Source organism: Streptomyces sp. NPDC085481, assembly GCF_044541845.1.
GTDB lineage: Bacteria > Actinomycetota > Actinomycetes > Streptomycetales > Streptomycetaceae > Streptomyces.
The window spans coordinates 114,753-171,500 of record NZ_JBITTJ010000011.1; the positions used below are offsets into that span (position 1 = coordinate 114,753).

The 56,748-nt window shown below is 74.3% G+C and carries 45 protein-coding genes (2 of these 45 running past the window's edge); 27 read left to right on the forward strand and 18 right to left on the reverse strand.

Annotated elements, in window-relative coordinates; genetic code table 11:
• The 5 genes from dhaL to ACIGEZ_RS23030 form a co-directional block, all read left to right on the forward strand.
• Window positions 1-154, forward strand: partial view of a dihydroxyacetone kinase subunit DhaL gene (gene dhaL / locus ACIGEZ_RS23010; RefSeq protein WP_399833941.1) — the 3' end only. It extends 479 nt beyond the left edge of the window; the window shows 154 of its 633 coding nt (coding positions 480-633); its start codon lies beyond the left edge, outside the window; its stop codon occupies window positions 152-154.
• Window positions 151-555 (forward strand): PTS-dependent dihydroxyacetone kinase phosphotransferase subunit DhaM, encoded by a 405-nt coding sequence (locus tag ACIGEZ_RS23015; protein WP_399833943.1) that lies wholly within the window; start codon window positions 151-153, stop codon window positions 553-555. The genes dhaL and ACIGEZ_RS23015 overlap by 4 nt, the downstream gene beginning before the upstream one ends.
• Window positions 556-733: 178 nt before the next feature.
• Entirely contained in the window at window positions 734-2,749 is a 2,016-nt protein-coding gene (locus ACIGEZ_RS23020; RefSeq protein WP_399833945.1) for an FAD-dependent oxidoreductase, read from the forward strand.
• A gap of 59 nt (window positions 2,750-2,808) precedes the next feature.
• On the forward strand, window positions 2,809-3,426 hold the full coding sequence (locus ACIGEZ_RS23025; protein WP_399833947.1) for a PadR family transcriptional regulator: 618 nt from the start codon (window positions 2,809-2,811) through the stop codon (window positions 3,424-3,426).
• 151 nt (window positions 3,427-3,577) lie between these two features.
• On the forward strand, window positions 3,578-4,972 hold the full coding sequence (locus tag ACIGEZ_RS23030; RefSeq protein ID WP_399833949.1) for an NAD(P)/FAD-dependent oxidoreductase: 1,395 nt from the start codon (window positions 3,578-3,580) through the stop codon (window positions 4,970-4,972).
• Between the two features lie 32 nt (window positions 4,973-5,004).
• Here ACIGEZ_RS23030 and ACIGEZ_RS23035 read toward each other — a convergent pair whose 3' ends face one another.
• Complete coding sequence (locus ACIGEZ_RS23035) at window positions 5,005-6,342, reverse strand: DUF2252 domain-containing protein (RefSeq protein ID WP_399833951.1); 1,338 nt, start codon at window positions 6,340-6,342, stop codon at window positions 5,005-5,007.
• Between the two features lie 231 nt (window positions 6,343-6,573).
• On the opposite strand from ACIGEZ_RS23035, the gene ACIGEZ_RS23040 reads away from it, so the two are divergent.
• Entirely contained in the window at window positions 6,574-7,344 is a 771-nt protein-coding gene (locus ACIGEZ_RS23040) for a GntR family transcriptional regulator (protein WP_399833953.1), read from the forward strand.
• A 183-nt stretch (window positions 7,345-7,527) separates the two neighbouring features.
• On the opposite strand, the gene ACIGEZ_RS23045 is transcribed toward ACIGEZ_RS23040, so the two are convergent.
• Window positions 7,528-9,057: an amino acid permease gene (locus tag ACIGEZ_RS23045; protein WP_399833955.1), complete on the reverse strand. Its 1,530-nt coding sequence runs from the start codon at window positions 9,055-9,057 to the stop codon at window positions 7,528-7,530.
• A 99-nt stretch (window positions 9,058-9,156) separates the two neighbouring features.
• On the reverse strand, window positions 9,157-10,152 hold the full coding sequence (locus ACIGEZ_RS23050) for a hypothetical protein (protein ID WP_399833957.1): 996 nt from the start codon (window positions 10,150-10,152) through the stop codon (window positions 9,157-9,159).
• A gap of 338 nt (window positions 10,153-10,490) precedes the next feature.
• On the opposite strand from ACIGEZ_RS23050, the gene ACIGEZ_RS23055 reads away from it, so the two are divergent.
• The 3 genes from ACIGEZ_RS23055 to ACIGEZ_RS23065 are packed head-to-tail and all read left to right on the forward strand — an operon-like array spanning window position 10,491 to window position 14,604.
• Window positions 10,491-11,936, forward strand: a complete 1,446-nt coding sequence (locus tag ACIGEZ_RS23055) for an FGGY family carbohydrate kinase (RefSeq protein WP_399833959.1) — start codon at window positions 10,491-10,493, stop codon at window positions 11,934-11,936.
• Window positions 11,933-13,417 carry an FAD-dependent oxidoreductase gene (locus tag ACIGEZ_RS23060; RefSeq protein WP_399833961.1) on the forward strand — a complete coding sequence of 495 codons (1,485 nt, stop codon included), beginning with the start codon at window positions 11,933-11,935 and terminating at the stop codon, window positions 13,415-13,417. The genes ACIGEZ_RS23055 and ACIGEZ_RS23060 overlap by 4 nt, the downstream gene beginning before the upstream one ends.
• Entirely contained in the window at window positions 13,414-14,604 is a 1,191-nt protein-coding gene (locus ACIGEZ_RS23065) for an NAD(P)/FAD-dependent oxidoreductase (protein WP_399833963.1), read from the forward strand. Before ACIGEZ_RS23060 ends, ACIGEZ_RS23065 begins: the two co-directional genes overlap by 4 nt.
• Here ACIGEZ_RS23065 and ACIGEZ_RS23070 read toward each other — a convergent pair.
• Window positions 14,596-18,957: a caspase family protein gene (locus ACIGEZ_RS23070; RefSeq protein WP_399833965.1), complete on the reverse strand. Its 4,362-nt coding sequence runs from the start codon at window positions 18,955-18,957 to the stop codon at window positions 14,596-14,598. The genes ACIGEZ_RS23065 and ACIGEZ_RS23070 overlap by 9 nt on opposite strands.
• 218 nt (window positions 18,958-19,175) lie before the next feature.
• On the opposite strand from ACIGEZ_RS23070, the gene ACIGEZ_RS23075 reads away from it, so the two are divergent.
• Both ACIGEZ_RS23075 and ACIGEZ_RS23080 read left to right on the forward strand, forming a co-directional pair.
• The gene (locus ACIGEZ_RS23075; RefSeq protein ID WP_399833966.1) at window positions 19,176-19,655 is read left to right on the forward strand and encodes an NUDIX domain-containing protein; all 480 of its coding nucleotides are present in this window, start codon (window positions 19,176-19,178) and stop codon (window positions 19,653-19,655) included.
• 62 nt (window positions 19,656-19,717) lie between these two features.
• Window positions 19,718-19,963, forward strand: a complete 246-nt coding sequence (locus ACIGEZ_RS23080) for a hypothetical protein (protein WP_399833968.1) — start codon at window positions 19,718-19,720, stop codon at window positions 19,961-19,963.
• A 338-nt stretch (window positions 19,964-20,301) separates the two neighbouring features.
• Here the strand turns inward: ACIGEZ_RS23080 and ACIGEZ_RS23085 are convergent, their stop codons facing one another.
• Entirely contained in the window at window positions 20,302-22,215 is a 1,914-nt protein-coding gene (locus ACIGEZ_RS23085) for an NAD-binding protein (protein ID WP_399834221.1), read from the reverse strand.
• A 232-nt stretch (window positions 22,216-22,447) separates the two neighbouring features.
• On the opposite strand from ACIGEZ_RS23085, the gene ACIGEZ_RS23090 reads away from it, so the two are divergent.
• Window positions 22,448-23,686, forward strand: coding sequence for a D-alanyl-D-alanine carboxypeptidase family protein (locus tag ACIGEZ_RS23090; RefSeq protein WP_399833970.1), 1,239 nt, complete (start codon window positions 22,448-22,450; stop codon window positions 23,684-23,686).
• 95 nt (window positions 23,687-23,781) lie between these two features.
• Here ACIGEZ_RS23090 and ACIGEZ_RS23095 read toward each other — a convergent pair whose 3' ends face one another.
• On the reverse strand, window positions 23,782-24,120 hold the full coding sequence (locus ACIGEZ_RS23095; RefSeq protein WP_399833972.1) for a DUF3040 domain-containing protein: 339 nt from the start codon (window positions 24,118-24,120) through the stop codon (window positions 23,782-23,784).
• 73 nt (window positions 24,121-24,193) lie between these two features.
• Complete coding sequence (locus ACIGEZ_RS23100) at window positions 24,194-24,472, reverse strand: DUF5133 domain-containing protein (protein WP_399833973.1); 279 nt, start codon at window positions 24,470-24,472, stop codon at window positions 24,194-24,196.
• A 144-nt stretch (window positions 24,473-24,616) separates the two neighbouring features.
• On the opposite strand from ACIGEZ_RS23100, the gene ACIGEZ_RS23105 reads away from it, so the two are divergent.
• Entirely contained in the window at window positions 24,617-25,654 is a 1,038-nt protein-coding gene (locus ACIGEZ_RS23105) for an NAD-dependent epimerase/dehydratase family protein (RefSeq protein WP_399833975.1), read from the forward strand.
• A gap of 134 nt (window positions 25,655-25,788) precedes the next feature.
• Here the strand turns inward: ACIGEZ_RS23105 and ACIGEZ_RS23110 are convergent, their stop codons facing one another.
• Complete coding sequence (locus ACIGEZ_RS23110; RefSeq protein WP_399833977.1) at window positions 25,789-26,634, reverse strand: glutathione S-transferase C-terminal domain-containing protein; 846 nt, start codon at window positions 26,632-26,634, stop codon at window positions 25,789-25,791.
• A gap of 370 nt (window positions 26,635-27,004) precedes the next feature.
• Between ACIGEZ_RS23110 and ACIGEZ_RS23115 the strand changes: the two genes are divergently transcribed.
• The 4 genes from ACIGEZ_RS23115 (at window position 27,005) to ACIGEZ_RS23130 (ending at window position 31,021) form a co-directional block, all read left to right on the forward strand.
• Complete coding sequence (locus ACIGEZ_RS23115; RefSeq protein WP_399833979.1) at window positions 27,005-27,463, forward strand: RrF2 family transcriptional regulator; 459 nt, start codon at window positions 27,005-27,007, stop codon at window positions 27,461-27,463.
• A 141-nt stretch (window positions 27,464-27,604) separates the two neighbouring features.
• Window positions 27,605-28,834 carry an acyl-CoA dehydrogenase gene (locus ACIGEZ_RS23120; protein WP_399833981.1) on the forward strand — a complete coding sequence of 410 codons (1,230 nt, stop codon included), beginning with the start codon at window positions 27,605-27,607 and terminating at the stop codon, window positions 28,832-28,834.
• Window positions 28,835-29,037: 203 nt separating this feature from the next.
• The gene (locus tag ACIGEZ_RS23125) at window positions 29,038-29,925 is read left to right on the forward strand and encodes a universal stress protein (RefSeq protein ID WP_399833983.1); all 888 of its coding nucleotides are present in this window, start codon (window positions 29,038-29,040) and stop codon (window positions 29,923-29,925) included.
• A gap of 106 nt (window positions 29,926-30,031) precedes the next feature.
• Window positions 30,032-31,021 (forward strand): CAP domain-containing protein, encoded by a 990-nt coding sequence (locus tag ACIGEZ_RS23130; protein WP_399833985.1) that lies wholly within the window; start codon window positions 30,032-30,034, stop codon window positions 31,019-31,021.
• A 72-nt stretch (window positions 31,022-31,093) separates the two neighbouring features.
• Here ACIGEZ_RS23130 and ACIGEZ_RS23135 read toward each other — a convergent pair whose 3' ends face one another.
• The 5 genes from ACIGEZ_RS23135 to ACIGEZ_RS23155 form a co-directional block, all read right to left on the reverse strand.
• Window positions 31,094-32,647, reverse strand: coding sequence for a sigma-70 family RNA polymerase sigma factor (locus tag ACIGEZ_RS23135; protein WP_399833988.1), 1,554 nt, complete (start codon window positions 32,645-32,647; stop codon window positions 31,094-31,096).
• 102 nt (window positions 32,648-32,749) lie between these two features.
• The gene (locus tag ACIGEZ_RS23140) at window positions 32,750-33,040 is read right to left on the reverse strand and encodes a hypothetical protein (RefSeq protein ID WP_399833990.1); all 291 of its coding nucleotides are present in this window, start codon (window positions 33,038-33,040) and stop codon (window positions 32,750-32,752) included.
• A 129-nt stretch (window positions 33,041-33,169) separates the two neighbouring features.
• Window positions 33,170-35,392: an NADP-dependent isocitrate dehydrogenase gene (locus ACIGEZ_RS23145; RefSeq protein ID WP_399833992.1), complete on the reverse strand. Its 2,223-nt coding sequence runs from the start codon at window positions 35,390-35,392 to the stop codon at window positions 33,170-33,172.
• Window positions 35,393-35,437: 45 nt separating this feature from the next.
• Window positions 35,438-36,472: a phosphoesterase gene (locus tag ACIGEZ_RS23150; RefSeq protein WP_399833994.1), complete on the reverse strand. Its 1,035-nt coding sequence runs from the start codon at window positions 36,470-36,472 to the stop codon at window positions 35,438-35,440.
• Window positions 36,473-36,646: 174 nt separating this feature from the next.
• Window positions 36,647-38,473: a glycoside hydrolase family 15 protein gene (locus ACIGEZ_RS23155; RefSeq protein ID WP_399833996.1), complete on the reverse strand. Its 1,827-nt coding sequence runs from the start codon at window positions 38,471-38,473 to the stop codon at window positions 36,647-36,649.
• A gap of 180 nt (window positions 38,474-38,653) precedes the next feature.
• Between ACIGEZ_RS23155 and ACIGEZ_RS23160 the strand changes: the two genes are divergently transcribed.
• The 9 genes from ACIGEZ_RS23160 (at window position 38,654) to ACIGEZ_RS23200 (ending at window position 51,425) form a co-directional block, all read left to right on the forward strand.
• On the forward strand, window positions 38,654-39,448 hold the full coding sequence (locus ACIGEZ_RS23160; protein ID WP_399833998.1) for a glycosyltransferase family 2 protein: 795 nt from the start codon (window positions 38,654-38,656) through the stop codon (window positions 39,446-39,448).
• Between the two features lie 590 nt (window positions 39,449-40,038).
• A complete protein-coding gene (locus ACIGEZ_RS23165) occupies window positions 40,039-40,800 on the forward strand; it encodes a glycosyltransferase (protein WP_399834000.1) in 762 nt (253 codons plus the stop codon).
• 5 nt (window positions 40,801-40,805) lie between these two features.
• Window positions 40,806-42,308, forward strand: a complete 1,503-nt coding sequence (locus ACIGEZ_RS23170; protein ID WP_399834002.1) for a glycosyltransferase family 4 protein — start codon at window positions 40,806-40,808, stop codon at window positions 42,306-42,308.
• A complete protein-coding gene (locus tag ACIGEZ_RS23175; RefSeq protein ID WP_399834003.1) occupies window positions 42,305-44,716 on the forward strand; it encodes an oligosaccharide flippase family protein in 2,412 nt (803 codons plus the stop codon). The genes ACIGEZ_RS23170 and ACIGEZ_RS23175 overlap by 4 nt, the downstream gene beginning before the upstream one ends.
• The gene (locus ACIGEZ_RS23180; protein ID WP_399834005.1) at window positions 44,713-46,611 is read left to right on the forward strand and encodes a glycosyltransferase family 4 protein; all 1,899 of its coding nucleotides are present in this window, start codon (window positions 44,713-44,715) and stop codon (window positions 46,609-46,611) included. Before ACIGEZ_RS23175 ends, ACIGEZ_RS23180 begins: the two co-directional genes overlap by 4 nt.
• Complete coding sequence (locus ACIGEZ_RS23185; protein WP_399834007.1) at window positions 46,593-47,420, forward strand: PIG-L deacetylase family protein; 828 nt, start codon at window positions 46,593-46,595, stop codon at window positions 47,418-47,420. Before ACIGEZ_RS23180 ends, ACIGEZ_RS23185 begins: the two co-directional genes overlap by 19 nt.
• Window positions 47,417-48,982, forward strand: a complete 1,566-nt coding sequence (locus tag ACIGEZ_RS23190; protein WP_399834009.1) for an ArnT family glycosyltransferase — start codon at window positions 47,417-47,419, stop codon at window positions 48,980-48,982. Before ACIGEZ_RS23185 ends, ACIGEZ_RS23190 begins: the two co-directional genes overlap by 4 nt.
• Window positions 48,979-50,082: a glycosyltransferase family 4 protein gene (locus ACIGEZ_RS23195; RefSeq protein ID WP_399834011.1), complete on the forward strand. Its 1,104-nt coding sequence runs from the start codon at window positions 48,979-48,981 to the stop codon at window positions 50,080-50,082. The genes ACIGEZ_RS23190 and ACIGEZ_RS23195 overlap by 4 nt, the downstream gene beginning before the upstream one ends.
• Entirely contained in the window at window positions 50,079-51,425 is a 1,347-nt protein-coding gene (locus ACIGEZ_RS23200) for a beta-galactosidase (RefSeq protein WP_399834013.1), read from the forward strand. Before ACIGEZ_RS23195 ends, ACIGEZ_RS23200 begins: the two co-directional genes overlap by 4 nt.
• Before the next feature lie 87 nt (window positions 51,426-51,512).
• Here the strand turns inward: ACIGEZ_RS23200 and ACIGEZ_RS23205 are convergent, their stop codons facing one another.
• Complete coding sequence (locus ACIGEZ_RS23205; RefSeq protein WP_399834015.1) at window positions 51,513-52,439, reverse strand: NmrA/HSCARG family protein; 927 nt, start codon at window positions 52,437-52,439, stop codon at window positions 51,513-51,515.
• Window positions 52,440-52,558: 119 nt separating this feature from the next.
• On the opposite strand from ACIGEZ_RS23205, the gene ACIGEZ_RS23210 reads away from it, so the two are divergent.
• The gene (locus ACIGEZ_RS23210; protein ID WP_399834017.1) at window positions 52,559-53,137 is read left to right on the forward strand and encodes a TetR/AcrR family transcriptional regulator; all 579 of its coding nucleotides are present in this window, start codon (window positions 52,559-52,561) and stop codon (window positions 53,135-53,137) included.
• Between the two features lie 51 nt (window positions 53,138-53,188).
• Here the strand turns inward: ACIGEZ_RS23210 and ACIGEZ_RS23215 are convergent, their stop codons facing one another.
• From ACIGEZ_RS23215 to ACIGEZ_RS23230, 4 genes are all read right to left on the reverse strand, one after another.
• Entirely contained in the window at window positions 53,189-54,610 is a 1,422-nt protein-coding gene (locus tag ACIGEZ_RS23215) for an alpha/beta fold hydrolase (protein ID WP_399834019.1), read from the reverse strand.
• Between the two features lie 123 nt (window positions 54,611-54,733).
• Window positions 54,734-55,663, reverse strand: a complete 930-nt coding sequence (locus tag ACIGEZ_RS23220; protein ID WP_399834021.1) for a helix-turn-helix transcriptional regulator — start codon at window positions 55,661-55,663, stop codon at window positions 54,734-54,736.
• On the reverse strand, window positions 55,660-56,094 hold the full coding sequence (locus ACIGEZ_RS23225; RefSeq protein WP_399834023.1) for a DoxX family protein: 435 nt from the start codon (window positions 56,092-56,094) through the stop codon (window positions 55,660-55,662). Before ACIGEZ_RS23225 ends, ACIGEZ_RS23220 begins: the two co-directional genes overlap by 4 nt.
• A 121-nt stretch (window positions 56,095-56,215) precedes the next feature.
• Window positions 56,216-56,748, reverse strand: partial view of a class I SAM-dependent methyltransferase gene (locus ACIGEZ_RS23230; protein ID WP_399834025.1) — the 3' portion only. Its footprint extends 217 nt past the window's final position; the window shows 533 of its 750 coding nt (coding positions 218-750); its start codon lies off the right edge, out of view; it ends in the stop codon at window positions 56,216-56,218.

A 56,748-nucleotide genomic window follows, 5' to 3' on the forward strand; every position in this document is an offset into this window, starting at 1 on the left:
CGAGGCGGCGGAGGCGGGCGCGCTGGCGACCGTACCGCTCCGGGCGCGCAAGGGCAGGGCGAGCTACCTGGGCGAGCGGTCCATCGGGCATCAGGACCCGGGGGCGACCTCGTCGGCGCTGCTGCTCGCGGCGCTCGCGGAGGTGGCGGGATGACGGCGCGGGTCGGGATCGTGCTGGTCTCGCACAGCGCGGCCGTGGCGGCGGCGGTCGCCGAGCTGGCCAGGGGCCTGGCGGGCGGCGGCGACACGGCGCCGATCCGGCCGGCGGGCGGCACTGCGGACGGCGGTCTCGGCACGAGCGCCGAGCTGATCGGGGAGGCGGCGGAGGCCGTGGACGGGGGCGCCGGTGTGGCGCTCCTGGTCGACCTGGGCAGTGCGGTGCTGACGGTGAAGGCGCTGCTCGCGGAGGGCGACGAGCTGCCGGAGGGCGCCCGCCTGGTGGACGCCCCGTTCGTGGAGGGCGCGGTGGCGGCGTTGGTGACGGCGAGCGCCGGGGGCGATCTCGACGCGGTGACGGCGGCGGCGTCGGAGGCGTACACGTACCGCAAGGAGTGAGGGACGGGGTCGGTACGCGAAGGGAGACGCCCCCGAGGGGCTGCGCCGCCCGCCACCGGCGCGGCCCCTCGCTGTGTCGTCGGGCACATCGCACCCCCACCTTTATGCAACTTGTTGCACAAGCGCGTCCGGGTCGTCTACAACAGTGCGTGACGTTCCCGCGCGAGGAGGCGCCCCGATGACCCCGTACCCGCATCTGCTGAGCCCGCTGGACCTCGGGTTCACCACCCTGCCCAACCGGGTGCTCATGGGATCCATGCACGTCGGCCTGGAAGAGGCCGAGCACGGATTCGAGCGCATGGCCGCCTTCTACGCGGAGCGTGCCCGCGGCGGCGTCGGCCTGATCGTCACCGGCGGCATCTCCCCCAACGAGGCCGGCCGGCCCTGGGACGGCGGCGCCAAGCTGACCACGGCCGAGGAGGTCGCCGAGCACCGCGCGATCACCGACGCCGTACACGGCGCGGGCGGCCGGATCGCGATGCAGATCCTCCACTTCGGCCGGTACGCCTACCACCCGGGCCTGGTCGCCCCGAGCCCCCTCCAGGCCCCCATCAGCCCCTTCCCGCCGAACGAGCTCACCGACGCCGAGGTCGAGCAGACGGTCGAGGACTACGCCCGCTGCGCCGAGCTCGCCAAGGAGGCCGGGTACGACGGCGTCGAGGTGATGGGCTCCGAGGGCTACCTCATCAACGAGTTCATCGCCTCCGCCACCAACCAGCGGACCGACCGCTGGGGCGGTTCGTACGAGAACCGGGTCCGCTTCCCGCTGGAGATCGTCCGCCGCATCCGCGAGCGGGTCGGCGAGGACTTCATCCTGATCTACCGGCTGTCCATGCTCGACCTGGTCCCCGGCGGCTCCACCCTCGACGAGGTGGTCGCACTCGCCAAGGAGATCGAGGCCGCCGGTGCCACGATCATCAACACCGGCATCGGCTGGCACGAGGCCCGGATCCCGACCATCGCCACCTCCGTGCCGCGCGGCGCGTACACCTGGGTCACCAAGCGGCTGATGGGCGCGGTGTCGGTGCCGCTGGTCACCAGCAACCGCATCAACACCCCCGAGGTCGCCGAGCAGATCCTCGCCGAGGGCCGTGCCGACATGATCTCGATGGCCCGCCCCTTCCTCGCCGACCCGGACTTCGTCGCGAAGGCCGCCGCCGACCGCGCCGAGACCATCAACACCTGCATCGGATGCAACCAGGCCTGCCTGGACCACACCTTCAGCCTGAAGATCACCTCCTGCCTGGTGAACCCGCGCGCCTGCCACGAGACCGAGCTGGTCCTCTCCCCCACCCGGCTCGCCAAGCGGATCGCCGTCGTCGGCGCCGGCCCGGCCGGACTCGCCTGCGCGGTCTCCGCGGCCGAGCGCGGCCACGCGGTCACCCTGTTCGACGCGGGCGCCGAGATCGGCGGCCAGCTGAACGTGGCCAAGCAGGTCCCCGGCAAGGAGGAGTTCGAGGAGACCCTGCGCTACTTCCGCGTCCAGCTCGCCGAGCGCGGCGTCGACGTGCGCCTGAACACCTTCGTGACGTCGGCCGACCTGGACGGCTACGACGAGGTCGTCGTCGCCACCGGTGTCACCCCCCGCACCCCCGAGATCGAGGGCGTCGACCACCCGAGCGTCGTCGGCTACCTCGACGTGCTGCGCGACGGCGCGCACGTCGGCGAGCGGGTCGCGATCCTCGGCGCCGGCGGCATCGGCTTCGACGTGGCCGAGTTCCTCACCGACGGCGGCGAGGGCTCGAGCCAGGACCCCGAGACCTACTTCCGGCAGTGGGGCGTCGACACCTCGTACGAGACCCGGGGCGGCCTGCGCACCCCGGAGCGGCCGCGGCCGCCGCGGCAGGTCCACCTGCTCCAGCGCAAGACGACCAAGGTCGGCGCGGGCCTCGGCAAGACCACCGGCTGGATCCACCGCACCGAGCTGAAGCACCGGGGCGTGACGATGGTCGCGGGCGCGTCGTACGAGCGGATCGACGACGAGGGCCTGCACCTGACGATCGACGGCGAGCCGCAGCTCGTCCCCGTGGACACCGTGGTCCTGTGCACCGGCCAGGAGCCGCGGCGCGCCCTGTACGAGGAGCTGGTGGCCGCGGGCCGTACGGCGCACCTGATCGGCGGGGCGGACGTCGCGGCCGAGCTGGACGCGAAGCGGGCCATCGACCAGGGCACGCGGCTCGCCGCCACGCTGTGACCACCGCAAGCCCTCCGGTCCGACGGATCCGACGGACCGGTCGTCTCTAGGATGCGTGCATGTCCCTCCCGCACGCGATCCTGACGGCGCTGCTCGAGAAGCCGTCCTCCGGCCTCGAACTGACCCGCCGCTTCGACCGGTCGATCGGCTACTTCTGGTCGTCCACGCACCAGCAGATCTATCGCGAGCTCGGGAAACTGGAGCAGGCGGGGTACATCCGTGCCCTGCCCGCCCCGGTGCCGGCGCGCGGGCAGAAGAAGGAGTACGAGGTGCTGCCCGCGGGTCGCGCCGAGCTCGCGGCCTGGGTGGACACGGCCGAGGACCCCAAGCCGATGCGCTCGGCGCTGCTGCTGCGGATGCGGGCGGCGGCCGTCGTGGGCGGCACCGGGCTCCGGGCCGAACTGGAGCGCCATCTCGGACTGCACCGGCGGCAGTTGGACGAGTACCGGGAGATCGAGCTGCGCGACTTCCCGCCGGAGAGGCGCTCTGCCGAGCCGGACCGGCTGCGGCATCTGGTGCTGCGGGGCGGCATCGACCTGGAGCGGTTCTGGGTGGAGTGGCTGACGCAGGCGCTGAGCGAGCTGGGCGAACCGGACGGGCCCGACGCGGCCGGCGGGCACGACGGGGCCGGCGGACACGACGGGGCCGGCGGACACGACGCGGCCGACCGGACCTGACGGGCCGGCGGGGCCCGGCAGCGCTCCCGGGCCTGGCAACCTGACGGTAAGTGAGCCCTCGCGCCCCGCCACCGGCGACGTACGGTGCGTCGCGGTGGATACTGGTCGGTACCAGACCAGAACCAGGGGATCCACACGCGAAAGGGCGAGGATGGCCGACGAGTTGGGGCACCGCAGGACACGGCATGCGGTGGTCATCGGGGGAAGTCTCGCGGGCCTGCTGGCCGCGCGGGTGCTGAGCGAGCACGCCGAGCGGGTCACGGTCGTCGAGCGCGACCGCTACCCGGAAGGGCCGGACGCGCGCCCCGGCGTACCGCAGGGGCGGCACCTGCACGTGCTGATCGAGGGCGGGCAGCGCGCGCTCGACGAGCTGCTGCCCGGCTTCATGGCGGAGCTGCGCGAACTGGGCGCGCCCAAGGTGGGCGTGCCAGAGGACATGGTCCAGTGGCAGAACGGCCGGTGGTTCCAGCGGACCCCGGCGACGGCGTACTTCTACACGGGCCCGCGGCCCCAGCTCGAATGGCTGGTGCGGCAGCGGGTGCTCGCCGATCCGCGGATCGAGCTCGTCGAGGGCACCGAGACCGTGGGCCTGCTCGGCGACAGCGCGCGGGTGCGGGGCGTCATGCTGCGCGAGCGCGGCGCCGACGCCGGCAAGGAGCCTCGTGCGCTGGAGGCCGATCTGGTCGTGGACGCGTCGGGCCGTTCCACCCGCGCGCCCGACTGGCTGGCGGGGATCGGCGCCGAGGCCCCGCACGAGGAGACCCTGGACACCGGTCTCGCGTACGGCACCCGGATCTACCGCTCCCCCGCCGAAGACCCGGCCACCGACGCCGTCGGCTACTACGTGGTGCCCAACCCGGCCCAGGTGTACGGCGGCGTGGTCCTGCCGCTCGGCGACGGCCGCCACCTGGTCACCCTCTCGGGGCTGCGGGGCGACGAACCGCCCACGGACGAGAGCCTGTTCGAGGAGTACGCGCGCAAGCTCCCGCACCCGGTGGTGAGCGACTGGCTCGCCAAGGCGGAGCCGCTGTCGAAGGTGTACGGCTTCCGCAGGACGGCCAACATCCGGCGCCGCTACGACCGTCCGGGCCGCCGTCCGGCCGGCTTCCTGGCCACCGGCGACGCCCTGTGCGCGTTCAACCCGATCTACGGGCAGGGCATGGCCGTCGCCGCGATGACCGCGGTCGCGCTGCGCACGGCCCTTGCCGACCCGAAGCGCACGCCGACGACCCGGCGGGTCCAGCGGGCCCTGCTCGACGCGTCGAAGCAGGCCTGGGACATCTCGGCCGGCGCCGACAAGAAGATGCCGGGGGCGACCGGTGACGCGGCCCGCAGCGGGGCCATGGACAAGGTGACCGGCTGGTATCTGCGCCGGGTACAGGCGCACGCCTCGGGCAACCCGGTGGTGGGCGCCCCGTTCCGCGCGGCGCTCACCCTGACCGCGCCGCTGACGAGCCTGTTCGCGCCCGCGGTGGCCCGAGCGGTGCTGTTCGACCCGCTGCCCGAGACGCCGGCGGAGCCGCCGATGCGCCGCGGGGACGCGTAGGACGTACGGAGACGGCGGTTCCGGGCCGGGGTTCAGACGCCCGGGGCCGCCGTCACCACACCGGCGGCGATGGCCGCGCTCAGCGCCGCGTAGTCGTCGGCGTTCTGTCCGACGTAGCGCAGGGCGAAGTCGGCGATGGCCCGGTCGAAGACGTCGGAGGTGCCGAGGTAGCCGGCGATGGCGATCCGGTCGCCTGAGCGGGCGTGGGCACGGGCCAGGGTGCGCCCGCACAGCCGCGCGTACTCGCGGAGCAGGGCCGGGGACATGCTCTCCACATCGGCGGAGCCCTTCATGTCGCGCAACTGCCTCCAGTAGAAGTGCCGTTGTTCGGGTCCGGTCATCCAGCCGAGGAAGATGTCGCTGGCGGCCTGGGTGAGCCGCTGGCCGCAGACGACGCGACGGCCCTGGTGGGCGAAGGCGCTGGGCTGCAGGTACTGCTCCAGGACCGAGTGGCCGGCCTCCTTGATCTGGAGGAACAGCGGGTCGGTATCGTCGCGGCCCTCCAGGAGCAGGATGAAGCACCGGGTGCCGACACTGCCGACGCCGACGACCTTGCGGGCGGCGTCGACGAAGCGGAAGCGGTCGAGGAGCAGCCGGCGTTCCTCGGACAGCGAGCTGCGGTAGTCGCTGTAGATCTTGCCGAGGCTGACCCGGTCGATGTCGGTGGCCCGCTCGAGGAGCGGTGGGTCGTCGACGATGTGCCGGCCGGAGTCGTCCCTCTCGGTCAGTTTGGTGAAGGCCTGGAGGCTGGTGCGGCGGCGGGCCTGGGCGAGCCGGTTCTCGAAGCGGCTCCGGTTGGCGCCGCGCAGCAGGGAGGCCAGGTCGTCGGCGGCGATCCGCTCGTACCAGACCTCCAGCTCGCCGAGACCGGCGAGGCGGCGCATGGCCGTGCGGTACGCCTCGGCGGCGACCAGGGCGGCGCGGTGGGCCTTGGCTTTGGTGGTGCCGTTCTGGAGGGCGGCGACGGCGATGGAGGCGGCGAGCCGCTTGACGTCCCATTCGAAGGGGCCGGGCAGGGTCTCGTCGAAGTCGTTGACGTCGAAGAGAAGCGTCCGTTCGGGTGAGGCGTAGACGCCGAAGTTGAGCAGATGGGCGTCGCCGCAGAGCTGGACGGTGAGTCCGGTGTTCCGCTGGGCGGCGAGGTCGGCGGCCATGATGGCGGCGGCGCCGCGCAGGAAGGCGAAGGGGGAGGCGGCCATCCGGCCGTAGCGGATGGGGATCAGCTCCGAGACGCGGTCGACGGACTCCCGTTCCAGGACCGTCAGCGGGTCGGGGCGCTGCGAGGAGGGTATCCAGCGGCCGTGCGAGGAGCGGGGGACGCGCTTGCGGGCGGCCCGGCCTCTATCGGCCCGTTCGGACGGAGTCGCCATCCCGCCTCACCCACCTCTTCCACGTGTGCTGCCACGCATGTTCCGTCGCGAACCATTACAAGGCGCGGTGCTCGTTTCGGCCACTCTCACCGATCAGGGCTTCCAGAATGGTTTAGACCAATGATAGGAAGTGATCACCCATGCGACTCGGACGGTGACACCGAGCAAGGGTTGGACTGCGCACCATCACGCGCACGACAGATCACCCGCACGACAGAGAGGGTCCGTGACATGGCCGAGCCCGTTCCCGAGCCCGAGCCGAGGGCGGCGCTTCCGCTCTACCTCAAGGTCGCCTCCGCGATTCGGGACGACCTCACCCAGCGCCGCATCGCCCCCGGCAGCCGGCTTCCTTCCGAGCGCCATCTGGCGCACCGCTACCACGTCAACCGGCAGACCGTACGCAGCGCGCTCCAACTGCTGCGCGACGAACGGCTGGTGGTGACGGACCGGCGGGGCACCTTCGCCGCCGGCACCGAGCACGAGCCGCGGGGACCGGTGCCCATGCTCTGCCGGCAGTCCTTCCCCGGCGGCCCCCAGGCGGCGGACGCCCTGGTGCGGACCACGCTCGCCTGGGAGACGCCGCCGGCCGCGCTGGCCGGGCGGCTCTCCCTCCCGCCGGGCGAGCCGACCCTGGTCCACCGCCATGTGGTGCTGGCCCCGGCGGGGACGCCGCTCCAGCGGTCGGTGTCCTGGTTCTCCCGGCCCGCCCTGACCGAGATCCCACAGCTGGGCCGCTACCGGCGCGGAGCGGACCGGTTCCACCAGCCGGATCTGCGGCTGCTGTACCACTGGATGCACCAGGCGGGCCTGCGGACCACCCACCGGGAGTCGATCGGGGTGCCGTCCGGCCCCGTTGAGCACCCGGGGGACGACACGGCCGGCGGCGCGGCCCGGCTGAACGTCCACCGGGTGGTGAGCGACCAGCACGGGCACGCGCTCGAGGTCACCGACATCGACTTCGCGGCCCGTACGGGCGCCTGGACCTACGAGTTCAGCGGCTGACCCCGGCGGCGGCGCGGGCCTCCGCCAGGGCCCACGCCGGAGCCGCACCGGCCCGGGAGAGCCGTACGACCCGGGGGGTGCCGTACCGGGCCGGGAGAGCCGTACATCCCGCGAGTGCCGTACCGGGCCGGGAGAGCCCTACATCCCGCGAGTGCCGTACAGCCAGGGACAACCGCCCATCCTCTAGACGATGCCCTCCGAGATCTCCGCCTCCTCGCGGGCGCTGCCGTACGCCGACGGCGTCCCGTACGAGCGGCGGGCGACGTACCACCAGACGCTGGCGAGGACGAGGACGATCGCGAGCGCGATCACCGCGTAGTTCATCGTGTCCACGGTGACCGGGGACTTCTGGGGCAGGCAGAACAGCACGGTGACGACGGCCACCCAGCTCACCGCGATCCAGCCGACCGGCCTGCTCCAGCGGCCCAGGCTCCACGGTCCGGGCACGAACCGCCGCCCGGCGCGCAGCCGCAGGAAGATCGGGATGGCGTAGGCGGGCGTGATGCCGATGACGTTGATGGCGGTCACGGCCCCGTAGGCGGTCGCGGAGTACAGCGACGGTACGGCGAGCACTGCGGCCACCACGACGGCGAGCCACACGGCCGGCACAGGGGTCTGGGTGCGGCTGCTGACCCTGCGCCAGAGCGCCGAGCCCGGCAGGGCGTTGTCCCGGCTGAAGGCGAAGACCATCCGGCTGGCCGCGGCGACCTCGGCGTTGCCGCAGAAGAGCTGGGCCACGATCACCACGAGGAGCAGGGCCTTGGCGCCGCCCTCGCCGAGCGCGTCGAGGAGGATCTGGGCGGGCGGGACTCCGGTGGCGCTGTTCTGGGTGCCCGCGTAGTCCTGGATGGCGAAGGTGAGTCCGGCGAGGAGCGCGAAGCCGGCGATCCAGGAGGCCCAGATGGAGCGGACGATGCCCTTGGCGGCGGTCACGGAGGCGTTGGACGTCTCCTCCGAGAGGTGCGCGGACGCGTCGTACCCGGAGAAGGTGTACTGGGCGAGGAGCAGGCCGATCGCGGCGACGTAGAGCGGGTTGCTCCATCCGGTGTCGTTGACGAACTCGGTGAAGACGAAGGTCGCCGACTGGTGGTGGTCGGGGACGAGGGCGAGCGCACCGACGATGACGGCGACGCCGCCGAGGTGCCACCAGACGCTGATCGAGTTGAGCACGCTGACGAGGCGGACGCCGTAGAGGTTGAGCACGGCGTGCACGAGCAGGATCGCCAGGAAGATCAGGAAGGTGGAGCCCGCGGTGGGGACGATGCCCCACTGGAGGTTGAGGAAGGCGCCGGTGAACAGGGCGGCGCCGTAGTCGATGCCGGCGATGGCGCCGAGCAGACCGAGCAGATTCAGCCACCCGGTGTACCAGCCCCAGCGGCGGCCGCCGAGCCGGTCGGCCATGTAGTAGAGCGCGCCGGAGGTCGGATAGGCGCTGGTGACCTCGGCGAGGGCGAGGCCGACGCACAGGACGAAGAGACCGACGCCGGCCCAGCCCCAGAGCATGACGGCGGGGCCGCCGGTGCCGAGGCCGAAGCCGTAGAGCGTCATGCAGCCGGAGAGGACGGAGATGACCGAGAAGCTGATGGCGAAGTTGCCGAATCCGCCCATCCGGCGGGCGAGGACGGGCTGGTAGCCCAGTTCTCTGAGCCGGGCCTCTTCGTCCCTGACCGGGGGCGGCTTGGGTATCGCGTCGGTGGGGGCGGTGCGGGACATGCGTTCCTCCGGGGGAAGGGTGCGGGGGCGTACGGGGGGACGGTGGGGGGCGTACGGGGGGGATGGTGGGGGAACTGCGGGGCCGGCGGGGAAGCCGGGTCAGGGGCCGGTACGGGCCTCAGGAGAGCCCAGGCAGCGGGCCCTGGCCCGTAAGAAGACCTCTTCGGCGGGTCCGCGCTCGTCGGGGTGCGCGGTGCGGTACGCCCAGGGCTGCGGGGTCCAGTACGGGCCGAGGGCGTCGAACAGCCGGGCCCCGTCGGCGAACTTGAGGGCGCCGTACAGGGCGTGCGCCAGGTGGTTGAGGTCGAGCAGGCTGGCCTCGTCGGTGGCGCAGAACAGGAACCAGGTGTCCATGGCGCGGCAGGCGTCGCGTACGGCGTCCTCGGCGACCCAGTGCAGGTCGAGGGCGCGTTCGTGGCCGCGTTCGCGGCGGTAGCGCTCGACGCGGACGTACAGCGGCAGGGCGTGCAGGGCGGAGCCGACCGGGGCCGAAGAGGCGGCCCACTGGGCGTAGTTGACGGCCTCGGAGAGCGGTCCGGGGCGGCGGGCGTAGACGAACTGGAGCATTCGGTGGTGCGCCTCCCGGTTGTACGGGTCGCGCTTCTCGGCCTCGGCGAGCAGCCCCCAGGGGCCGGGCGGCAGCATCGGGGCGGGTGGCGGGAGTCGGTGCTCCTCCATGCGCTGCTGCGCGTCCAGTGTCGACAGAGCGAGCCGGCACACCCAGGGCACGGGGTCGGAGGGGGCTCGTCCGGTGGCCTCCCGGCAGGCGGCCCACGCCTCCTGCCAGAGCTCCCTGGTGCGGGCGTGGCCGGAGCGGTGGGCGCGTACGGCGCGTTCGACGGCGACGCGGGCGTGCATGACGGCGGCGGGCCCCGAGTCGGGGTCCTCGGCGCGCCAGGTGGCGATGACGTCGGTGCCGGCGGCGACGGTGGCGAGGACCTGGGTGCGCCGGGTCCAGTCGGGCCAGCCCACGGTCTCGTCGAGCAGGCGGGCCATGGCCACCCAGCGGCCGGTCCGCAGGTCCTGGACGGCGCCCCGGAGGGCGTGGTCGTGGCCCGCCGGGTGGTAGACGGGCCGGAAGCCGTGCCCGGCCATCAGGGGGCGGGGCGGGGGGTGGGCGACATGGTTCCTCGGTGAGGTGGGTGGAGGGGGTGGTCAGCCCCCGTGGCCATCCCGGCCGGTGATCGGCGATCACTATAGAGGTCGCTGGACGTGACCGGTCCACTTTCTTCTGTGACCGTAATTATTCGGCCAACGACCGAATTTGACTGGATGTCAGCGAGACGTCTAGACCTGACGGGATCGCCCGCGGAGACTTGACGCGGCGGCCCGGCTGCATCAGGCTGACCGGTTCCACGATCAAGAAACCCGGGAAGACCCGGAAACCCGCGAAGCATCCACCGAGCACCACCGAACCGCGAGGAGTCGCACGCATGACGGGCCCGGTACTCGCCGTCGACCAGGGCACGTCGGGCACCAAGGCCCTCGTCGTGTGCCCCGAACGCGGGGTGATCGGCAGCGGTTTCACCCCCGTGCACCCGCGCGCGCTGCCCGGCGGCCTGGTCGAGGTCGACCCGCGTGAGCTGTACGACTCCGTGGTCGCGGCCGGTCGCGCGGCCCTCGCCGAGGCCGGGGAGCCGGCCGTGGCCGTGGGCCTCGCCAACCAGGGCGAGACGGTGCTCGCCTGGGACCCGGCGACCGGTGAACCGCTCACCGACGCCCTCGTCTGGCAGGACCGCAGGGCCGAGTCACTGTGCGCCGAACTCGCCACACATGGCGAGGAGTTGAGACACATCACCGGCCTCCCCCTCGACCCGTATTTCGCGGCCCCGAAGATGGCCTGGATCCGCCGGAGCCTGACCGGCGCCGGCGTCGTCACGACGAGCGACGCCTGGCTCGTGCACCGGCTCACGGGCGCCTTCGTCACCGACGCCGCCACCGCCGGCCGCACCGGTCTGCTCGACCTCGACACGGCCGCCTGGTCCGAGACCGCGCTCGACGTGTTCGGCCTCGGCGCCGAGCGGCTGCCCCGCGTGGTGGACTGCGACACTCCGGTCGGCACCACCACCGCGTTCGGCCCGCCGCTCCCGCTCACCGGGCTCCTCGTCGACCAGCAGGCCGCACTCCTCGCCCAGGACGTCACTGAGCCCGGCGCCGCCAAGTGCACCTACGGCACCGGGGCCTTCCTGCTCGCCCAGACGGGGGCCGCACCGCGGCGCGGCGACTCCGGCCTGGTCACCTGCGTCGCCTGGCGGCTCGGCGGGCGGACCAGCTACTGCCTGGACGGCCAGGTGTACACGGCCGCCTCCGCCGTGCGCTGGCTCACCGACCTCGGCGTGATCTCCGGCCCCGAGGAGCTCGACACCGTCGGCGGCGCCGTGCCCGACGCGGGCGGCGTCACCTTCGTCCCCGCCCTCGCGGGTCTCGCCGCCCCCTGGTGGCGCGGGGACGTGCGCGGCGCGCTCACCGGGCTCGGTCTGGACACCGGGCCCGGCCAGCTCGTCCGGGCCCTGTGCGAGGGGATCGCCGCGCAGGTGGTGGAGCTGGCCGGGGCCGCCGCGGCCGACCTGGGCGCCCCGCTCACGACCCTGCGGGTCGACGGGGGCCTGACCCGGTCCGCGCTGCTGATGCAGACCCAGGCCGACCTGCTCCAGCGGCCGGTCGAGGTGTCGGCGCTGCCCGACGCCACCGCCCTCGGCGTCGCGGCGGTCGCCCGGCTCGGCCACCAGCCCGGGCTCGGCGTCCGTGAGGCCGTCCCCGACTGGAAGCCGTCGGCCGTGTACGAGCCGCGGATCACGCCGTCCGAGGCTGCGGAGCGCCTGGGCCGCTTCCGCGGAGCCGTGGCGACGCTGCTCGCCGACGGGGGTTCCGGGGCGTGAGCGTGACCCGGCGCGGCGTCCTGCCGGACACTTCGGCGCCGGGCGCCGCGTACGACGTGACCGTCGTGGGCGCCGGTGTGGTGGGCTGCGCGATCGCCCGTGAGCTCGCCCGCTACCCGCTGCGGGTGGCGCTGGTGGAGGCGTCCGGCGACATCGGCGAGGGCAGCTCCAAGGCCAACACCGCGATCCTGCACACCGGTTTCGACGCCGTGCCCGGCACGCTGGAGGCCCGCCTGGTCCGCGAGGGCGGGCGGCTGCTGGCCGGGTACGCGCGGGAGACGGGCATCCCCGTCGAGCCCGTCGGCGCGCTGCTCGTCGCCTGGGGCGAGGAGCAGCTCGCCGCGCTCCCCCGCCTCGCCGACAAGGCCGGACGCAACGGACACCACGGCACCCGGCCCGTCTCCGCCGCCGAACTGTACGCCCGCGAACCACACCTGGGGCCGGGGGCGCTCGGCGCGCTCGACGTGCCGGGCGAGTCGATCATCTGCCCGTGGACGACCCCGCTCGCCTACGCGACCCAGGCCGTGCGCTCGGGGGTGGACCTGCACCTCGACTGCCCGGTGGAGAAGGTCCGCCTGGGCGGGCCGGGCGGGCCCGGCGGCCGGCGCGGACCGGCCGGGGCGGGCGGGCGAAGCGGCTCGGGCGGGCCGGATGTCCCGCACCGGCTGGTCACCCGGCGCGGGGTGCTGCGCACCCGCTTCCTCGTCAACGCCTGCGGTCTGTACGCGGACGCCTTCGACGCGCTCGTAGGGCGGTACGACTTCACCGTCACCCCGCGGCGCGGACAGCTCGTCGTCTTCGACAAGTTCGCGCGCGAACTCGTCCGGCACATCCTGCTGCCGGTGCCCGGCGCGCTCGGCAAGGGCGTCCTGGTCGCCCCCACCGTCTACGGCAACGTGATGCTCGGGCCGACCGCCGAGGACCTGGACGACAAGACCGCCACCGGCTCGACCGCCGAGGGGCTCGCCGCGCTGCGCGCCCAGGGCCGGCGGATCCTCCCGGCGCTGCTCGACGAGGAGGTCACCGCGGTGTACGCGGGGCTGCGGGCCGCCACCGGCGCCGAGGACTACGAGGTCGCCGCCCACCCCGGCCTTCGCTACGTCACGGTCGGCGGGATCCGCTCGACCGGCCTCACCGCGTCCCTGGCCCTCGGCCGCCACACGGTGGAGCTGCTCGCCGACGCGGGCCTGGAGCTCGGACCCGAGCGGCCCCTGGCCCCGGTGCGCATGCCCAACCTGGGCGAGGCGTACCTCCGCCCGTACCGGGACGCCGAACGCATCGCCCGCGACCCCGAGTACGGCACCGTCGTCTGCCCCTGCGAGCGCGTCACCCGGGGCGAGATCCGCGACGCGCTCGCCTCCACCGTGCCACCCGCCTCGCTCGACGGGCTGCGCCGCAGGACCCGGGCCAGGGGCGGGCGCTGCCAGGGCTTCTCGTGCGGGGCGACGGTACGGGCACTGTTCGAGGAGGGCGTGCGGTGAACCGTACCGTCGACGTCCTGGTGGTCGGCGCGGGCCCCGCGGGCCTCGCCGCCGCGGCCCGGCTCGCGGCGGCGGGCGCCGGCCGCGTCGAGGTCCTGGAACGGGACCAGGAGCCGGGTGGCATCCCGCGCCACTGCGGCCGCTTCGGCTTCGGCGCGCTGCCGGGACCCGCGTACGCCCGCCACGCGGTCCGTACGGCCCTGAGGGCCGGCGCCGAGCTCCGTACCCGGGCGGTCGCCACCGGCTGGTCAGGGCCGCTGACCCTGGACGTCACCGCCCCCACCGGCCTGGAGCGGATCACCGCCCGCGCGGTCGTCCTCGCCACCGGCGCCCGCGAACGGCCGCGCAGCGCCCGCCTGGTGCCGGGCACCCGGCCCGCCGGGGTCCTGACGACCGGCGAACTCCAGCAGTCCGTCGAGCTCTTCGGCCTGCGCCGCGAACGCATCGGCCGGCGCGCGGTCGTGGTCGGCTCCGAGCCCGTCGCCCGGCACGCGGCGCGCACTCTGCGCCGGGCGGGGGTCACGCTGGTCGCCGTCGTGTCGGACCGCCCGCGCGGGCCCGGGTTCGCCGGCCCCGTCCTCAGGGGAGCGACGGTGGTGGAGCTGGTCGGCCGGGGCCGCCTCACGGGCGTGCTGGTCCGGGGCGCGGACGGCCGGACCGGCCTGCTCCGCTGTGACACGGTCGTCTTCACCGGAGACTGGATCCCCGACCACGAACTGGCCCGCGGAGCCCGCGTCCCCCTCGACCCCGCCACCCGCGGACCCGCCGTCGACCCCGCCTTCCGCACGCCCGTCCCCGGCGTCTTCGCCGCCGGCAACCTCCTGCGCGGCATCGAACCGGCCCTGACCGCCGCCGCGGAGGGCCGCGCGGCCGCCGACTCCGTCCTGACCCACCTGACGGGCGCGGCCTGGCCGGCCCCGGGCCTGCCCATCCTCCCGGACGGCGCCCTCCACTGGACCTCCCCCAACCGCCTGACCCTCCCGGCCCCCACCCTGCTCCTCCGTCCCACGACCCGCCTGGTCCACCCCGTCCTCACGGTCACCCAGGACACCCGCCCCCTGCACACACGGCGCCTGCGCGCGGTCCTGGAGCCGCACCGCTCGGTGCGGGTCACGGCCGGCTGGGCCGGGGATGTCGACCCGGCGGGCGGGCCGGTGGTGGTGCGGCTGGACGCCGGTCTACGGTGACTCCTCCGCGGGGGCCAGGGCGATGCCGTCGGGGAGTCGGTAGCCGAGCTCCTGGAGTCGGGCGGTGACGGCGTGGGGCGTGCGCCCCGTGGCATGGGCCGCCCGCAGGACGTGGGCGGGGTGGACCGGTTCGTCGTAGTCGAGCCAGGGCAGGGCCCCGTCCAGATCACGGCTGATGATGCGAACGTCGTCCGCGTGAGCGGTCTTCAGAGGGGTGACGGGTACGCGGTAGCCGAACCGTGTCAGGCGGGAGGCGATCCGGTCGGTGCTGCGCCCTGTCGTGGAAGCCGCCCACAGGAGGAAGGCGTGAGGAACCTCCCTGTCGGGATCCAGCCACGGGCGACGCTCATCGCATTCCTTGCTCAGGATGCGGAGGTCTCCCGGTTCGGGCGGCGGAACCGGATGGACGGGCTTGCGGTAGCCGAGCTCGATCAGTCGGCTGACGATGTGGTCGGTGCTGAACCCGGTGACGTTCGCGGCGCGGATGACGACCGCGGGGTGCACCGCTTCGCCCGGACCCGGCCAGGCAGGGTCATCCGCCAGGTCGTCGCGAAGAATGCGCAGGTCGTCGGGCCCGACCTCCGGCATGGGCGTCGCAGGCGTGGCGAAGCCGTACGCCTTCAGGCGGGCGGCGACCTCGCCCACCGAGCGCCCCTTCAGGTGGGCGGCCAGCGCGATGTGAAGACCGTCGACCGGTGCCTCGGGATCGAGCCACGGCGCCTGACCGTCCAGGTCACGGCTGAGCAGGTCGAGATCGCCGGGCTGTGGGGCAGGCAGTGGTCGCGCCGGCACCTGATGGCCGAATGCGGCCATCCGGCTGCGGACGTGGTCACGGCTCAGCTTGAGGACGTTCGCGGCCTGGATGATGCGAGCGGGATGCACCGGGACTCCGGGGGTGAGCCAGATGCCGTCTTCCGTGAGGCTCGACGAGAGAAGGCGGAGGTCGCCTGGTTCCAGATCGGGCACCGGCAGGGCAGGGGTGGCGAAGCCGAGCTGCCTCAGACGTGCCGTGACCGCCTCCTGGGACCGTCCGGTCTCCCGGACGGCCTGCGCGATCACCCCGCCGCCTATCTCGGCGCCATGGGAGAAGTTCGTCCCGGGCCAGCCCAGTTCGGAGCCGACCGGCGCCCACTTCGGCATGAGCAGGTAGATGTCGGACGGTACGGGAAGCGCGCGGGAGCCGGGTCTCGTGGCGACGAATCCCGGGAAGAAGCCCGCCCTCGTCAACGCCTCCAGCCTGAATCTCATCAGGGCAGGAGGATTCCTGCGCGTGCTCGCCGGCCAGGGACGACCGTTTTCGGCGAAGACGCTCAGGGCGTCGTCCCCCGCGAAGTAGCCGCTCCGGGTGATGTCCGCCTCGTGGCCCGCGATCCGCCATGGCGTGAACCCGGCACGTACCGCCTCGGCGAAGATCTCGTCGGCGAGCCCCGGGCTCTGCGGGAGCACGCGCGCCAGCCACTCGTGCCGCAGCACGGCGTCCCTGGCCTCGAGCAGGCTGGGGATCTCCTGGCGCAGCAGCCGTTCGATCTCGGCCGTGTCCATGGTGATCGTCCGGCGTCGGTCGACGGTCAGTCGTGGGGTGTGGCTGCCCGTGAGGTTCACCACCGCGCCGAAGCGATGCTCGCCGGCCCACAGACCGTCGGCCAGTACCGCGCCGTTCGTGTTGCACCACCACACCGCGGGGGTCGAGCCGGGCACGGTGACCACCCCGCTCTCGCGGACGGCCTCCGCGTCGTGCGGATCCTGTGCGCCGATCGGAGCCGCCTCGCTCAGGACGTTCGGCTGCCAGCTCTCCTCCTCCCCCCGTTCGTCGCACGCCGTCACCGCGAACTCCGACAGCCACAGGATCCGGCGCAGCACGTCCACGCACGACACGGCGTCCGCGGAGCGGAGTCTGAGGCGGACGCTGGTGTAGGCGTCGGCGCAGCGTTCCAGGCGCTGGATGCGGAACAGGGAGCCGGGGCCGGCGATCTCGACCCTCAGGTGTTCGCCCGGCAGGCCGTCGGGGGTGAGGCGGCAGGTGGTGACGGTGATGTCGTCCGCGAGCATGAAGTAGCTGAGCACCCCCACGCCGAACTGGCTGTTGGGATGCATGAAGATGTCGTGATCCCCCCACCTCGCCGTCTCTTCGAGATATTCCGGCAGGTCGGCGAAGCGCATGCCGGCGTGCGAGAAGACGTCCCTCAGCTCGACCTCGCCCATGCCGATGCCGTTGTCACGGCATTCCAGGTACGGGCCCCTCTCGTCCACGCCCTGGGTGAAGGTGATCGCACCGTCGTACGGGGCAGGCCGGGAGCCGGTGGCGCGCAGGTACCTCGTGCGGGCGTCCCGGTAGCGGCAGGCGTCGAGGGCGTTCTGGTACAGCTCGCGGATGGCGAGGGCGGGGTCTCCGTACAACGCCTCGCCCATCAGCAGTTCCTGGATGCGGTCGTCGGCGAGCCGGAAGCGGAGCTCGGTCGACTCGTAGGCGCAGCGGCCGTTCGGCTCGGCGGCCGGGGTGACCTGCTCGGCGGTGACGTGCAGGGGCAGGTTGCGCAGGAGGGCGGGGCGTTCCTCGTCGCCGGTGCTGATGTCGATCCGCGCCAGCAGCGTGTCGAGGGCGGCGGCGTGCTGGCGCAGGCCGAGGTCGACGGAGAGGTGATCGCACGTGGCGCTCAGCACCCGGGTGCGCCCGTTCGACTCCCACCGGAAGCCGGCGAGCGTGCGGTGCAGGCCGGGGAGGTCCATGGCGTAGCCGATGCCGATGTGGTCCACCAGCACGTCCGGCAGGGCGATCGGGTCGATGGCGAAGAGATGGGCGATGCGCAGGAGTTCGGCGAGCTGGTGGGTCCGCACCCGTTGGGCGGTCTCGGCCACGCCCACGCTCCGGGCCCTGGCCGTGGAGTCCTCGGGAGGTCCGGGGAGCTGGGGGGCGCGCACGAGCCGGGCTATCAGCGACGGTTCGAGGATGTCCTCGACGAGTCGCTTCTCCCGCGGGGAGCGTTTGCCCAGGGGTACGGCGAGGTGGTCGAGGAGGGTCTCGACGGAGGCGGGCTCGTAGAGCCTGGTCTGCCGTACGAGCCAGCGGTGGAACAGCCACCAGCCGATCGCGTCCGACGCGTCCGGGTCCTGGTTCCGCAGCGCCCGGCGCACCAGCCGGGGCTGGCCCCGCAGGAAGACCTCGTACCCCTGCCGGGCCTTGGAGGTGGTCTGCGCCTCGGAGAGGTCGGTGGGGCCGATCGCACGGTACTGACTCGCGTTGCGCTGCCAGAACGCCGCGTGCAGATAGGGGTGGGTGACGAGGAGGAACACCTCCGCGGCGGAGAGCTCCAGCTCCTCCGGTCGCAGGCTGCTGTCGAGCAGCAGGCTGTCGATCCACTCGGCGAGCCGGTCGGTGAAGGACAGCGATCGCCAGGGATCGCCGGCGAGCGGCGCCGGGTCGTGCGCCATCGCGGCGGCCCTGGCGGCGAGCGCGGTGGCGGTGTCCTGCAGCACGGAGAGGCCGCGCTCGTCGGCGACGTAGTTCCACAGCGCGTGGTCCCGCGCAGCGGCCGCCCACTCGTGCTCCTCCGACGGCCCTGCCGTGCCGGAGCCCGGGTACTGCGGCGTCCCCGTGTACGCGCGGTTGCGGGCGAGCACGATCTGGTGGCCGAGGTCGCGGGTGCTCATCCTGGGGGCGGGCACGCGCAGGCCGTCGACCGTCTCGCCGTGCAGTCGGGAGGTGAGGACGTTGAAGACGTCGGTCATCGTGAGGTCGGCGAGGTGTTCGCCGCGGCGTCCGCCGGTGAGCTCGCCGCTGAGTCCCTCGCGTAGCAGCGTGGCGAGTTCCACGCTGAAGACGCTGCCGTCCGGCAGGCAAAGGGAGCGCTCCGTGTCCGCGGCCGAGGTCAGGACGCAGGCACCGGTGATCTCCATGTCCTGCTGTGTCGGGGTCCGCTCGTCCGACATGGGCAGGGCCCGGCCGCTGAAGCAGCAGTCGATGATGACCACTTTCCGTTGTGCGGCCGAGCCGGAGACGAGGTCGCGGATGTCGTCGTACTTCACGGAGTGGTAGGGGCGCTGGCTGCTGGAGGCCCGAGTGGCCAGGAAGAAGGAGCGGTCCCGGCCGCCGAAGTGTCCGTGTCCCGCGTAGTAGACGAGCAGGAGGTCGGTCGCCTCGCGGGCGGCCTCGTGCAGGGCGTCCAGCATCTGCTGCTGCGTGCCGTCATGTGGCACGACGGTGCAGTCCTCCTCGGCGAGACCGCCGACGTCGTCGCTGGTGAGCAGGGCGTGGAGGGCGGGCACGTTGTGCCGGACGCCGTCGAGCCGGGGCATGTCGGTGAAGTCGTGCACGCCGAACAGGACGGCTCGTGAGCGGCCGGATTCGTGGGTCATGCGTCCTCCCCGGCGGTCCAGGACTCGTTCGCGCGCGTGCGGAACCTCAATCGGCCACCGCCCCCGTGCAGGTGAAGGTCGTTCGGTGCCGTGAGCCTAGCCACCGCCGCGTCCTTGACCACGGGATCGCGCCAATCTGCGCCACGAGGGCAACCTCCGCCGGACATCCCGATCGTGGCGATGTACGACTTCGGATGGTGTCGGCCACACTGAGGGGTATGCCGGACAAGCGAAGTGCTGGGCTTCTTCTCTTTCGCAGGGCTGCCGATGGCCGTACGGAGGTGCTCATCGGTCATATGGGCGGGCCGTTCTGGGCGTCGCGGTCGGATGCGGCCTGGTCGATTCCCAAGGGGGAGTACGGGCCCGAGGAGACACCCGAGGCGGCCGCGCGGCGGGAGTTCGAGGAGGAGTTGGGGATTCGGGCGCCCGACGGGGAGCCGGTCGCGCTCGGCGAGGTGCGGCAGGCGAACGGAAAGACCGTCACCGTGTGGGCGGTCGAGGCGGATCTCGACCCGGCGCTGATGGTGCCGGGGACGTTCACCATGGAGTGGCCGCGCGGCTCGGGTGAGCTGCGGGAGTTCCCCGAGCTCGACCGGATCGGGTGGTTCGGCTTCGAGGAGGCGGCACCGCTCCTCGTGGCCGGTCAGCGGGAGTTCCTGGAGCGGCTGGCGGCGCACCTGGACGGGCCTGGGGCCTGATTGTCAGACCCGTGCGAGAGGGTGGGGAGGTCGACCGTCGACATCGCGAGAGGGAGCCCGACATGACGACGATCACCGGCCGTGAGCGCGCCGCCGCCCAGGCGTACCTGCGTCTGCTCGAATCCACCCAGGCGGTGCTCGCCGATCCGCGCCTCGAACCGTACGCGGCGGCGATGCTCACGCATCCGATGGCGGAGGCCGACGCGGCGCTGCGCGAGGCGGGGTTGTCGGGGAACGAGGCGCATCTGCTGCACCTGGTGTCGGCGCTGCGGGCCTCCCCCGCAGTGGAGCGGGGAAGGCCCAGGTGAGCCCGGACCGGGTCGGCTCAGGCGCACGGGGAGAGCGGGGACGCTGGTGCCGGCGAAGCCGGCGCACCGGGTCGGTTCCGCTCCGGGACCGCGAGGCCGAGGTCCGGGAAACGGGTGAAGAGGGCCTCCAGGGCGATCGTGGCCTCCATGCGGGCGAGCGGCGCGCCCGGGCAAGTAGTGCCGCCCGCACAGGCGACGGCCTCGCCGGCCTGCGGAGGTGGGGCGAGGTGCGGAGGTGGGCCGGGCTGTCCCGGGCCCCCGCGGCTGGCACGATCGGTCGGATCGTACGGTCAACCCCTTGCCGTTCGAGGGGAGTTGCGCGCCGTTTCGCGCCCGCCTCAGCCCGCGCGTTCGCCCGTCGGCTCCGGCCTGCGGGCCCCGCGGCCCAGCAGCTCGGCGAGGCCACGGCGGGTGGCGGCGACCACGACGCGGTCGCCGCGGCCGAGCACGGCGCCGGGCGGGACCTGCCAGACGAGGCCGTAGCCGGCGCGGTTCGCCGGGACCCCGGACTCGCCGCGGGCGATGACCCGCCAGGCGCCGGGCCGGAACGCCTGGGCGACCGTCCGGCCCTCCAGGAGCGGGTGGTCGGTGACGTCGAGCGCGGCGAAGAGCAGCACCCGGCGCTCGACGGGGATGGCGCCCAGGATCTGGCGGCCCATCATCGCCCCGGCGAAGGCGGGCGCCGACAGGTGCGAGACGCTGCGGCTGCGGGTGAGGGCGCCGGGGTGCGCGGCGCGCAGGGTGCGGTAGACGGCGGTGGCGAAGTCGTCGTCGTACAGGCGCAGGGCGACCCGCAGGTCGGGGCTGATCGAGCGGGCGTGGAGGGTGGCCTCCAGGTTGGTGATGTCGACGCTGGTGAGGGCGAGCAGGGCGCGGGCCCGGTGGATGCGGGCGGCCTCCAGGACGCCCTCCTCCGTGACGTCTCCGATGACGGTCGGCACCCGCAGCCGGCGGGCGAGCGCGAGGCCGCGGGCCTCGGGGTCGGCCTCGACGCACACCACGGGGATGTTCATCCTGCGCAGCCGGGCGAGGACCCGGGTGCCGACCTTGCCAAGGCCGAGCAGCACCACATGGCCGGACAGGCCGCGGGGCGGGCGGCGCAGAGCGGTCGCCGAACGGAAGGTGCCGAGTCCTTCGAGGAGCGCGGCGATCAGCACCGGCAGCAGGAGCAGTCCGACGAATCCGCCGAGGATCTGGAGGAGCTGACGGCTGGTCGGCTCGCCGACCGCGGGGTCGCCGATGGCGAAGACGTCGAGGAGGGTGAGGTAGCCGGCGTGCAGCGGGTGGTCGCCGGTGGTGAACGTCGAGGCCAGCGCGAGGCCGGCCACGGCGGCCGCCACGCCGGCCAGCGACCAGCGCAGCCGCCGGGAGAAGAGCGAGCCGACCGGGAGCGAGGAGGCGCCGAGCCGGCCGGTGGCCTGGGCGGGGCCCTCGTAGGTGACGGCTTCGAGGGCGACGATCCCGCGCCCGGTGGCGGCGGCGACGTCCGCGTCGCCGGGCAGCAGCTGCGGGCTCTGGTCGCCGCTGCGTTCGGAGCCCTCGCAGCCCGCCGGGTCGCTGGCCGTCGCCGAGAGCAGCGCCAGGGTGCACAGACCGGGGTCGGCGACCTCGCCGCGGGAGGGCGGGGTGCGGTCGACGGCGTGCAGGAGCAGGCCGCCGGCCTGGACCACCTTGCTGCTGCCGGCGACGGCGGTGGCCGCGAGGGAGGGTGCGGCGGTGTCGGCGTCGGACAGGACGGTGGTCGCGGCGTCCAGCTTGTCCGGGTCGAGGCCCGGTTCGGCGACGGCGGCGGCCTGGTCGAGGAGAGCGGCCAGGTGCTGGCCGAGCTTGCGGTTGTAGAGCCGGATGACCAGGCGCAGGCGCGGGTTCAGGCGGCGGGCGGCGAGTGCGGCGCGGATGTTGCGCTCGTCGTCCTCGTGGACGAGGGCGAGCGCCGCGGCGCGTTCGACGCCCGCGTCCAGCAGGACGGTGTCGTCGACCTCGGCCGTCTCGACGACCCGGATCGCCCGGGTGGCCTGGGCCGTGCCGCGCGGCTCGGCGGCGCCCGGCTGCGCGGTGCCGGCGGTGCCCGTGGTGCGGGTGACGGCCGCGGTGACCCGCCCGAAGAGCGCGAGGGCGCGGCCGGGCCTGGCCTCGGGCCGGCGCGGACGGTCGCCGGGCGCGGGGACGAGCAGGGTGACGCGCTCCTCGTACACCTCGTGCAGTTCGGCCGCGAGACGGTGGGCGAGGACGTCGTCGCCACAGACGATCATGTGCTCGGCGGGGGCGGAGCCGGGGCCGTCCGGGACAACGGGCCTGCTCTGGTACGGGAGTGAGGACACGTCACCAGGATGCCCTGCGCCACTGACAGCGCGGCCACCGCCCGTCGGCGGGCACGGGCGGGGCCGGATCGCCGGGTGCGACGCGCCGCCGTTCGCCACACGGGATACGCCGGTCGGCGCACTTCGATCTGCGGGCCGTGCGCCCGGTTCCTACGGTGGCTGAATGATCGTCACGTCAGCTGTCCGTCATACCGCCGCCGGTGCCGCGGCGATCCTGCTGGTCCTGCCGGGCCCCGCCGCCTCGGCCGCCTCCCTGTCCTCCGCCTCGTCCGTCGACGAGCCCACCCCTCCGGCGCGGTACGTCGTCGATCCCGGCCGCCTCGACCGCTCCGGGACCCAGGTGCAGCCGCTGCGGGGCGCCGCCGAGCCGCCCTCGGTTTCTGCGCTCTCCTGGGTGGTGGCCGACGCGACCACGGGCGAGGTCCTGGCGGCCCGCAACGCGCACAAGCCGCTGCCGCCCGCCAGCACCCTGAAGGCGCTGTTCGCGCTGACCGCGCTGCCTCACCAGGATGCGGGCGACCGGCATACCGTCAGCGACGAGGAGCTGACCGGGATCGGTGAGGGCAGCAGCCTCGTCGGGGTGAAGGAGGGATACACGTACAAGGTGTCGGACCTGTGGAACGGCGTGTTCCTGAGTTCCGGCAACGACGCCGTGCACGTGCTCGCCGCGATGAACGGCGGCTGGGAGTCGATGACCCGCCAGATGCAGGAGAAGGCCCGCTCGCTGGGCGCCCGGGACACGCACGTGGTCTCCCCGGACGGCTACGACGCGCCGGGCCAGGTCTCCTCCGCGTACGACCTGGCGGTGTTCGGGCGGGCGGGGCTCCAGGACCCGCAGTTCACCCGCTACTGCTCGACCCGGTACGCCGACTTCCCGGCCGGCTCCTGGTCGTACGGGATCGTCAACACGAATCGGCTGCTCACGGGCGCGAACGGGGTGGAGCGCTACCCCGGGCTCCTGGGCATCAAGAACGGCTACACGAGCAACGCCGGGAACACCCTGATCTCGGCCGCCCGGCGGGGGCCCCGCACCCTGGTGGTCTCGGTCATGAACCCCCAGTGGGGTGGCGGACTCGCGGTGTACGAGGAGGCGCGCGAGCTGCTCGACTGGGGCTTCGAGGCGGCGGGGCGCGTACAGCCGGTGGGCTCCCTGAAGCCGCTGGAGGACCTGCAGAAGAAGAGCCGGAAGGCAGCCCAGGCAGGCCCCAAGGCACCCGCCGCCAGGCCCGTGGCGGTGCATGCGGCCGCCGAGGCACCGGCCGGGTCGAGCAAGCGGGACGTCTCCAGGGGGGCGACGCCCTCGGGCACCACCGCAGGGCTCCCGCTCGCCCTCGTGGGCGCGGCCCTGGGGGCGGCGCTCTCGCTGTGGCTGTGGCGCCGGTTCGGTGCGCGGGGGAACTGACCGGACGGCGAGCGGGAACCGACCGGACGCCGGTCAGGAGGCCGTGCGAAGCCGAAGGGGCGAAGACGCCGCTCAGGAGGCCGTGGCCCGCTCTCCTAAGGGGCGTCCTCCTGATCCGGGCGGGGTCGCTCGTTGCCGCTGAGGTGGCGATGCGACCAGCGGATCAGCAGTTGCAGCACGCAGACCAGGGTCAGTACCCACACGGCGGCGAAGGCCCAGATCAGTGCGGGTGCCTCGGTGGCCACCGCGGTCACGAAGAGGGTGACGGCGGCGACGCCGAGGAGGGCGGCGACCGGTCCGGTCGCCAGGCGCCGGGTGCCCAGGCCGGGCCGTCCTGCGCGGAGTCTGCGGGCGAGGTGCTGGTCCTCGCCCAGGCCGTGCTCGATCTCGGCCAGGATGCGCCGCTCCTGCGGCGAGAGCCGTGCCTCGTCCATCGCCGACACCTCCTGCCGCTCGCGCGCCGGCACCCGGGCCGGTCGCGCGCCCCGAGCCGTCCTTACCCACCGATTACCCCGAGCGGCCGCGTCGAACCGCACCCGGGGCCACGGCCGTGACCACCGGTGCGGACGCCGGGCGGGACTCGGGTCCCGGTTTGGCCAGGTAGCGTTCGGCCGCCTGGATCGCGGCGAGGGCGGTGCGCTCGCCCATGAGGACGCACAGCGTGTACGCGGTGTCCTCGAACCGTCGGCGCGCCGACAGGTCACACGGCCGGGCCAGGACATGGCGTTCCTGGGCGCGGTAGTTCCGTATCAGCCGGTCGATCGCGTTTCGGTCGGGCAGCAACATCCGGTCCTCCTTGAACACGGCCCTGGTCCCCCGGCTCCACCATCGTCCGCGCTCACGGTCACCGGCGCGACCCACACCGCCACGCTCCGTGTTCCGGCCGCTCCCCCGCATGCGGGGGCCGCGCCGATGACGGAAGGTCGAGACATGAACGCGAGCGATCGACTGCGCGTCGTGGTCACCGGCGCCACGGGGAACGTGGGGACCAGCGTGGTCCGCGCCCTGGAGCGGGAACCGCGGGTCGCCTCCGTGCTCGGTCTGGCGCGCCGCAGGCCGCGGCTGACCGTCACCAAGACGGAGTGGGCGGAGGTGGACCTCTCCCTGGAGGGCGACGAGCCCCGGCTCGCCCAGTACGTGCAGGACGCGGACGCGGTCGTCCACCTGGCCTGGGCCTTCCAGCCGACGCACGACCCGGTGGCGACCTGGCGGACCAATGTGCTCGGTTCGGTTCGGGTCTTCGACGCGGTCGCCGCGGCGCGGGTCCCGGTCCTGGTGCACGCGTCCTCCGTCGGCGCCTACTCCCCCGGGCCCCCCGGGGGCGCGCCGGTGTCGGAGTCCTGGCCGACGCACGGCTGGCCGGGGGCCGCGTACACCCGGGAGAAGTCGTATCTGGAGCGGGTCCTGGACACCTTCGAGCGGGACCATCCGCAGACGCGGGTGGTACGGATGCGGCCGGCGTTCCTGTTCAAGGAGGAGGCTGCGAGCGAGCAGCGGCGGATCTTCGCCGGGCGCTTCTTCCCGGGGCAGCTGTTCCGGCCCGAACTGCTTCCGCTCGTACCGGAGATCGACGGACTGCGTTTCCAGGCCCTGCACACCGAGGACGCCGCCGACGCCTATCTGCGCGCGCTGCTGCGCGACGTGCGGGGCGCGTTCAACGTGGCGGCCGGGCCGGTGGTCGACGCCGGGACGCTCGCCGGACTCCTCGACGCCCGCCCGGTGAGGGTGCCGAACGCGGCGGTACGGGGGGTGCTCGCGGCGGCCTGGCGGCTGCGGGTGGCGCCCGCCGACCCCGGCCTGTTCGACGCGGTGCTGCGGCTGCCGCTGCTCGCGACCGACCGGGCGCGGCGCGAGCTCGAATGGGAGCCGGCCAGGACCTCGGTCGAGGCCCTGGAGGCGTTTCTGCGCGGGGTGCGCGGCGGGGGCGGTGACGCGACGGAGCCGCTGGCGGGCCGCCGCATCGGCTGAGCGTGCCCCTGCCCGTGCCGTGCCGTGCCGTGTCCCTGGCCCTGTCCCTGCCCCTGCCCCTGCCCCTGCCCCTGCCCCTGCCCCTGCCCCTGCCCCGAACCTGCCCCGAACCTGCTCCGGCGCCGCCCCTTCGCTCAGCCGCGCGCTGCCGCCCAGTCGACGATCCGCATCGCGGCGCCGGCCGCCTCGCGGCCCCGGCAGTGGGCGCGGTGGTGGGCGAGCAGGCCGTCGACGTCGAGGTGGCGGCCGAACGCGGGGAGGGCCGCGAGCCGCCCGGCGTAGGCCCAGAGCGCGGGGTGGTCCGCGACCCGCTCCATGGCGGCGGCGTCGAGGTGCCAGCGGTGGACGGTGTCCAGCTGGACGAGGGTGACCCAGACGGTGACGTCGGCGGCGGTGGGCGCGTCGCCGAGGACGTACGGGCGGCGGGTGAGCCGCCGTTCGAGCGAGCCGAGCGCGGAGACGAGCACGGTGAGCGGATCGCGGTGGGCTGCCGTGGCGTCGAGGCCGAGTTCGCCGGCGCGCTGGGCGGCCGCGTGGATGCTGTGCGTACACAGGTCGGCGACGGCCCTGATCTCGTCCTGGCGGGCCACGGGGAGGAGTTCGGGTCCGTCGCCGCGGAAGCGGAGGGCCAGGTCGCGCAGGATGTCGGGCACGTGGGTGGAGACGATCCGGCCGGTCCAGCCGTCGCTGAGGACGGGGGCGGCGGCCGGCCCGGCGTACAGGTGGGCGCTGGCCTCGTACAGCGGGCGCAGCACGGCGTAGCCGCCGTCGGGTGTGTCGGGGAGGGCGGGCAGGACGGTCAGCGGCAGCGTCGCGTCGAGGCCGAGCAGGCTGTGGGTCACGGCGACGCCCAGACAGCCGGGGTCGGCGGGTGCGAGATGGAGCCGGTAGCGGTGCGGTACGGCGTAGTGGCCGCTGCGCACGTCGCAGCCGATCCGGCCTCGGAAGACGGGGGCGGCGACGGCGGGGACGACGGACATGGCTTCTCCCTGGGGGTGCTCGGTGCTGGGTCGCGGTGGCGCACGGCGGCCGACGCCGTCGGCGCGCGCCCGGAGGCAGCAGGGATACGGGAAGGAGGAGAGCGGGATTCGGCGGTCGAGCGCGGGGACCACGGCCTTCCGCGGCCTGGTCCGGCGGACAGTCCCCCAGTGCGCCCTACGCGGCGCTGCAGACCCTGAGCAGGTCGATGTGGCGGCGGGAGGTCAACGGGAGGGGGCGCGGCAGCCGGACGGCGTGGGCCGTGTCCGGTGTGGCCGTGGCTCCCATGATTCCCTACCTGTCCGCTCGGTTTCCCGTCCCTGAGTGTGGGATCGCGCTCGTCCCCCGTCAAGGGTGCGGAATAATGCGGGTATGCGGATTTCAGCCAGGGCCGACTACGCGGTGCGGGCCGCCCTCCAGCTCGCCGCGGCCCGGGACGCCGGGCCGGTGAAGGCCGAGGCCATCGCCGACGGGCAGGGGATCTCGCACAAGTTCCTCGAAGGCATCCTCGGCGACATGCGCAAGGGCGGCCTCGTGCAGAGCCAGCGCGGTGGCAACGGCGGCTACTGGCTGGCGAAGCCGGCCGAGGAGATCTCGGTCGCGGACGTGATCCGCTGCGTGGAGGGTCCGCTGGTGTCGGTCCGCGGGGTGCGGCCGCCGGAGCTGTCGTACACCGGCCCGGCCGAGTCGCTGCTCACCCTGTGGGTGGCGTTGCGGGCGAACGTACGCCATGTGCTGGACGGGGTGTCGCTGGCCGAGGTGGCCGCGGCGAAGCTGCCGCCGGAGGTCGTGGCGCTCGCCGAGGATCCTGACGCGTGGACCAACCCGTAACCGCCATACCCTTCCCCCCATATCGCTGATCGAGATCCCGACGTCCGCGATGCGGACGCCTCTTGGGGTCCGGGTGGACCCTCTGCCAGTATCCCTAGCATTCCAGTGGGAATACTAGGGATCATGTGAGGTGACGTGAGAATGCCGAAGAGTGCTGCGATACGCCCCGCCTCCGCGCCGGTCGACCGCCCCGCGGACGACGAGATCTGGCCCCGCGTCACCAGAGAACTGGCCGACGACCTCGCCGTGGACGCGTCGGCGAGGGACCGGGCAGGCAAGGCCCCGTACGACGAGGTCGCCCGCCTCCAGGAGGCCGGCCTGCCCGCCCTCCTCACCGCGCCCGGGCCGAGCGGCCGCGGCGCGGACTGGCGCACCGCGTGCGGGGTGATCCGGGAGATCTCGGCCGCCGACGGCTCGATCGGCGAACTCCTCGCCCATCACTGCGTCCTGTCCTGGACCTCGCGGTTCCTCGGCCCCGCGGCCGGCCCGTGCGACCTCGACGCCCAAGCCGCCGGCGCACGCTGGCTGCTCGCCGGGGCCGTCGAGCCGCCGCGCGCCCCAGGGGGCTCCGACGAGCTCACCCTGACCCCGGCCGGTGGCGGTGCCTATGTCCTCGACGGGCGGCGCGGCTTCGCCTCCGCAGTCACGGTCGCCGACCGGCTGGTGGTCGGCGCCCGGTGTACGCAGACGGGTGACCTGCTCGTCGTCCTCGTCGACCCGGCCCACCCCGCCGTGTTCACCGAAGCGGGCGCCGAGCGGGTGGGGCAGCGCCTCGCGGGCGCGGGGACGGTCACCTTCGACCGGGCGCCGGTCGAGGCCGCGCAGGTGCTCGGCGCGCTCCCGCACGACGAGCACACCGTCGCCCCGTACCCGACCCTGGCGCCGCTCGCCCTGCGGCTGCTGCTCGTGCACGTCGGGCTCGGCATCGCCGAGGGCGCGCTCGCCGAGGCCCGCGACATCAGCCGGGCGACCCGGGCCGACAGCGACGATCCGTACCTCCTGCTCGCCTACGGGGAGTTGGCGACGGCCGCGCACACCGCCGCGGCGGTGGTCGAGCGGGCGACCGACGCCCTGGCCCACGGGCTGCTCGCCGAGCGGGCCCTGGACGTCGAGGAGCGGGCGGACATCGCGGTGCTGGTCGCGGCGGCCGAGACGGTCGCCAACCGGGCGGCGGTGGACATCACCACCCGCATCCTCGAACTGGTCGACCGTGCGACGGCCGCCGACCGCCACGGCACCGGCCCCGGCTTCGACCGGTTCTGGCGCAACGTCCGGGCGCTCACCGCCCCGGTCTCGCCGGACCACCGGTTACGGGACATCGGTGACCACTACCTCCACGGCACCCACGCGCGCCTCACTCTCCTGGCGTAACGGACGGATTCGGAATCCGGCGCATAGGAAGCCGCCCCAGGCACTCTCCTGGGCCGGACGTCGCGGCAGGTCGGCAGTCCGGCCCTCTCCGCGAGCGGTCCATGGGCACAAGCTGGGGCTAGGGACACCCCCTAGGGACACGCCCTGTCCATGCCGGCCGGCCCGCCCGGTCGGCCCGACGCCGAGCCGACGGAGGCAGCCTGATGAGTCGTGAGATCGTCGCGGGAGTGGACGGTTCCCCGGAGAGCCTGGCCGCGGCGGACTGGGCCGCCCGCGAGGCGCGGCACCGGGGGCTCCCGCTGCGCGTCGTGCACGCCTGGCGCTGGGAGCCGCTCGACCTGCCGCTGCTACAGGACCGGGCGACCCAGGAGCGGGCCGCCGAGGGCGTGGTGCGCGAGGCCGAGGCGACGCTCGCGGAGCGGTACCCGGAACTCGCCCTGACCGCCGAGGTCCTGGACGACACCCCGGTCGCCGCGCTGCTCGCCACCGAGCGACAGGCCGACATGCTCGTCATCGGCTCGCGCGGGCACGGCGCGGTCGCCGGATTCCTGCTCGGCTCGTACGGGCAGCAGATCATCGCGGGCGCGCGGGGCCCGGTGGTCGCGGTCCGCTCCCGGGACGGTGCCCCGGCCGAACCGCCCGCCGGGGAGATCCTGGTCGGCCAGCAGGGCAGCCCGGAGGACAGCGCGCCGGCGCTGCGGTTCGCCTTCGAGACGGCCTCGGCCCGTGGCGCGGCGGTCCGGGCGGTACGGGCCTGGAGCCTGCCGCCCCTGTTCGCGTACAGCCCGGCCTCGATGCGGCTCGCCGACGAGGCCGGCGGGCTCGTCCCGTACGAGGAGCAGGCGTTGCGCGAGGCGCTCGCCCCGTGGCGCGAGCGCCATCCCGACGTGCCGGTGAGCGAGCACGTGGAGCTGGGGAGCGCCGGTCAGGTGCTGCTGTCCGGTTCGGGTACGGCCCAGCTGCTCGTGGTGGGGCGGCGGGCCCGGCGCGGGGCGCTCGGGTCGCGCATCGGGTCCGTGGCGCACGCGGCGCTGCACCTCGCCCCGTGCCCGGTCGCAGTGGTGCCGCACGAGGTTGACGCTCAGGGTTGACGAGTGGTGTCGCGCTCCAGGTAGTCGGAAAGTGTTATCGCCGTCGCCCCCGGTGGTTCTTCCGAGCACCGGAACGTCCGGCGGCCTCGAGGAGAGAGCGGAGTCCATGCAGCACGACGCGTACGACGCAGGCGTCCCCGTTGAGGGCCCCGGGCCCGAAGGCCACAAGCACGACGGCTTCGCGCACGACGGCCTCGCACACGGCGGTCCCGAGCACGACGGCTTCGAGCACGACGCTGCCGGCCGGCACCGGAGAAGCGGCGGCCGCCGGTGGCGCCCCCGCTGGGCGCCGTCCTTCCGTACGGCCGTGACGACGGCAGGGGCGGTGGCGGCCGCACTGACGGTGACGACCGGCGTGTACGTGGCGACGCTGGGCACCCCGGCCGACGCGGGGACCCGCTCGGACCGAGCGGCCGCGAGCCCGGCCCCGGTGCCGCCCCCACCGACGAAGCCAACGGATCCGGCGGCGACGGAAGCGACCGCGGCGGCCGACCCGGCGGCCGCCGCGCCGGCCACGACCGGAACCGGCCACGCTGCCGGCAGCACCCCCGCCACGCGGACCGGGGCCGCCCCGGCCACCCGGGCCGACCTGACCTCGGCGCCGGAGGTGCGGCCTTCGCGGACTCCCGCACGGCGCACGGTCGCCGGGCGCCCCGCCCCGCCCGGGGAGGAGTCGGCGTTCGAAGAGGTGTCCGCGGTCGTGGGGACCGTGTCGCAGTTCGTCCAGCAGGTCGTGGGCCTCGCCAACACCGAGCGGGAGAAGGCGGGTTGCGCGCCGCTCCGGTCCGACGCCAGGCTCAGGGAAGCGGCGCAGAGGCACGCCGACGACATGGCCAGGCGGGACTACTACGCCCACACCAACCCGGAGGGGCACAACGCCGGCGACCGGATCACCGCCGCCGGGTACCCGTGGGCGACCTGGGGCGAGAACATCCACCGCGGTCCGGAGACGCCCACGCAGGCCATCGAGGACTGGATGAACAGCGAGGGCCACCGCAAGAACATCCTGAACTGCTCCTTCAAGGACATCGGCGTGGGCGTGACGCTCACGGGCAACGGCCCCTGGTGGGTGCAGGACTTCGCCACCTCTCGCTGAGCCCGGCCCGCTGAGCCCGGCCCGCTGGGCCCGGCCCGCCGAACCGGCGGACCCGCCGCCCCGCCGAGCTCCTCAGTCGAGCGGGGCGGCGAGCTCCTGCACCCAGACCGTGCCGTCGGGACCGGACACGGCGGCGACGCCGGTGTCCTGGTAGCGGCAGTCGAGCATGTTCCGGCGGTGCGGGGCGTCGGCCATCCAGTCCGCGACGACCGAGGACGGGCCGGCCTGCCCCCGGGCCAGGTTCTCGGCCCAGGCGCTCCACGCGTAGCCGCCCGCCGTCATCCGCGTCCCCGGGTCCGTGCCCTCGGGGCTGCTGTGATCGTAGTAGCCGCGGGCCACCATGTCCTCGGCGTACGAGCGGGCGGCGGCGGCCAGCTTCGGGTCGCTGCGCAGCGGGGCGCACCCGGCGGCGGCGCGGTGCCGGTTGACCAGCTGGTTCACCCGCTCCTCGACGCTCGGCCGCGGGGTCTGGGGCCTGCTCGGCCGGGGCGAGGGCTTGGGCGGCGGCGGCGCGGTGCGGGTGACGGCCGGAGCCGTCGTCACGGGGGCCACGGGCTCGCGCACCGCCACCCGCCGCTCGGGCTCGCCCGGCAGGAGCAGCACCCCGGCCCCCAGCACTCCGAGGGCGGCCGCCCCGCCGACCCAGACCCGCCAGCCGGTCCCGCCCCCGCCGGCCGCCGGTCCTGCCGCCGGCACGGGCGCCGGTCCGGCCGCCGGTCCGGGCGCGGGCGTGCCCACGCCACCAGCGCCGGCCCCTGATCCGGCCTGTGCCGGCACCCCCTGGGCAGGCACCGTCCCCGGAACCGCCGCCCACGCCGCCGTCTCCATCGCCGGGGTCCCCCCGCCGCTCCCGGCCGCCCACACCAGCAGCGGCGGGACCAGCCCGAAGCCCACCAGGAGCCCCTCCGCCGGGGCCAGCCCCGAGCGGCTCGGGGCACAGTGGCGGCAGGTGTCGAGGTGACGGGCGAGGCGCTTGCGCCAGAGCGGTGAGGGGCGTCCGTCCCAGCCGGCGGTGGTCTCGGCGAGCTCCGCGCAGTGCGGTACGGCGGCGAGCGCCCGTACGACCGCGCGGCCGGTCTCCAGGCGGCCCTTCATGCGCTGCACCCGGACGGCGGCGTGCCGCACCGGGACGTCCAGGGCGGCGGCCAGTTCGGCCCGGGTCAGCTCACCGGCGGCCTCGAGCCACCACAGCGAGAGGAGTTCGCGGTCGTCCTCGTCGAGCCAGCGGGTGGCCTCGGCCACCTCGCGGCGCTGGCCGGTGAGGCCGAGGCGCAGGATGGCGAGGTCGGTGAAGTCGCCGGCCGGGTCGGCGATCTCGGCGGCCCGGTCGAGGCCTGGCAGCGGTTCCTGTTGCCGTGCCCGCCAGCGGTGCCGTATCCGGTTCATCGCGATGGCGACGAGCCAGGAGCGGTAGCGGGCCGGGTCGCGCAGGCCGGGGAGGCCGTCGAGGGCGCGGACCATCGTCTCCTGGACGAGGTCGTCGACGTCGGCGTGGCCGTCGAGGGCGCGGCCGACGATGTTGTAGACGAGCGGCAGGTAGGCGCGTACGAGCTCGTCGCCGGCGCGCGCGTCACCCGCCCGCGCCGCCTCGACCAGCTCGACGGTGCGGTGCTCGACGCTGTTCATGTGGGTGCTCCCTCGTCCCCTGGTGCGACGTCCGTCCGGTGCGGGCCGTCGTACCGGAGACCGCGGGGAGCGTCCGGGACAACACTTATCCCGGAGGATGCGCTATCCCGACAGGTGCGGGAGGGTGGGCACGGTCGCCCCGCCCCCTTCCCGTACCACCGCGACCACGGCGTCGTGCAGGTCGCGGCTCTCCTCCTCCGATCCGCAGTGAACCGGACTGCCCGACATGGTGAACCAGTCGGAGGCGCCGCTGTACTGCACGGCCACACGTGCCTCGTCGTCGATGTAGGTGGTGTGCACGGTCAGATCGCCCGTGAGCACACCGGCCTCCACGGTCAGCACCCCGCCACGCCCGGTGTAGACACCGGCGGTCGTCCATGATGCCCAGCTCATCCATCCAGACTCACATCCGGACGTCGGATGCGCCACTGACGCGACCGCCCCGGCCGGACGGGTGTCCGGCCAGGGCGTTCCGGGCCCCTCCGAGGGCCCCTGAGGGCTCCCGGAGGGGCCCGTCGCGGATCAGGCGAGGGACGCGACGGCCTCGTTGAACGTGGCGGACGGGCGCATCACGGCCGCGGCCTTGGCGGCGTCGGGCTGGTAGTAGCCACCGATCTCGGCCGGGCTGCCCTGGACGGCGATCAGCTCGTCGACGATCTTCTGCTCGTTCGCGGTGAGCGTCTCGGCGAGCGCGGCGAAGGCCTTGGCCAGCTCCGCGTCGTCGGTCTGCTTGGCCAGCTCCTGGGCCCAGTAGGTGGCCAGGTAGAAGTGGCTGCCGCGGTTGTCGATGCCGCCGACGCGACGGGTCGGCGACTTGTCCTCGTTGAGGAAGGTGCCGGTGGCGCGGTCGAGGGTGTCGGCGAGGACCTGGGCGCGGGCGTTGCCCGTGGTGGTGGCCAGGTGCTCGAAGGAGGCGGCCAGGGCGAAGAACTCGCCGAGGCTGTCCCAGCGGAGGTAGTTCTCCTTGACGAGCTGCTGGACGTGCTTGGGGGCGGAGCCGCCCGCGCCCGTCTCGAACAGGCCGCCGCCCGCCATCAGCGGGACGACCGACAGCATCTTGGCGCTGGTGCCCAGCTCCAGGATCGGGAAGAGGTCGGTCAGGTAGTCGCGGAGCACGTTGCCGGTGACCGAGATGGTGTTCTCGCCGCGGCGGATGCGCTCGAGGGAGAACTTGGTGGCCTCGACCGGGGAGAGGATCTTGATGGTCAGGCCCTCGGTGTCGTGCTCGGCGAGGTAGGTGCGGACCTTGGCGATCAGCTGCGCGTCGTGGGCGCGGGTCTCGTCCAGCCAGAAGACGGCCGGGTCGCCGGTGGCGCGGGCACGGGTGACGGCCAGCTTGACCCAGTCCTGGATGGGCAGGTCCTTGGTCTGGCAGGCGCGGAAGATGTCGCCCTCGGCGACCTCCTGCTCCAGGACCGTGTTGCCGGCGGCGTCGACGAGGCGGACGGTGCCGGCCGCGGCGATCTCGAAGGTCTTGTCGTGGGAGCCGTACTCCTCGGCCTTCTGCGCCATGAGGCCGACGTTCGGGACGGAGCCCATGGTCGACGGGTCGAAGGCGCCGTGGGCGCGGCAGTCCTCGATGACGGCCTGGTAGACGCCGGCGTAGGAGCTGTCCGGGAGGACGGCGAGGGTGTCGGCCTCCTGGCCGTCCGGGCCCCACATGTGGCCGGAGGTGCGGATCATCGCCGGCATCGAGGCGTCGACGATGACGTCGGACGGGACGTGCAGGTTGGTGATGCCCTTGTCCGAGTCGACCATGGCGAGGGCCGGGCCGTCGGCGAGCTCGGCGTCGAAGGAGGCCTTGATCTCCTCGCCGAGGTGGGGGACGGACTCCAGGCCCTTGAGGATGGTGCCGAGGCCGTCGTTGGGGGACAGGCCGGCGGCGGCGAGGGCCTCGCCGTACTTGGCGAAGGTCTTCGGGAAGAAGGTGCGCACGACGTGGCCGAAGACGATCGGGTCGGAGACCTTCATCATCGTGGCCTTGAGGTGCACGGAGAAGAGGACGCCCTCGGCCTTGGCGCGGGCGACCTGCTCGGCGAGGAAGGCGCGCAGGGCCTCGACGCGCATGACGGAGGCGTCGACGACCTCGCCGGCGAGGACGGGTACGGACTCGCGCAGGACGGTGACGGTGCCGTCGGCGGCGACGTGCTCGATGCGCAGCGCGCCGGGCTCGGCGATGACCGTGGACTTCTCGGTGGAGCGGAAGTCGTTGACACCCATGGTGGCGACGTTGGTCTTGGACTCGGGGGTCCAGGCGCCCATGCGGTGCGGGTGGGCCTTGGCGTAGTTCTTGACCGAGCCGGGGGCGCGGCGGTCGGAGTTGCCCTCGCGCAGGACCGGGTTGACGGCCGAGCCCTTGACCTTGTCGTAACGGGCGCGGACGTCCTTGTCCTCGTCGGTCCGCGGGTCGTCCGGGTAGTCCGGGAGGGCGTAGCCCTGCGCCTGGAGCTCGGCGATGGCGGCCTTGAGCTGCGGGATGGAGGCCGAGATGTTCGGCAGCTTGATGATGTTGGCCTCGGGCGTCTTGGCGAGCTCGCCGAGCTCGGCGAGGGCGTCGGCGATGCGCTGGCCCTCCTCGAGACGCTCGGGGAAGCTGGCGATGATGCGCCCGGCCAGGGAGATGTCGCGCGTCTCGACGTTGATCCCGGCGGTCGAGGCGTACGCCTGGATCACGGGCAGGAACGAGTACGTCGCCAGGGCGGGCGCCTCGTCAGTGTGGGTGTAGATGATGGTCGAGTCAGTCACCGGGATTGCTCCGCTCCACGTCTGCGTCTGCGAGATTGCTCGACATCAAGATATCTCGTGATCGGCCTCCTCGGGAAAGGGGTCCTCGGGAACCGGACTCGCGAGCCGGTACGGGGCCTGGCCGGGGTCGAGGTCGACGTTGCGCAGCAGGCCGAGCAGGGCGAGGGCGACGGCGGCCCCGGTGCCGGCGGCGAGGGCCTGGCCGCAGCGGTGGGCGGTGCGGGCCAGCTCGGCGGGTACGGGGCCGGGGCCCGGCAGGCAGTCGCCGAGCAGGTACGCGCCGATGGCAAGCCCTGCGCCGGCGACGAGGGCGAGCGGCACGGTGACGAGGACCCGCTGCCGGGGCAGGCCGCTGCGGGGTGCGGGACGGACCTTGCCCTTACGGGCGAGCAGGGCGAGCGGTACGGCGAAGGCGGCGAGCACCAGCAGGTCGGCGGCGATGACGTCGCCGGGGCGGTGGCGTCCGGAGGCGATGGAGTACGCGCCGAGGGCGACGGCCCACAGGGCACCGAGGCCCACGGCGGCGGAGCGCAGCCGGCGTGGGACGACGAGCACGAGGCCGAGCGCGGTGCCGGCGGCGAGCACGGCGGGGCTGCTGGGGAAGCCGCTCTGGACGGTGGCGCCAGAGGCGTCCACGAGACGGGGGGCGGGCGCGTACCGCTGGAGGAGTTCCGCGGCGAGCAGGGCGCCGGCGAGGGTGCCGAGGGCGGCGATGGTGCGGGCGTAGCGCTTGCGCAGGATGCCGACGGCGGCGAGCAGCGGCACCGCGAGGACGAGGGAGAGGGTGCTGAGCCCGCTGAGCGTGGGGTGCTCGCGCAGGAAGTCGGCGACGGCGGGGTCGGTGAGCCGCCCGGCGATGGCGGCGTCCCCCCAGCGCCTGCCGGTCGCGGTGAGCACGAGTCCCGCGTAGGCGACGGTGAGCAGGAGCACGGCGGCGAGGCAGGTCCGCCGCATCCGTATCCGTATGCGGGCGCTGAACGATCCGGCGGCCTCGGCGGCGATGGCGGCGTACCACCAGGTGTCACCGGCCGCGGCGCTCCGAGGGGAGCCGCCGGTACGGGGCCTGTCGAAGGGTGCCATGCGTCGATTCGACCGCGTCATGGCCTGCGCCGCCCGCTGGAGGCACCCGAACGACACGCGGCGGTGCGGGGCCCGGGCCGCGGGGAGACGGCGGCTGCGCGGGACCGTGCTCGGCATACCTATGTACGACCCCGGGACCGCGCCCGGTCCGCGAGGGCTTCCCTGTCGGCGTGGTCATGCCACCGCGCTGCGGCGGCCGGCACCTCGTGCGCGGCTGCGGGTGCCGTCGAGGGTGAAGGCGGTGTTGACGAGGGCGACGTGGCTGAGGGCCTGGGGCGTGTTGCCGAGCTGACGGCCGGTGGCGGGGTCCCACTCCTCGGAGAGGAGGCCGACGTCGTTGCGGACGTCCAGGACCCGTTCGAACGCGGTACGGGCCTCGGCCGGGCGGCCGGTGAGGGCGAGGGCGTCGGCGTACCAGAACGTGCAGGCCAGGAAGGCCCCTTCGGCACCGCCGAGGCCGTCGACCTCGTGCACGTGGCCGTTGCCGGTGTCGGCGTACCGGCGCAGGAAGCCGCCGTCCTCCAGGCGGCCCATGGCCCGGACGGTGCCGAGGACACGGGGGTCGTCGACGGGCAGGAAGCCGAGCCGGGGGATCAGCAGCGCGGTGGCGTCCAGGCGGCTGCCGCCGTAGTACTGCACGAAGGACTGCTGTTCGTCGCTCCAGCCGTGCGCGCAGACCTCCGCGCGCAGCTCGGCGCGCAGCGCCTGCCAGCGGCGCACGGAGCCGCGCAGCCCGGCGACCCGGGCCAGGCGCAGCGCGCGGTCGGCGGCGACCCAGGCCATCACCTTGGAGTGGACGAACTGCCGCCGGGGGCCGCGGACTTCCCAGATGCCCTCGTCGGGCTCCTGCCAGTGTTTGCCGACGTACTCCAGGAGTTCGGCCATGAGGCTCCACATGTGGGTGTCGATCGCGACGCCGGCCCTGACGGCGGAGTAGATGGTGCTGAGCACCTCGCCGTAGATGTCGAGTTGGAACTGGCCGACGGCGGCGTTGCCGAATCTGACGGGGCGTGAGTCCTCGTAGCCGGGGAGCCAGTCGGCGTGGGTCTCGGGCAGCCGGCGCTGCCCGCCGACCCCGTACAGCGGCTGGAGGTCGGCCGGGTCGCCGGCCACGGCGCGCACCAGCCAGTCCTTCCAGGCGAGGGCCTCGCGGCGGTAGCCGCTGCGCAGCAGACAGGACAGGGTGAAGGTGGAGTCGCGCAGCCAGCAGAAGCGGTAGTCCCAGTTGCGCAGGCCCCCGATGGTCTCGGGCAGCGAGGTGGTGGCGGCGGCTATGACGCCGCCGGTCGGCTCGTAGGTGAGGGCCTTGAGGGTGATGAGGGAGCGGATGACGGCCTCGTGGGCGGGACCGTGGTAACGGAGGCCGGCCGCCCACTCGTTCCAGAAGCCGAGGGTCCGGTCGAGTGCGGCGGGCACGTCGGGGGCGGTGGGGGCCGGGGTGTGCGAGGGGTGCCAGCCGAGGACGAAGGCGACCCGCTGTCCGGCGGTCACGGGGAACGCGAAGGTGGTGCGGTCGGCGGTGACGACCGGCTCGCCCGCTCCGGGGCCGCAGTGCAGGCGGGTCGCGTCGGGCCCGGCGACCCAGTCGACGGTGCGCCGGTCCGGGGCGCGGGTCCAGGGCACGACGCTGCCGTGGTTGAAGCGCACCCTCAACTCCCCGCGCATCTCGACCCGTCCGGCGATCCCCTCGACGACACGGACGATCCGCGGGGTGAGCTGGCGCGGCGGCATGAAGTCGGTGACCCTGACCGTTCCGCTCACGGATTCCCAGACGGTGTCGAGGACGAGGGTGTCGCCGCGGTAACTCCGGCGGCTGCACGGACGGTTGCCGACGGGCGCGAGGCTCCAGTGGCCGTGCCGTCCGTCGCCGAGGAGGGCGGCGAAGCAGGCGGGCGAGTCGAAGCGCGGTACGCACCACCAGTCGACCGAACCGTCCCTCGCGACGAGAGCCGCTGTCTCCAGGTCGCCGATCAGGGCGTAGTCTTCAATTCGCCCAGCCATGACGGGATTGTAGTCCCGGGGCGGGGGCGAGGCGCGAATCGGAGATGTCCTGTGGACATGAATTCCCAGGCGAACGCATAACCTTACTCCGGCGATTTCCCGCCGATCGGGATTCCTTGACCCGGGCACCCCGGACGCCCGATCCTGAAGAACATCAGCGCCCTTGCGAGGCCACGAGCCATGAGCAGTGAACCGCATCCCCTGCGCCGTTCGACCGACCGCGTTCCCGCCACCGGCACCCGTACGGTGAGCCTGGTGGTCGCGGTGCGGCCCGGTGACCGCGGGACGGACTGGCTGCTCGCGCGAATCCCTTCCGCCGTACGGGAAGTGGTGCTGGTCGGGGACGTACGCGCGGGCTCGGTGCAGGCCCCGAGCGGGGTCCCGGTACGCCGGCTCGGCCCGTGGGACCACACGGCCGGGGACATCCCGCACGCCGGACTGCTCGCCGCCACGGGCGACCATCTGGTCCTCATGCGCGCCGACGGGACCATGTCGCCCCGGGAGATCCCGCACTACCTGCACTATCTGGAGAGCGGTTTCGACTTCGTCAAGGGATCGCGTTTCATCGCGGGCGGCGATTCCGCCGGCTATCCGCTGCTGCGGCAACTCGGCCACCACGCGCTGCTGCGCCTCGCCCGGCAGCTGTACGGTCAGCGGCTCACGGATCTCTGGTACGGATTCTGCGCGTTCCGGCGGGAATTCGTCGATCTGCTCCAGCTGCGCGAGGACGGGGTGGAACTCGGCGCCGAACTCGTCGCGCACGCCCTGCACTACGGACTGCGCGTCGCCGAGGTCCCGAGCCTCGAACTCCCGTCCCGCCATGGCCCTTCGCACCCCCACACGATCCGCGACGGCAGCCGCATCCTCGGCACCCTGCTGGCCGGGCGACCGCACACCGCGCTGCTCCGGCTCGCGCCGCCGGCGCGGCGCCGTCCGACGGAAGCCCAGGTCGGGCCCCGTGCGGTTGACGAATGACGTAGCGGATGATAGGCGTGGAACTTATCGCATTTCACCTGAAATGCTCCTATGACCCTCGGCAGGGTCGGTTGTCGGAAGAGGCGCGTCATGACCTCCCTCCCCATCAGCCGAGCGCCGGTGGCACCCGCACCGCATCCGCTGCGCCGGGTGACCGACTGGCCGACTGCCGAGCTGCGCCGCCGCTCTCCGTGCGAGCGCACCCGCCCCGCCGCTCCCCGGGTCCACCCCACCCGCCGCGCGACCGACCGCGTCGATGACGCGACCCGGCTCTGCCACCGCCACTCCGGCGCGCGCAGGCCCCGCTCGGGCCCCCGGCGCAGGCGTTCCCGCGCGGTCCGCGCCGGCGTCGCCCGCGGCCGCTCGGCGAGTCCGGCCGGCCCGGACGGCTCAGACGCGCACGACGGCCCATCGGGCGGCCACGGCCACCGACCCGGCAGCCCCCGGAGACGTCCGCCCGCGCCCGCTCCACCGCAGGTCACCGCACGGCAACCCGTCGGCGCACCGCGCAAGGCCCTCGTCCCCGCGCTGATCCCCCGTACCCCCGCGCGAGCCGCGCGCCGCGCCCTCCCCCGAGGAGGCGAGGCGCGATGACCGCCGTCCGCGGGCACGCACCGCTCCCCCGCTCGCTCACCCGCCCCCCGGTCGAACTCGAGCTGATCATCCCGGCCTTCAACGAGCAGCGGCGACTGCCCAGCACGGTCGCCGCGACCCTGCGCTACCTCGACGGCCGGCCCTGGTCGTCCGCCGTCGTCGTCGTGGACAACAACAGCGTGGACGGCACCCTGGACGCGCTCGACCGGTTCACCGGCTCCCCCACCGGGCTCGACGTGGGCTTCCATGTGATCGGCTGCGGCGACCAGGGCAAGGGCGCCGCCGTGCGGCGGGGCATCGCGACCTCCTCCGCCCGGTTCGTCGGCTTCGCCGACGCCGACAACGCCACCCCCATCGACACCCTGGACCGGGTCGTGGAGCTGCTGCGCGCGGGCCACGGAGCGGTGATCGCCTCCCGGCACGCCCCCGGCGCCCACCTGGAGGTCGAGCAGTCGGCGCTGCGCCGCGGCGGCGGCGCGCTGTTCCGCACGCTCGCCCACCTCACCCTGCCGGACATCGCCGACACCCAGTGCGGCTTCAAGTTCTTCGACGGGACGCTCGCCCGCGAGATCGCCGGCGACTGCCGCATCGACGGCTTCGCCTTCGACGTCGAACTGCTCGCCCATGTCGTCAGGGCAGGCCGGGACGTCGTGGAGGTCCCGGTGGACTGGACCGACATGGCCGGATCGACCTTCTCGGCGCGCCGTGACGGGCTGCGCTCCATGGCCGATCTGCTGCGGATCTCGCTGGCCAGGTGAGCGACATGAGCACGACCGTCTCCCGCGCCCACAGCACCGGCGCCGCCGACGCCCCCGGAACCTCCGACGCCACCGGCACCGCCGCGCTCGCCCAGCTCGCCCGCCTGGACCTCGCCTTCCTCAACTGGCGCGACCCCTGGCACCCCGACGCCGGCGGCGCCGAGGCGTACGCGCACGAGATCGCCAGGCGGTTCTCGGCGGCCGGCGCGCACGTCACCTTCGTCTCGTCGCGGTACCCCGGATCGCGCACCCTGGAGTACCGCGACGGGATGCGGATCGTCCGCGGTGGCGGCACCTTCGGGGTGTACGCGGCGGCCGCCGCCCACCTGCTGCGCAACCGTCACGCCTACGACGCCGTCGTCGACTTCCAGAACGGCATCCCGTTCTTCTCACCGCTGTTCACCCCGCGCTGGACCGCCGACCTGTGCGTCATCCACCACGTCCACCAGGAGCAGTTCGACGTGCGCTTCCGCTGGCCGATGAACGCGGTGGGGCGACTCCTGGAGAAGCAGGTCAGCCGCCGGGTCTACCGGGGCAGGCCGGTCGTGGTCGTGTCCCCGTCCACCCGGGAGGGCGCGCGGCGCGAGCTCGGCTTCGGCAACCCCCTGTACATCGTGCCCAACGGCCGCCCGGCCGGCGTTCCCGCGGCGCCCGGCGGCGAGCGCAGCGACACCCCCGCGCTGACCGTCGTCAGCCGGCTGATGCCGCAGAAGCGGGTCGACCTGCTGGTGCGGGCCATGCCCGCGCTGCTGCGCCGGGTGCCCGGGCTGCGCCTGGACGTCTGCGGCGACGGCCCCGAGCTGCCGGCGCTGCGGGAGCTCGCCGACGGACTCGGGGTGGCGTCCGCGATCGTGTTCCACGGCCGGGTGACCGACGCCCGCAAGGAGGAGCTGTTCCACCACGCGTGGCTGACCGTCGTGCCGTCGGTCGCCGAGGGCTGGGGGCTGACGGTGATCGAGGCCAACGCCGTCGGCACCCCCGCCCTCGCCTACGACGTGCCGGGGCTGCGCGACGCGATCCAGCCGGGCGTCAACGGCCGGCTGCTCGACCCGTCGGCCGACCTCGCCGACGGTGTCGCCGCGGCCCTCGCCGAACTCGCCGACCCCGCCGCGCGCGACCTTGCCGCCACCCGCTGCCGGGCCTGGGCCGCCGCCTTCTCCTGGGACGAGAGCGCCGAGCGGCTCGCCCAGGTGCTCCTGGAGGAGCTGCGGCGCATCCACCGGCACCGGCGGTCCCGGCGCCGGGCCAACGACCTCGCCGTCGTCGGCCGGTTCACCGCCCGGGACGCCGACGCCACCGAGCGCGCGGCCCGCGACGCGCTGCGCAGGACCGACGCCTGGCACCGCGAGGGCGACTCCTTCCAGGTCCTGCTGCATGGCTGCGACGAGGTGCAGGCGCTCGAGGCGCTCGCCCGGCTCGGCGTGCGGGACGCGCACGTGGCCCTGGCCGGCGGCCGGGACGTCCTGGTGGGCGGGGCGTCCCGGCGCCTCACGGAGCCCGGGCCATGACCTCCGCGGGCCCGGTCGCCGCCCGTGCCTCGGTCCTCCCGGACGAGGTCACGGCGGTGCGCGGTGCCCGCTGGATCGCGACCGCCGCGGTCGTGGTCGGCGTCCTCAACTACGTGTACGCCCTCATCCTGACCCGACTCCTCGACGTCGGCTCGTACGCCACCTTCGCGGCCGGGCAGGGCCTGGTCGTGTGCACCGCGGCGGTCGCGGTGGTGACCGTGCCGTGGATGCTGGCGCAGGCGCTCGCGCGGGCCCGGACCGAGGAGGAGCGGGCCGAGGCGGTGCGGTTCGCGGTGGTGACCGGGCTCGCGGGCGGGGTCGTGGCCGCCCTCCTGGTCGCGGCCGTCTCCGCCGAGTTCGCGAGTGCGCCGACCGTCGCCGTGATCGCGGCCTCGACCTTCCTGATCTATGTGAGCCGGGTCAGCGCGGGCTGGCTGCAGGGCACCGAGCGGCTGCGCGCCCTCGCGGTCCTGACGACCACCGAGGCGGTGCTGAAGCTCGCCGTCGGTCTGCTGTTCGTCTCGGTCCTGGGCCTGGGCGAGGCGGGCGCGCTGGCGGCCTTCGGCATCGCCGTCCTGCCGTACGCGTTCTGCCGGCCGCGCCGCTTCCGTGGCGGCCGCGGGCGCCCGTGGCGGGCGGCGGCCGCCAACCGCGAGCTGTGGCGGCGGGCGGTCGGCGTGGCCTCGCTGCAAGGCGCGGTCGCGCTGATGGCGACCGTCGACGTGATCCTGGTGGCGATGCTGCCCACCGACCGCTCGGCGGCGGCGAGTTACCAGGCGGCCGTGATGCTGGGCCGGGTGCCGCTGTTCCTCGCGGGCGCCGTCTCGATCGCGTTCCTGCCCGCCCTCTCGCGGCGCCGCGCGGGCGCGCCGCTCGCGGGCGACGCCCTGCGCATGTACCTGATGGTGGCGCTGCCGCTGACCGCGGTCGCCGCCACCACACCGGCCGCCATCCTGAACACCGTGTTCCCCGCCGGGTACACGCAGGTCAGCACGCTGCTCGCGCTCACCGCCGTGACCGGTCTCGCGCTCGGCGCGCTCGCCCTCCTGGTGACGTTCTGCCAGGCCGTCAGCGACTACGCGTGCGTACGTCCGCTGGTGGCGGGACTGGTGCTGTACGTGGCGGCGCTCGCCGCCGGCTGGTCGGCCGACGGGGTGCTCGGCATGGCGGCCGGCGGCATGTGCGGCGCCCTCGCGGCGCTCGCGGTGTTCGCCGTACGGCACGCGCGCCGGCACGGCTTCGGTTCGCCGAGGGCCCTGCTGCGGATACCGCTGGTGTGGCCGCTGGTCCTCGCCGGTCTGCTCGTACTGCTGCGGCCGTACACGGTGGCCTGGCTGATCGCCGCCCTGGCGGTCACGGGCCTGGCGCTGTGGTGGTTCTTCGGGCGGCACAGCGACCCCACGGGCAGCGGGCCGCCTCCGGACGGGCCGCCTCCGGACGGGCCCGGGCAGACGGCGGCCCCGCCGCCCGCTCCGGTGGCCGAGGAGCGCTCCGTAGGCCTGCTCGTGGACGCCGTATGGCGGGGGCGGCCACGGCCCGCCGACGACGCGGAGCTGCTCGGCGCGCTCGCGCTGGCACGGCGCAACCAGGTCGAGGGCGTGCTCGCCCGTGCCTACCCGGACCGGCTCGCCGCCACCCGGGCCGAGGTGACGGCGGCCACCGGACTGTTCCGCCGCAACCTGACCGAGTCCACGGCCCTCCTGCGAGCCGCCGGCATCCCCGCCGTGCTCATCAAGGCCGACCTGTCCGGCGACTACGTGTACGGCAACTTCGACCTGGTGGTCCCCACCGGCCGGTGGCGCCAGGCACAGGAGGCGCTCGCGGGCTGGTCGGTGCGGCGCGAGCGGTACTGGCTGGAGCGCTCCACCAAGGTGCTGCTCGAACCCGCCACCGGCCCCTCGGCCCATCTGCACACCGCGGTCTCCTGGTTCGGGGTCCCCGTGGTGCCCACCGACCGGCTCTTCGCGCGCGCCCTGCCGCCGGACGGCGAAGCGGCCTGGAGCGCGCACGGAGCCGCCTGGCTTGTGCCCTGCCCGGCGGACCGGTTGCGGATCTGGCTGGCACACGCGCTGTTCCAGAACCTCACCCTCGACCTGTCCGAACTCCTCGCGCTGCGCGCCCTGCTGAGCCCCGAGGTGATCGCCGAGGCCCGCCGCGAGGCCGCCCGCGAGGGCTGGTCGGCGGGCAGCGGCCGGGTGCTGGCCACCGCGCTCACGGCCATGGCGCGGCTCGACCGCGGAGAGCCCGTACGGCTGCCGCTGCCACTGCCCGTGGGGACCTCCCTGCGGGCCGGGGCGGAGCACTCGGGCCACCTCCTCGGCACGGGGCGGGTGGCCACGGCGGCCCGCGAGGCGTCGCTGCGCGTTCCGCTCGTGGTGACCAAGCGCGTCCGGAGGCGGGTGGCATGACCAGGTTCACGGACCGCGCGACGGCCGGCGGCTGGACCGACGGAGCCACCACCGGGAGCGACCCGCGAAGCCCCCTGCTGGTCGCGGTATCCGGGCCGGACAACGCCGGCAAGTCCTCGCTGGTGCGCGGGCTCGCGGGGCTGCTGCGGCAGCGCGGGTTCGCGGTCACCACGGTGCACTGCTACGGCTGCGTCCTGTGCCGACCGTTCCCGGTTCCCCCACGGGTGACGGACGAGGGCGAACCGGGAGAGACGGGGAACGACCAGTGGGTACGGCGGTCCACGCGTCCCGAGCGCCGGGGATCGTGGTTCCGCCGTGCCCACGCCTTCGTCGACGCGGGCGAACTCGCCCTGCGGATCCGCGCCGCCCGGCTGTGGGTGACGCTGCGCGCCCGGGGTCGCCCCACGCTCGTCCTCACCGACCGCGGGCCGCTGGACGGCCTGGTGAAGTTCGACCTGCCGCCGGGCCGTGGCGCCGCCCGGTCCTTCGCCCGGATCGCCGAGGACTACGACCTGACCCTGGTGCTCGAGACCTGCCCGGACACGCTGGCCGGGCGCGGCTGGGAGGACGCCACCGGCTCCCCCGCCGCCTGGTGGGCGCGCTACCGGGCCTGGGCGGCCCGGCTGCCCCGGACGGCCCGGCTCGACGGGGAGCGGCGGCCGTCGCTCGTGGCGGTGTCGGCGCTGCACCTCGTCCTCGACTCCCTGCCGCCGGCCGACGCGGCGCGGGGCGCGGAGCCGGCCCGGCGCAAGCGGGTCGTGGTGTCCATCTACGACGACGCGGACAACTCCGACTACCGGGGCGGCGGGGCCCTGGTCGTGGAGAAGCTGGCGCGCCGGCTCGCCGAGCACTATCAGGTGACCGTCGTGACCGCCGGGCGCCGTGCCGGGTCCCGGGAGCGCGACGGCATCCGCTACGTCTATCTCCCGGTGTGCCGGGCGGGGCCGCGGGCCGGGCAACTGCTCTTCCTCGCGCTGCTGCCGCTGGTGGCGCGCCGGATCCGGCACGACGTGTGGCTGGAGAGCTTCACCCCGCCGTTCTCGACGAGCTTCCTGCCGCTGGTCTCCCGTTCCCCCGTCGTCGGCATCGACCAGGGCCGCAGCGCCGAGGCGCTGTGGCGCCGCTACCACCTGCCGTTCTTCCTGGTGGAGCGGCTCGGGTTGCGCTGCTACCGGCACCTCGTGGCGTTGAACGAGGCCGACGCGTCGGCCGTACGGCGGCTCAGCCCGCGCGCCGACGTCCAGGTGATCGCCAACGGGGTCGAGACCCGGCAGCTCGACGACGGCCGGCTCGGCAGCGGCGACTCCATCCTCTTCCTGGGGCGGATCGACACCTGGATCAAGGGGCTCGACCTGCTCCTGGACGCCTACCGGCTCGGCCGGCCCCCGATGGACCTGGTCCTCGCCGGCAGCGGCACCCCCGCCGAGGAGAAGCGGCTCAGCCAGCTGCTCGCCGGGCAGGCGCACGGCGTCCCGGGGGTGCGCTGGGTCGGGTACGCCGAGGAGGAGCTCAAGCGGCAACTGCTGCGGGACAGCGCCTTCCTGGTGATGCCCTCGCGCCACGAGACCTTCGGCCTGGTGGCCCTGGAGGGCATGTCGTACGGCAAGCCCGTGCTGCACTTCGACCTGCCGGCGCTGCGCTGGATGCGCGGCGGCGGCGACGTGGCCGTACCGCCCTTCGACACGGCGGCGTTCGGGGAACGGATGCGGGCCCTCGCGACCGATCAGGACCTGCGCAGGCGGCTCGGCCGGCAGGCCGGGCTCGCCGCCCAGCACTACACGTGGGACGAGATGACGGGCAGCTACCTGGCGCTCGTCCGGCGGCTCGTGGAGGTTCCCGCCGCACCGCGGCGGCCGAGGAAGGACCGGAGAGTGCCATGGCAGACGACCCGCTGACCGCGCTCACCGATTCCCGGGCCACGCTGCTCGTCCTCTCCCCGCACCCGGACGACGCCGTGCTGTCCTGCGGCGCCCTGCTCGCCGCGGCGGTGGAGAACCGGGCCACGGTGACCGTCATGACGGTCTTCACGGAGGCCGCGCCGCCGCCGTACACCCTCTCGGCCCGGCAGTACCTGCGGCAGACGGGCGCCGTCGACGCGGACGAGCTGTACGCCGAGCGGCGCGCCGAGGACGCGGCGGTGCTCGAACGGCTCGGCGTCACCCGCTTCCACGCCGGCTTCGTCGACGGCCTCTTCCGCCGCAGGACCGACCCGGGCCGCTGGCGGCGCCAGGCCGCCCGGATGCTGCCCGAACTGGCCCTGGTCTACCCGACGTACCGCTGGCACCTGTCCTGCGGCCGGGTCTCCCCCCGGGACGCCGAGACCGTGTACCGGGTGACCGACACGGTCCGTGACCTCGCGCCGCGGGGCCGCGGCCTGCTGCTCGCGCCGCTCGGCATCGGCGGGCACGCCGACCACGTCCTGGTCCGCACGGTCGCCGCCCTGAGCGGACTGCCGGCCGTCTACTACAGCGATTTCCCCTACAGCCTGCGGGCCGCCGCGGACCCGGCGTTCACCGGCGGGCTCGACGCCACCGAGGCGTCCTGGGACAGCGGTCTCGACGCCAAGGCCGAACTCGTCCGGGGCTACCGGACCCAGGTGGACGCCCTCTTCCCCGCGGGGAACATCCCGCGCGTCCCCGAGGTGTACCTGCTCCCCGCCGGGGTGACGGACGCCGCGGCCCGCCCGAGCGGAGGCCCGCCATGACCGTCCCCCGCGCCTCCGCGCCGCCTCCACCCACACCGGCCGCCGAAGCACCCAGGGCCGCCCGCCGTACGCTCGGGCGACCCCTGCCGACGGCCGTGTACGCCCTGTTCGCGGCGGCACTGACGGTGACGCTGCGCCTGGTGGAGGTGAGCCGGGCCGGTGATCTGTTCGTGGACGAGGTCATCTACCAGGAGCTGGGGCGCAGCGCGGGGCGGGGCGGCTTCCCCAGCACCTCCGAGGGCCTGTTCTTCCTCCACCCGCCCGGCTTCTTCTACCTCGAGGCGGGCTGGATGAAGCTGTTCGGCGAGCACCAGGACGTCATCGCCCAGGTCCACTCGCTGCGCGTCCTCAACGCCCTGCTCGCCGGGGTGACGGCGGCGCTCCTCGTGGCCCTGGTGGCCCGGGTGCGCTCACGGCCGGCCGGCCTGGTCGCCGGAGTGCTTTTCGCGCTCGACCAGTTCTGCATCCGCCAGAACAACCGGGTGCTCCTGGAGACCGAGACGATGGTGTGGGTGCTCGCCGGCTTCCTCGTCCTGGTGCCGCTGTGCCGGTCCGGTCCGCAGGGCAGGCCACGGGCACGGGCGGTCGCCGGCGGGCTGCTCCTCGGCATGGGCGTCCTGACGAAGGACCACTCGGCGCTGGTCACCGTGCTGCCGCTGCTCCTCGCGCTGGCCCTCGGCTGGGGTCCACCGCGCCGGCTGACCGCGTGGGCCGCGTCGGCCGCGGTGCTGCCGTACGCCGTGTACGTCGTGTTCGTCGGCGGCTTCGGCCACTGGACGGACTTCTGGGAGCAGAAGACGCACGGCCTCGACCGGCTGCTCGGCCTGACCCAGGAGACCGGCTTCAACGCCCCGGGTACCCCCTCGCTCGCCGGTCGTCTCCTCGACGAACTGCCGGGCTACGGCACCACGTACCTGCTGCTGGCGCTGACCCCGGTGGCACTGTTCCTGCTGCTGCGCCGCCGGGAGCCCGTCTACCGGCTGCTCGCCCTCTTCCACGCCTGCGCGATCCTCACCCTGGGGTACGCGCTCGCGATCGGCACCCTGGAGGAGCAGGCGCTGTACCTGCTGTTCGTGCCGAACCTGGTGGCGCTCGCCGTCACCGTGCCGGTGCCCCGACGGCGGCCGGCGGCGCGGACACTCGCCGTCGCCTGCATCGCCGGCGTGCTCCTCGCCCCCGCTGTGGTGTACGCGAAGGACCGCTGGCAGCCGGACGACGGCTTCGCCAGGATGCAGGAGTACATGCGGCAGCACGTCCCCGCGGGCAGCGGCATCGTGACGGTCGACGGGCAGAAGACCCGCGGCGTCACCTACTGGACCTTCGAGGACTCCTACCGGCTCGGGAACTGGGTCACGCCCGGGGAGCGGGCCGCGCACCGGGCCGACTACGTCATCGTGCCGTGGAAGGTCGTCGAGCAGGGCTACGGCCGCTCCCCGCTGCCCGAGGTACGTGAACTCACCCGGGACGCCCGGCTGCTGTTCTCCTTCCAGGGTCACACCTACGGGTCGCTGGCGCTGTACCGGCTGCCACCGGTCCCCGGCCAGCCGGCCGGGCCGCGATGAGCACCACCCCGCGCCGCCCGCGCGTCCTGCTCCTGACCAGCAGCCCGCTGGACGGGGCGGACGGGGCCGACGTGCGGCTCGCCTCGGACGTGCTCGGGGCACTGCCCGACGTGGAGTTCGTCTGGTTCGCGCAGTGGCCGCGCCGGCGAGGCCGGCCGCCGCCGAACGGGCACCGCGGGCACGCGGTGCGGATCCTGTCCCGGGACGGGGTGCCGCACGTGCCCGAGCGGGTGCAGTCGGCGCTGGCCGGGGCGGTGCACGCGCGCCGCTGCGACCTGGTGCACGCCTTCCTGACGATCGGCCGGACGTTCCCCCTCTTCTCGTGGCTGCGGCCCCTGCTGCTCGGCGCCCGCCCGGTCGTCCACACCGTTCCGGGGGTGATGGACTCCCGGCTGCTCGCCCGCACCCGGCCACTGGGGACGACGGTCGCCCTGTCGGAGTCGATGGCGCGGCGGCTGCGGGCCGCGGACTTCGGAGACGTACGGGTCATCCCGCCGATGATCCCGCTGGAGCGCTGGCCGTCCCGGCCGCGGCCCGCGGGCCTGCCCGTGGTGCTGTACGCGGGCCACCACGACCCCCAGGGCGGCGCGGAGACCGCCGTCGAGGCGGCCGCGGAGGCCGCACGGGCCGGCGCCCGATTCCGGCTGGTGCTCGCGATGCGGGGCCGGCCCGGGCAGGACACCCACGCCCTGGAGGAGGCGCTGCGCGAGAAGGCGGGGGCCGAGGGCCTCGAGGACGTCGAGGTGCGCGGTTACGTGGACGACATGCGGGCCCTGCTCACCTCCGCGCACGTGCTGCTCTTCCCGCCGCCGGTGATCGGCGGCAAGGCCGACATCCCCCTGACGGTCCTCCAGGCGCTCGCCACCGGCCGCCCGGTGATCCTCAGCGACCTTCCGCAGTTCGCCGACTTCGGCAACGCCGTGCTGCGGGCGCCCGCGGGCGACCCGCGGCGCACCGGGCAGCAGTTGGTGTGGCTGCTCGACCAGCCGCGCTCCTGGGACGTGCTCGCCGAGCGGGGGCGGGCGGCGGTCGAGGAGTCCTTCGGCCCCGAGCGGTTCGCCGCGCAGTACGCCGCGCTCTACCGGGAGCTGCTGTCATGAACCGCCCCCGGCTGCGCCGGCCCCGGCTGCTCGCCCTGCTCGCGGTCCTCGCCCTCGTCGCACTCGTCGCCGCCACGGTCGGCGCCCTGAACCGGGACGACACGGACCCCTCGTCCTCCTTCGGCACCCTGCAGACTGCTCCGGAGCGGGCGCGCACGGAGTACGAGCACGGGCTGCGGGTCGCCCATCTGCAGATCGACTGGGGCAGGTTCGAGCCGGAGCAGGGCGTGTACGACGACTCCTACATCCAGGAGGTACGGGACCGGCTGCACGCCTTCCGGGAGGCGGGGCTGCGGGTGGAGGCGGGGCTCGGGCTCAACCACCCGCCGGACTGGCTCGCGGGCGCCTATCCCGAGTCGGTGTGGCGCAACCAGTTCGGCGAGGAGTCCACCGGCACCCCGAACATCGTCTTCAGCACCCCGGTCCGCGACGAGGTCGCCTCGTACGTCCGGCAGGTGAACGAACGGATCGGTCTGGACGAGATCTGGGCGATCCGGGTCGGGATCAACGAGAGCGGCGAGTTCGGCTACCCGTCGCCGGTGGCCGACGGGCGGGACAAGGGCGAGTTCTGGGCCTACGACCGCCACGCACAGGAGGCGAGCCCCTACCCCGGCTGGCGGCCGGGCGAGAAGGCGTACGAGGGCGCGCCGTTCACCGAGCGGCAGGTGCGCCGCTGGTACGACTGGTATCTCGCCTCGCTCGCCGACGCCGTCGACTGGCAGATCGACCTGTTCACCGGGCTGGGTCACCACGGCCCCCTGAAGGTGCTCGTGCCGGGCTCCGGCTTCTACCCCTCGGACTACCGGGCCGCCGTCTCCGGCTATCTGGACGGGACCCGCTCGGCGAGGCTGATCGGCCGCGGCGTCGGCTTCTTCGCCACCCTGGGCCTGCTCCAGCAGCGCGACGAGGTGCACATCGTCACCACCGCCCTCGTGGACGGCACCGGAGACCCGGTCGACAACGGCTGCGCCCCGGGCGACCCGAAGGCCGTCGCCACGGCGGACGGCTCGGCGGCCGCCGACCGGGCCGTCCGCGCCTGGTCGTCGACCCGCTGGGTGGTGGCGGTGGCCCGCTCCGAGGGCTTCACCCACCTGGACGGGGAGAGCGCCGGCCAGCACGTGGCGGCGTACTGGCCAGGGGTCATGGAGGTGGCCTTCCACCAGTTCGACTCCTGTGGCCTCGAGGGGCTGATGTGGGCCTTCGACCACGATCTGTACGACGGGACGCCGGGGTCCTCGCTCGCGGAGTACGCGGCGATGATCCGCGAGCGGGAGGGCCGGAGCGGGTCACAGGCTCCAGGACGCCCTGAGCGAGGAGAAGCGGCAGAAGCGGCTCACCGATGAGACCGGCACCCCGGGCGTCGCCGGCGGGCTGCCGGATCGCAAGCGATCCCGAACCGGCCGCGCACGGTTTTCAGGGCGTGCGGGCGCTCACGCGTCCTGCCCGGCGGTGCGCGCGGAGTCGAGGAACGCGGCGATCCGGGACGCGCCGGTGCGCTGCAGCCAGGTGCTGAAGTCCATCGTGCCGGGGTGGATCTCCCGGGTGGCGGGGATGTCCGCGCGGTAGCCGTGTTCGTTGAGCCACTCGTTGGCGTAGGCGAAGTCCTCGCTCAGGGCCCGGATCGCGTCGATCGGAATCTGAACGTAGGGCAGCGGTACGCCGAGTGCCTTCCCGATCGCCGCGGCGACCTGAACCGGCGTGAGTTCGTCCCCGGCCAGAGAGACGGCCCGGCCGATCCACTCCTTCGGCTGGGAGAACACCAGCGCGGTGACGGCGCCGACATCGTCGACGGCCATGATCTGCTGGGGGACCTCCGGAGCAAGCCCGGTGGACAGGTTCCCGTTCCGCAGCGCGTATCCGCCGGTGAAGTTCTCCATGAAGGACACCGGCCGCAGGATCGTCGCGGGCAGGCCGAGCGCGGCGACGTGCCGCTCGATCCGCCACTTGCTGACCAAGTTCACGGGCAGCTTCTCGTCAAGGTGCCGGTCCGCTTCGGCGACCGAGGTGAAGACGAAGTGCCCGATGCCCGCGGCGTGCGCGGCCTCGGCGACGTTCACTCCCCAGCGGACCTCGTCGTCGGCAGTGAAGTCCGGGGCGGTGCCGGGCGATCCGACGGTGGGCTGGACGCTGAACAGGCCCCAGGCGCCCTCGGCCGCAGAGATCAGGGAGTCGACGTCCTCCATCCGCGCCCGGATCACCTGCGCACCGGACTGCGCCAGCGCTGTGGCCCGCGGCCCGTTCGGGTCGCGCGTCAGTGCGCGCACCTGCCAGCCGTCGCGGAGCAGGTGACGGGTCACGGCCCTGCCCTGCAGGCCGGTCGCACCCGTCACCACGACGGTCTTCTTCGTCAGCTTCACGATCATCTCCATCGCGTCCGTGCGGAGGGGAAGCCGGGCCCACAAGTGGGGTGGCCCTCCGTTTCTCGTTCGCTACGATATGGAGGACCACCCCGTTTAGCAAGCCGCAAGGAGTGCCCGTGCCCAAGGACGCCACCGCCCCGCCCGGCCGGCCGATGCGCGCCGACGCCCGCCGCAATGCCGAGAAGATCGTCGCCGCCGCCGGGGCCCTGATCGCCGAGCACGGCGCCGACGCCTCCCTGGAGGAGGTCGCCCGAAGCGCCGGAGTCGGCTCGGCCACCCTGCACCGCCACTTCCCCTCCCGGCAGGCGCTCCTGGAGGCGGTCTTCAAGGACCGTGTGGAGGCCCTGTGCGCGAAGGCGGACGACCTCCTCGCCGAACCCGACCCGGGCCAGGCGCTGACCGCGTGGCTTCACGCCGTCGGCGCGCACGCCGTGGCCAACCGGGGCCTGGGTTCCTCGCTGATGCGGGACGGAGACCCGGCGCTCGGCGAGACCTGCCACGAAATGATCACCACCGCCGGAGACGCCCTCCTCGCGCGCGCCCGAGCGGCGGACGCCGTGCGCGCCGGGATCACCATCGCCCCACTGCTCAAGCTCGTCGGCGCCATCGCGCTGGCAACCGAACGGGAGATCGACGGCCCGGCCGAGGCCGAACTCCTGCTGTCGATCGCCATCGACGGCGTACGCACACGCTGACCCCGGTCCTCACGAACGGCCCGAAGATCTTCAGCGAGACCTGCGCGGGGGCTAACGCATCAGGAACTCCTGGGCCGCCCGGGCTCCTTCGTCGCTGCGGCTCTGGGTGGAGTGGCCGGCCCCCTGGAGGACGACGAGCTCGGCCTTCGGGTGCGCGGCGGCGACGTCTCGCGCCCACCGCACGGGCGTGGACAGGTCCCGGTCGCCGGCCAGGATCAGGACCGGCATGGTCAGGGTGTGGGCGCGCGCCGGCCGGTTGGGGCGCGAGGCGGGCCAGGGCAGGCAGGTCCGCGGGATCCCCTGCGCGCCCGCCGTCTCCCGCTGGAAGGGCCACACCTGTGCCGGGCTGATCCGCCGCACGGCCCGCTCCAGCGCCTGCCGCCGTCCCTCGACGGGCGCGGAGGCGTCGCCCCACGGCCAGCGGGAGTCGGCGCAGAGCGTCGCTGCGTGCAGGCCCGAGCTGAACTCCGCCGGGGGCTCGTCGGACGGCGCGGAGAACCCGGCGACCAGCCGGTCGAGCCGGGTCCGGTCGCCGCCGGCCGAGGCGTGGAGGGCGTCCAGGATGCCGTACCGGGGGTCCTGGAGCTTCGGGTCGATGATGCTGGCGATGACGAGGAGGTTGAAGACCCCGACGCCGTTCCCGTCCCTGCGGACCACCGTCGCGAGGTCGCGTGCGGGGTCGAAGCCGCAGTTCTGCTCCCGGCAGGCGGTGCGCAGCACCTGCCCGGAGTGGCCGAGCGCGTCCTCGTACAGGACGCCCGCGCCGTCGAGCGGCACGACGGAGTCCAGGACGAGTCTGCGGACCCGCTCCGGGTGGGCGAGCGCGTACTGGGCGGCGGTGAAGGTGCCGTACGAGACACCGTCGAGCGTCCATGTCCGTACGCCCAGGGCGCGCCGCAGGTCCTCCAGGTCGGCCACGGTGTCGGCGGTGGTGTAGAGGTTCCGCCGGGGTCCGAGGCTCTCGGCGCAGGCGGTGACGGCCGCGGGCGACGGGGCGACGGTGTCGCTGCTGCCGACCTCCTTCTGCAGGGCGGGGCAGTCGACGGCCGCGCCGCCGGTGCCCCGCTGGTCGATCATCACCAGGCGGTACCGGGCGAGTGCTTCGGGGAGCCGGGAGCGGATCCGCTCGACGTACGGGACGCCCGGCTGCCCGGGGCCGCCGGTGAGGAACAGCAGGGTTCCCCGCGGTGCGCGGGCCGCGCCGAAGACGGCGGTCCTGAGCTTGAGGGTGCCCGGCACGGCTCCGCTGCGGTCGAGGGGCACGGTCAGATCGGCGCAGGTCACGTCCGGCTGCCCGGGGCAGGGGCGGTGGCCGGTGAGCGCCGGGGCCGACGTGGACGGCACCGCCGTGGCTGTCGCGGGGGCGGCGGCCTGCGGGGCGCCGGCGGCGCCCGGCGCGGAGCCCGCGCACGCGACGGCCGTGAGGACGGCCGCCAGGGTCGTACCGGCTCTGGTCAGGATCGTTGAGGTCATGGGTCGCGTTCCCCTGTCGCGGGACGGGGTGCCGCGGCCACCTCGGGGGTGAACGGCACGGCACCGGCCGGGTGTCCGGCCGCGGCCATCCTGCGGTCCGCCCGCCGCCGGGGCGTTGGACATTCATGCGCGATCCGCGAGCAGGCTCCGCAGGGCGCTCGGGAGCCGGCCCGTGTGGTCGCGGCATACGCGGGTGAGATGGGCCTGGTCGGCGAAGCCGTACGCGTGGGCGAGGGTGCGCAGGCGGTGCTCGCCCTCCTCGATGGCGTGGAGGACGCCGCGGATCCGCAGGTCGTTGCGGTGCCGGGTGAGGGTCGTGCCGGTGACGGCGCGGAAGACCCGGCTGAGGTGGTGCGGAGAGGCCCCGACGGAGCGGGCCAGTTCCTCCAGGGAGAGGCGGAGCGCCCCCGGATCGGCGGCGAGCGCCGCGCAGGTGTCGCGGACCAGCCGGGCGTGCCCGCGCGCGGTGGCGGGGCGGGCGCCCGCGTCCGTACGCCAGTGGCCGGCGGTGCCGGCCACCTCGTCGAGCAACCGGTGGAGCCGCTCGGCGAGTTCGAAGGTGTCGGCGCCGTTGCGGGCCGCGGCGAGCAGCGCGCGGTGGTGGACGTCGGTGGCGCCGGTGACGCTGAACCGCCGGGAGACCGGCGGGCCGTCGAAGCGGTCGGCGAACAGCTCCGCGCCGACCCGGATCTCGGTGGACCGGTCGCCGGGGCCGATGGGGTGGGCGACCCGGTGTTCGTCACCGGGCCGGGTGAGGTAGCCGCCGCTCGGGTCGACGAAGAACTCCTCGCCGGCGATCCGGCGGAGATACCCGCCGGACCGGGCGAGGACCACCGTGTACCCGTCCGCGTGCCCCGGTCCGGCGAAGCCGGTGCGGTCCTCGCAGCACAGGATGTCCTCGACGGTCATCCCGCCGGCCCTGATCCGCCCGCACAGCGCCCCGCGCCGCTCCCGTACGGCCTCGTCGCGGAGTAACCGCTCCCGCCCACGGCCCTGTTCGCCCATGTGCTCCTCCCCGTCGGGGGTCGGATCCCCGGTGAGGCGGCCGCTCACACCCGGCGCCGCAGGACCAGGGCGAGGAGCTCCCGGTTGTGGTGGCGCCGGGTCCGGGCGATCGCGACGAGGGGCACGGCGAACAGGACCGGCGTCAGGGCGTTCTGGCCGTCGAAGACCGTCAGCTGGGTGACGAACGCTCCGGCCATCAGGGCGGTGAGCGCGGTGGCAGAGACGCTCGACAGGACCGGGATCACCAGGGCGACGGCTCCGGCGAGTTCGAGGGCGCCGACGGTGTACATCAGCCAGTCGCCCCAGCCGATCCGGTCGAAGGACTCGGCGGCCGACCAGTGGCCGACGAGCTTCGGCCCGGCGCTGGGGATCGCGAAGGCGAGGGCGAGCAGGATCTGGAACACCCACACGGTGATGTGGGCGCGCCGGCCCAGGGGGCGGGGGGTGGCGGCGGGGCGCAGGCTGGTGGTCGTGGTCACGGTGGGTCTCCTCGCATGGGCGTGGTGTGCGCTTCATGGAGGTAGACCGGTGGTGTGCCGGGAACTCATCGGTGCCGGGGCGCCGACTTCGAGCGTTTCCCCGCCAGGACAGGCCCTGCGGCTACGGGCGTTCGGCGGTCAGGAGCAGGACGCCGGTGTCCCCGTACTCCGGCAGGGTGCGGTCTTTGGCCAGGCGGGAGGTCCGCAGCGCGACGGTGCGGGGGGCGAAAACGGCGCGCAGCGCGGGCTCGTCGACCGGGCAGGCCGGCCAGACGGGGCCGCTGCCGATGCGGTAGCTGGGCATGCGCTCCATGAAGGAGGCCACGAGCCGCCCGCCGGGGCGCACCGAGCGGACGAAGGCGTCGCACAGGGCGGTGAACTCGCCGAAGTCCTCGGTGACGCTCTCGGCGACGAAGTTCATCGACGCCGTGTCGTAGCGGCCGTCGACGAGGTCGCCCGCGTCGCCGGGGACGACGTGGACCTTGGCAAGGGCCTCCTCGAGGGTCGCGGGGAGCGCGGGGTCCAGCGAGCGGCACAGGGCGTAGAAGGGCTCCCAGGTGTCCTCGGGGCCGCGCTCGAGTTGTTCGCGCAGGTAGGCGCGGCCGGCGGAGCCGGGTTCGAGGGCGTCGATGTGGCGGCTGGCGCCGGCGGCGA

Excerpts from the sequence above, each read along its gene's own strand:
- ACIGEZ_RS23185 (WP_399834007.1), top strand. The coding sequence starts at position 46,593 with ATGGCAGACGACCCGCTGACCGCGCTCACCGATTCCCGGGCCACGCTG.
- ACIGEZ_RS23090 (WP_399833970.1), top strand. The coding sequence starts at position 22,448 with ATGATCGTCACGTCAGCTGTCCGTCATACCGCCGCCGGTGCCGCGGCG.
- ACIGEZ_RS23040 (WP_399833953.1), top strand. The coding sequence starts at position 6,574 with ATGGCCGAGCCCGTTCCCGAGCCCGAGCCGAGGGCGGCGCTTCCGCTC.
- ACIGEZ_RS23075 (WP_399833966.1), top strand. The coding sequence starts at position 19,176 with ATGCCGGACAAGCGAAGTGCTGGGCTTCTTCTCTTTCGCAGGGCTGCC.
- ACIGEZ_RS23100 (WP_399833973.1), bottom strand. The coding sequence starts at position 24,472 with ATGTTGCTGCCCGACCGAAACGCGATCGACCGGCTGATACGGAACTAC.
- ACIGEZ_RS23080 (WP_399833968.1), top strand. The coding sequence starts at position 19,718 with ATGACGACGATCACCGGCCGTGAGCGCGCCGCCGCCCAGGCGTACCTG.
- ACIGEZ_RS23095 (WP_399833972.1), bottom strand. The coding sequence starts at position 24,120 with ATGGACGAGGCACGGCTCTCGCCGCAGGAGCGGCGCATCCTGGCCGAG.
- ACIGEZ_RS23165 (WP_399834000.1), top strand. The coding sequence starts at position 40,039 with ATGACCGCCGTCCGCGGGCACGCACCGCTCCCCCGCTCGCTCACCCGC.
- ACIGEZ_RS23200 (WP_399834013.1), top strand. The coding sequence starts at position 50,079 with ATGAACCGCCCCCGGCTGCGCCGGCCCCGGCTGCTCGCCCTGCTCGCG.
- ACIGEZ_RS23215 (WP_399834019.1), bottom strand. The coding sequence starts at position 54,610 with ATGACCTCAACGATCCTGACCAGAGCCGGTACGACCCTGGCGGCCGTC.
- ACIGEZ_RS23030 (WP_399833949.1), top strand. The coding sequence starts at position 3,578 with ATGGCCGACGAGTTGGGGCACCGCAGGACACGGCATGCGGTGGTCATC.
- ACIGEZ_RS23125 (WP_399833983.1), top strand. The coding sequence starts at position 29,038 with ATGAGTCGTGAGATCGTCGCGGGAGTGGACGGTTCCCCGGAGAGCCTG.
- ACIGEZ_RS23055 (WP_399833959.1), top strand. The coding sequence starts at position 10,491 with ATGACGGGCCCGGTACTCGCCGTCGACCAGGGCACGTCGGGCACCAAG.
- ACIGEZ_RS23120 (WP_399833981.1), top strand. The coding sequence starts at position 27,605 with ATGCCGAAGAGTGCTGCGATACGCCCCGCCTCCGCGCCGGTCGACCGC.
- ACIGEZ_RS23170 (WP_399834002.1), top strand. The coding sequence starts at position 40,806 with ATGAGCACGACCGTCTCCCGCGCCCACAGCACCGGCGCCGCCGACGCC.
- ACIGEZ_RS23025 (WP_399833947.1), top strand. The coding sequence starts at position 2,809 with ATGTCCCTCCCGCACGCGATCCTGACGGCGCTGCTCGAGAAGCCGTCC.
- ACIGEZ_RS23190 (WP_399834009.1), top strand. The coding sequence starts at position 47,417 with ATGACCGTCCCCCGCGCCTCCGCGCCGCCTCCACCCACACCGGCCGCC.
- ACIGEZ_RS23135 (WP_399833988.1), bottom strand. The coding sequence starts at position 32,647 with ATGAACAGCGTCGAGCACCGCACCGTCGAGCTGGTCGAGGCGGCGCGG.
- ACIGEZ_RS23180 (WP_399834005.1), top strand. The coding sequence starts at position 44,713 with ATGACCAGGTTCACGGACCGCGCGACGGCCGGCGGCTGGACCGACGGA.
- ACIGEZ_RS23160 (WP_399833998.1), top strand. The coding sequence starts at position 38,654 with ATGAGCAGTGAACCGCATCCCCTGCGCCGTTCGACCGACCGCGTTCCC.
- ACIGEZ_RS23175 (WP_399834003.1), top strand. The coding sequence starts at position 42,305 with ATGACCTCCGCGGGCCCGGTCGCCGCCCGTGCCTCGGTCCTCCCGGAC.
- ACIGEZ_RS23085 (WP_399834221.1), bottom strand. The coding sequence starts at position 22,215 with ATGATCGTCTGTGGCGACGACGTCCTCGCCCACCGTCTCGCGGCCGAA.
- ACIGEZ_RS23115 (WP_399833979.1), top strand. The coding sequence starts at position 27,005 with ATGCGGATTTCAGCCAGGGCCGACTACGCGGTGCGGGCCGCCCTCCAG.
- ACIGEZ_RS23020 (WP_399833945.1), top strand. The coding sequence starts at position 734 with ATGACCCCGTACCCGCATCTGCTGAGCCCGCTGGACCTCGGGTTCACC.
- ACIGEZ_RS23045 (WP_399833955.1), bottom strand. The coding sequence starts at position 9,057 with ATGTCCCGCACCGCCCCCACCGACGCGATACCCAAGCCGCCCCCGGTC.
- ACIGEZ_RS23110 (WP_399833977.1), bottom strand. The coding sequence starts at position 26,634 with ATGTCCGTCGTCCCCGCCGTCGCCGCCCCCGTCTTCCGAGGCCGGATC.
- ACIGEZ_RS23130 (WP_399833985.1), top strand. The coding sequence starts at position 30,032 with ATGCAGCACGACGCGTACGACGCAGGCGTCCCCGTTGAGGGCCCCGGG.
- ACIGEZ_RS23105 (WP_399833975.1), top strand. The coding sequence starts at position 24,617 with ATGAACGCGAGCGATCGACTGCGCGTCGTGGTCACCGGCGCCACGGGG.
- ACIGEZ_RS23015 (WP_399833943.1), top strand. The coding sequence starts at position 151 with ATGACGGCGCGGGTCGGGATCGTGCTGGTCTCGCACAGCGCGGCCGTG.
- ACIGEZ_RS23050 (WP_399833957.1), bottom strand. The coding sequence starts at position 10,152 with ATGGCCGGGCACGGCTTCCGGCCCGTCTACCACCCGGCGGGCCACGAC.
- ACIGEZ_RS23140 (WP_399833990.1), bottom strand. The coding sequence starts at position 33,040 with ATGAGCTGGGCATCATGGACGACCGCCGGTGTCTACACCGGGCGTGGC.
- ACIGEZ_RS23150 (WP_399833994.1), bottom strand. The coding sequence starts at position 36,472 with ATGGCACCCTTCGACAGGCCCCGTACCGGCGGCTCCCCTCGGAGCGCC.
- ACIGEZ_RS23070 (WP_399833965.1), bottom strand. The coding sequence starts at position 18,957 with ATGACCCACGAATCCGGCCGCTCACGAGCCGTCCTGTTCGGCGTGCAC.
- ACIGEZ_RS23195 (WP_399834011.1), top strand. The coding sequence starts at position 48,979 with ATGAGCACCACCCCGCGCCGCCCGCGCGTCCTGCTCCTGACCAGCAGC.
- ACIGEZ_RS23155 (WP_399833996.1), bottom strand. The coding sequence starts at position 38,473 with ATGGCTGGGCGAATTGAAGACTACGCCCTGATCGGCGACCTGGAGACA.
- ACIGEZ_RS23035 (WP_399833951.1), bottom strand. The coding sequence starts at position 6,342 with ATGGCGACTCCGTCCGAACGGGCCGATAGAGGCCGGGCCGCCCGCAAG.